This window comes from Sorangiineae bacterium MSr11954, assembly GCA_037157815.1.
GTDB classification, from domain to species: Bacteria; Myxococcota_A; Polyangia; order Polyangiales; family Polyangiaceae; genus Pendulispora; species Pendulispora albinea.
Window position 1 is genome coordinate 4,455,073 of the sequence record CP089984.1, and the last position, 57,671, is coordinate 4,512,743.

At 67.1% G+C, this 57,671-nt stretch carries 47 protein-coding genes (2 of these 47 only partly in view); 32 read left to right on the forward strand and 15 right to left on the reverse strand.

The window, feature by feature from the left end; genetic code table 11:
- Positions 1–1,263, forward strand: partial view of an amino acid permease gene (locus tag LZC94_17545; GenBank protein ID WXB19029.1) — the 3' portion only. 330 nt of this gene lie to the left of the window's left edge; only the last 1,263 of its 1,593 coding nucleotides appear in the window; the start codon falls outside the window, past its left edge; it ends in the stop codon at positions 1,261–1,263.
- Positions 1,264–1,414: 151 nt separating this feature from the next.
- Entirely contained in the window at positions 1,415–1,678 is a 264-nt protein-coding gene (locus tag LZC94_17550; protein ID WXB19030.1) for a hypothetical protein, read from the forward strand.
- A gap of 252 nt (positions 1,679–1,930) precedes the next feature.
- Here the strand turns inward: LZC94_17550 and LZC94_17555 are convergent, their stop codons facing one another.
- Positions 1,931–2,590 carry a TetR/AcrR family transcriptional regulator gene (locus tag LZC94_17555; protein ID WXB19031.1) on the reverse strand — a complete coding sequence of 220 codons (660 nt, stop codon included), beginning with the start codon at positions 2,588–2,590 and terminating at the stop codon, positions 1,931–1,933.
- 170 nt (positions 2,591–2,760) lie between these two features.
- Here LZC94_17555 and LZC94_17560 point away from each other — a divergent pair, with 170 nt between their 5' ends.
- Together LZC94_17560 and LZC94_17565 are read left to right on the forward strand one after the other, a co-directional pair.
- Positions 2,761–3,450, forward strand: coding sequence for an SDR family oxidoreductase (locus LZC94_17560; protein WXB19032.1), 690 nt, complete (start codon positions 2,761–2,763; stop codon positions 3,448–3,450).
- A complete protein-coding gene (locus tag LZC94_17565) occupies positions 3,443–4,873 on the forward strand; it encodes an MFS transporter (GenBank protein ID WXB19033.1) in 1,431 nt (476 codons plus the stop codon). The genes LZC94_17560 and LZC94_17565 overlap by 8 nt, the downstream gene beginning before the upstream one ends.
- Positions 4,874–4,915: 42 nt before the next feature.
- On the opposite strand, the gene LZC94_17570 is transcribed toward LZC94_17565, so the two are convergent.
- Both LZC94_17570 and LZC94_17575 read right to left on the reverse strand, forming a co-directional pair.
- On the reverse strand, positions 4,916–6,574 hold the full coding sequence (locus LZC94_17570; GenBank protein ID WXB19034.1) for a chitobiase/beta-hexosaminidase C-terminal domain-containing protein: 1,659 nt from the start codon (positions 6,572–6,574) through the stop codon (positions 4,916–4,918).
- 258 nt (positions 6,575–6,832) lie between these two features.
- Positions 6,833–7,843, reverse strand: coding sequence for an SDR family NAD(P)-dependent oxidoreductase (locus tag LZC94_17575; protein WXB19035.1), 1,011 nt, complete (start codon positions 7,841–7,843; stop codon positions 6,833–6,835).
- A 94-nt stretch (positions 7,844–7,937) separates the two neighbouring features.
- Between LZC94_17575 and LZC94_17580 the strand changes: the two genes are divergently transcribed.
- The 3 genes from LZC94_17580 to LZC94_17590 all read left to right on the forward strand — a co-directional run bounded on the left by LZC94_17580 (position 7,938) and on the right by LZC94_17590 (position 11,580).
- Entirely contained in the window at positions 7,938–9,164 is a 1,227-nt protein-coding gene (locus LZC94_17580; GenBank protein ID WXB19036.1) for an MxcI, read from the forward strand.
- A 276-nt stretch (positions 9,165–9,440) separates the two neighbouring features.
- The gene (locus LZC94_17585; GenBank protein ID WXB19037.1) at positions 9,441–10,733 is read left to right on the forward strand and encodes a hypothetical protein; all 1,293 of its coding nucleotides are present in this window, start codon (positions 9,441–9,443) and stop codon (positions 10,731–10,733) included.
- A 190-nt stretch (positions 10,734–10,923) separates the two neighbouring features.
- A complete protein-coding gene (locus tag LZC94_17590; GenBank protein ID WXB19038.1) occupies positions 10,924–11,580 on the forward strand; it encodes a Uma2 family endonuclease in 657 nt (218 codons plus the stop codon).
- Between the two features lie 72 nt (positions 11,581–11,652).
- Here the strand turns inward: LZC94_17590 and LZC94_17595 are convergent, their stop codons facing one another.
- The 4 genes from LZC94_17595 to LZC94_17610 all read right to left on the reverse strand — a co-directional run bounded on the left by LZC94_17595 (position 11,653) and on the right by LZC94_17610 (position 19,767).
- Positions 11,653–13,383 (reverse strand): hypothetical protein, encoded by a 1,731-nt coding sequence (locus LZC94_17595; protein WXB19039.1) that lies wholly within the window; start codon positions 13,381–13,383, stop codon positions 11,653–11,655.
- A 19-nt stretch (positions 13,384–13,402) separates the two neighbouring features.
- Complete coding sequence (locus tag LZC94_17600) at positions 13,403–15,301, reverse strand: PhoX family protein (protein WXB19040.1); 1,899 nt, start codon at positions 15,299–15,301, stop codon at positions 13,403–13,405.
- Between the two features lie 209 nt (positions 15,302–15,510).
- On the reverse strand, positions 15,511–19,137 hold the full coding sequence (smc, locus tag LZC94_17605; GenBank protein ID WXB19041.1) for a chromosome segregation protein SMC: 3,627 nt from the start codon (positions 19,135–19,137) through the stop codon (positions 15,511–15,513).
- Between the two features lie 285 nt (positions 19,138–19,422).
- Entirely contained in the window at positions 19,423–19,767 is a 345-nt protein-coding gene (locus tag LZC94_17610; protein ID WXB19042.1) for a hypothetical protein, read from the reverse strand.
- Here LZC94_17610 and LZC94_17615 point away from each other — a divergent pair.
- Positions 19,766–20,689, forward strand: coding sequence for a GGDEF domain-containing protein (locus LZC94_17615; GenBank protein ID WXB19043.1), 924 nt, complete (start codon positions 19,766–19,768; stop codon positions 20,687–20,689). The genes LZC94_17610 and LZC94_17615 overlap by 2 nt on opposite strands.
- A 45-nt stretch (positions 20,690–20,734) precedes the next feature.
- Here the strand turns inward: LZC94_17615 and LZC94_17620 are convergent, their stop codons facing one another.
- Both LZC94_17620 and LZC94_17625 read right to left on the reverse strand, forming a co-directional pair.
- On the reverse strand, positions 20,735–21,598 hold the full coding sequence (locus LZC94_17620) for a hypothetical protein (protein WXB19044.1): 864 nt from the start codon (positions 21,596–21,598) through the stop codon (positions 20,735–20,737).
- Positions 21,595–22,290 (reverse strand): hypothetical protein, encoded by a 696-nt coding sequence (locus tag LZC94_17625; protein ID WXB19045.1) that lies wholly within the window; start codon positions 22,288–22,290, stop codon positions 21,595–21,597. The genes LZC94_17620 and LZC94_17625 overlap by 4 nt, the downstream gene beginning before the upstream one ends.
- Before the next feature lie 536 nt (positions 22,291–22,826).
- Here LZC94_17625 and LZC94_17630 point away from each other — a divergent pair.
- From LZC94_17630 to LZC94_17645, 4 genes are read left to right on the forward strand one after another with little or no spacing between them, the layout of a single operon-like run.
- Positions 22,827–23,552, forward strand: a complete 726-nt coding sequence (locus tag LZC94_17630; GenBank protein ID WXB19046.1) for a 2OG-Fe dioxygenase family protein — start codon at positions 22,827–22,829, stop codon at positions 23,550–23,552.
- A 1-nt stretch (position 23,553) separates the two neighbouring features.
- A complete protein-coding gene (locus LZC94_17635) occupies positions 23,554–24,348 on the forward strand; it encodes a type 1 glutamine amidotransferase (GenBank protein ID WXB19047.1) in 795 nt (264 codons plus the stop codon).
- Positions 24,345–25,667: an HAD hydrolase-like protein gene (locus LZC94_17640; protein ID WXB19048.1), complete on the forward strand. Its 1,323-nt coding sequence runs from the start codon at positions 24,345–24,347 to the stop codon at positions 25,665–25,667. Before LZC94_17635 ends, LZC94_17640 begins: the two co-directional genes overlap by 4 nt.
- Positions 25,664–28,564, forward strand: a complete 2,901-nt coding sequence (locus LZC94_17645; GenBank protein WXB19049.1) for an AMP-binding protein — start codon at positions 25,664–25,666, stop codon at positions 28,562–28,564. Before LZC94_17640 ends, LZC94_17645 begins: the two co-directional genes overlap by 4 nt.
- A gap of 66 nt (positions 28,565–28,630) precedes the next feature.
- Here LZC94_17645 and LZC94_17650 read toward each other — a convergent pair whose 3' ends face one another.
- Positions 28,631–29,221 (reverse strand): helix-turn-helix transcriptional regulator, encoded by a 591-nt coding sequence (locus LZC94_17650; protein ID WXB19050.1) that lies wholly within the window; start codon positions 29,219–29,221, stop codon positions 28,631–28,633.
- Positions 29,222–29,756: 535 nt separating this feature from the next.
- On the opposite strand from LZC94_17650, the gene LZC94_17655 reads away from it, so the two are divergent.
- The 11 genes from LZC94_17655 (at position 29,757) to LZC94_17705 (ending at position 42,624) form a co-directional block, all read left to right on the forward strand.
- Positions 29,757–30,647: a chorismate mutase gene (locus LZC94_17655; GenBank protein WXB19051.1), complete on the forward strand. Its 891-nt coding sequence runs from the start codon at positions 29,757–29,759 to the stop codon at positions 30,645–30,647.
- A 106-nt stretch (positions 30,648–30,753) separates the two neighbouring features.
- A complete protein-coding gene (locus LZC94_17660; protein WXB19052.1) occupies positions 30,754–31,788 on the forward strand; it encodes a hypothetical protein in 1,035 nt (344 codons plus the stop codon).
- A 114-nt stretch (positions 31,789–31,902) separates the two neighbouring features.
- On the forward strand, positions 31,903–32,214 hold the full coding sequence (locus LZC94_17665; protein WXB19053.1) for a hypothetical protein: 312 nt from the start codon (positions 31,903–31,905) through the stop codon (positions 32,212–32,214).
- Positions 32,207–33,556, forward strand: a complete 1,350-nt coding sequence (gene aroA / locus LZC94_17670; protein ID WXB19054.1) for a 3-phosphoshikimate 1-carboxyvinyltransferase — start codon at positions 32,207–32,209, stop codon at positions 33,554–33,556. Before LZC94_17665 ends, aroA begins: the two co-directional genes overlap by 8 nt.
- Before the next feature lie 38 nt (positions 33,557–33,594).
- Positions 33,595–34,293, forward strand: coding sequence for a (d)CMP kinase (gene cmk, locus LZC94_17675; protein ID WXB19055.1), 699 nt, complete (start codon positions 33,595–33,597; stop codon positions 34,291–34,293).
- Positions 34,290–35,351, forward strand: coding sequence for a hypothetical protein (locus LZC94_17680; protein WXB19056.1), 1,062 nt, complete (start codon positions 34,290–34,292; stop codon positions 35,349–35,351). Before cmk ends, LZC94_17680 begins: the two co-directional genes overlap by 4 nt.
- A gap of 116 nt (positions 35,352–35,467) precedes the next feature.
- The gene (locus LZC94_17685; GenBank protein WXB19057.1) at positions 35,468–37,069 is read left to right on the forward strand and encodes a protein kinase; all 1,602 of its coding nucleotides are present in this window, start codon (positions 35,468–35,470) and stop codon (positions 37,067–37,069) included.
- Between the two features lie 102 nt (positions 37,070–37,171).
- Positions 37,172–38,245 carry a tetratricopeptide repeat protein gene (locus LZC94_17690; GenBank protein ID WXB19058.1) on the forward strand — a complete coding sequence of 358 codons (1,074 nt, stop codon included), beginning with the start codon at positions 37,172–37,174 and terminating at the stop codon, positions 38,243–38,245.
- A 187-nt stretch (positions 38,246–38,432) separates the two neighbouring features.
- A complete protein-coding gene (locus tag LZC94_17695; protein WXB19059.1) occupies positions 38,433–40,238 on the forward strand; it encodes a 30S ribosomal protein S1 in 1,806 nt (601 codons plus the stop codon).
- A gap of 107 nt (positions 40,239–40,345) precedes the next feature.
- A complete protein-coding gene (locus LZC94_17700; protein ID WXB19060.1) occupies positions 40,346–41,656 on the forward strand; it encodes an AI-2E family transporter in 1,311 nt (436 codons plus the stop codon).
- Between the two features lie 5 nt (positions 41,657–41,661).
- Positions 41,662–42,624 (forward strand): hypothetical protein, encoded by a 963-nt coding sequence (locus tag LZC94_17705; protein ID WXB19061.1) that lies wholly within the window; start codon positions 41,662–41,664, stop codon positions 42,622–42,624.
- Positions 42,625–42,768: 144 nt separating this feature from the next.
- Here LZC94_17705 and LZC94_17710 read toward each other — a convergent pair whose 3' ends face one another.
- Positions 42,769–44,679 (reverse strand): flagellar biosynthesis protein FlhA, encoded by a 1,911-nt coding sequence (locus LZC94_17710; GenBank protein ID WXB19062.1) that lies wholly within the window; start codon positions 44,677–44,679, stop codon positions 42,769–42,771.
- A 221-nt stretch (positions 44,680–44,900) separates the two neighbouring features.
- Here LZC94_17710 and LZC94_17715 point away from each other — a divergent pair, with 221 nt between their 5' ends.
- The 3 genes from LZC94_17715 (at position 44,901) to LZC94_17725 (ending at position 48,590) form a co-directional block, all read left to right on the forward strand.
- Positions 44,901–45,677, forward strand: coding sequence for a protein phosphatase 2C domain-containing protein (locus LZC94_17715; GenBank protein WXB19063.1), 777 nt, complete (start codon positions 44,901–44,903; stop codon positions 45,675–45,677).
- Positions 45,678–45,988: 311 nt separating this feature from the next.
- Positions 45,989–46,903: a sulfate adenylyltransferase subunit CysD gene (gene cysD, locus LZC94_17720; GenBank protein WXB19064.1), complete on the forward strand. Its 915-nt coding sequence runs from the start codon at positions 45,989–45,991 to the stop codon at positions 46,901–46,903.
- A 1-nt stretch (position 46,904) separates the two neighbouring features.
- Positions 46,905–48,590 carry a GTP-binding protein gene (locus LZC94_17725; GenBank protein ID WXB19065.1) on the forward strand — a complete coding sequence of 562 codons (1,686 nt, stop codon included), beginning with the start codon at positions 46,905–46,907 and terminating at the stop codon, positions 48,588–48,590.
- Here LZC94_17725 and LZC94_17730 read toward each other — a convergent pair.
- Positions 48,573–49,052 (reverse strand): DUF2000 domain-containing protein, encoded by a 480-nt coding sequence (locus tag LZC94_17730; GenBank protein ID WXB19066.1) that lies wholly within the window; start codon positions 49,050–49,052, stop codon positions 48,573–48,575. The two genes, LZC94_17725 and LZC94_17730, sit on opposite strands and share 18 nt — an antisense overlap.
- A 32-nt stretch (positions 49,053–49,084) precedes the next feature.
- On the opposite strand from LZC94_17730, the gene LZC94_17735 reads away from it, so the two are divergent.
- Positions 49,085–49,924, forward strand: a complete 840-nt coding sequence (locus tag LZC94_17735; protein ID WXB19067.1) for an AraC family transcriptional regulator — start codon at positions 49,085–49,087, stop codon at positions 49,922–49,924.
- 455 nt (positions 49,925–50,379) lie between these two features.
- Positions 50,380–51,390, forward strand: coding sequence for a D-alanine--D-alanine ligase (locus LZC94_17740; GenBank protein WXB19068.1), 1,011 nt, complete (start codon positions 50,380–50,382; stop codon positions 51,388–51,390).
- 44 nt (positions 51,391–51,434) lie between these two features.
- Here LZC94_17740 and LZC94_17745 read toward each other — a convergent pair whose 3' ends face one another.
- On the reverse strand, positions 51,435–51,653 hold the full coding sequence (locus LZC94_17745; GenBank protein WXB19069.1) for a hypothetical protein: 219 nt from the start codon (positions 51,651–51,653) through the stop codon (positions 51,435–51,437).
- A gap of 14 nt (positions 51,654–51,667) precedes the next feature.
- Between LZC94_17745 and LZC94_17750 the strand changes: the two genes are divergently transcribed.
- Genes LZC94_17750 through LZC94_17760 form a run of 3 tightly spaced genes read left to right on the forward strand, consistent with a single transcriptional unit; the run spans position 51,668 to position 55,133 of the window.
- Positions 51,668–53,152 (forward strand): ATP-binding cassette domain-containing protein, encoded by a 1,485-nt coding sequence (locus LZC94_17750; protein ID WXB19070.1) that lies wholly within the window; start codon positions 51,668–51,670, stop codon positions 53,150–53,152.
- Positions 53,149–54,207, forward strand: coding sequence for an ABC transporter permease (locus LZC94_17755; protein WXB19071.1), 1,059 nt, complete (start codon positions 53,149–53,151; stop codon positions 54,205–54,207). The genes LZC94_17750 and LZC94_17755 overlap by 4 nt, the downstream gene beginning before the upstream one ends.
- Positions 54,204–55,133, forward strand: a complete 930-nt coding sequence (locus tag LZC94_17760; GenBank protein ID WXB19072.1) for an ABC transporter permease — start codon at positions 54,204–54,206, stop codon at positions 55,131–55,133. The genes LZC94_17755 and LZC94_17760 overlap by 4 nt, the downstream gene beginning before the upstream one ends.
- On the opposite strand, the gene hutI is transcribed toward LZC94_17760, so the two are convergent.
- Entirely contained in the window at positions 55,128–56,390 is a 1,263-nt protein-coding gene (hutI, locus tag LZC94_17765; GenBank protein WXB19073.1) for an imidazolonepropionase, read from the reverse strand. The two genes, LZC94_17760 and hutI, sit on opposite strands and share 6 nt — an antisense overlap.
- A complete protein-coding gene (nagZ, locus tag LZC94_17770; protein ID WXB19074.1) occupies positions 56,387–57,493 on the reverse strand; it encodes a beta-N-acetylhexosaminidase in 1,107 nt (368 codons plus the stop codon). The genes hutI and nagZ overlap by 4 nt, the downstream gene beginning before the upstream one ends.
- Before the next feature lie 77 nt (positions 57,494–57,570).
- On the opposite strand from nagZ, the gene LZC94_17775 reads away from it, so the two are divergent.
- On the forward strand, positions 57,571–57,671 hold the start of the coding sequence (locus LZC94_17775; protein ID WXB19075.1) for a CAP domain-containing protein. The gene runs 958 nt beyond the window's last position; only the first 101 of its 1,059 coding nucleotides appear in the window; the start codon lies at positions 57,571–57,573; the stop codon falls past the right edge of the window.

Below are 57,671 nucleotides of genomic sequence, written 5' to 3' on the forward strand. Positions count from 1 at the left end.
TATGCGTACGCGACGCTTGGCGAGCTGATGGCCTGGATCATCGGCTGGGACCTTCTGCTCGAGTACGCCGTCTCCAACGTGGCGATCGCCATCTCGTGGGGAAGCTACGCCGCCTCGCTCCTCGAGAGCATGGGCCTACGCTTACCCGGGTGGCTCACCCTCGACTCGCGCACGATGCTGCAGCCCGCGAGCGACTACGTCACCGCGCACCCCGGCCTCGGCTTGTCCGCGCAGCTCTCCTTGTTCGAGCAAGCGCACGCGGGCACCATCGATGGCGCGAAGGTCTTCGCGCACTGGGACGCGCTGAGCGGCGCGCCCGTCATCTTTGGCGTCCCCCTCGGCATGAACGTGCTGGCGATGGTCATCACCATCATCATCACCGCGCTCTGCATCGTGGGCGTGCGGGAGTCGGTGCGCGCCAACAGCATCCTCGTGGCCATCAAGGTGGTCTTGCTGCTCGGGGTCGTCGCGGTGGGCGCGTTCTATGTGAAGCCCGAGAACTTCCACCCCTTCATGCCGAACGGCTGGCGGGGCGTTCAGGCGGGCGCCGCCATCATCTTCTTTGCCTTCATCGGCTTCGACGCGGTCAGCACCACGGCCGAGGAGTGCAAGCAGCCCGAGAAGGATCTCCCGCGGGGCATCTTGGGGAGCCTCGTCATCTGCACGGTGATCTACATCGCGGTCTGTGCGGTCATCGCCGGCATGCTTCGCTATGGCGAGTACTCGGGCGTGGCCGACCCCATCGCGCACGCCTTCTCCGCCGTGGGCCTCGGTTGGGTGGCCGGGGTGGTCAGCGTGGCGGCTATCATCGCGCTCGCCAGCGCGCTCCTCGTCTACCAAGTGGCCCAGCCCCGCATCTTCATGGTCATGAGCCGCGACCGGCTCCTGCCGCCGTGGTTTGGCGTGGTGAACCCCAAGACCCGCACCCCCGTCAATTCCACGCTCCTCACCGGCGTCCTGGTCCTTCTGCCGGCCGGCTTCATGAACATCGACGAGATCGTGGAGCTCGCGAACATCGGTACGCTCTTCGCGTTCGTGCTCGTGTGCCTCGGCGTCATGGTCCTGCGCGTTCGCCGGCCCGATGCGGTCCGCAAGTTTCGCGCGCCCGTCATTTGGGCCACCGCGCCCCTGGGCATTGGATTTTGCCTGTGGCTGGCGTTGGGCCTTCCCACGCACACGTGGGAGCGCTTCTGGATCTGGCTAGCGGTCGGTCTGGTCTTCTACTTCCTGTACGGCGCCCGAACCCCGCGAAACGCGCAATAAGCGCGGGGTTCGAGCGCGCTCCGTCGAAGAATTTGCATGGAGCGTATATGTTCCATGCAAATTCTGTATAGCCCTGATTCGCCGCCATGCAGTGGCCATTGATGCGCTGCGCTCTAAATTGAAATCAGAGAATCGAGCTAGGAGGCTCCCCATGATTTCAATTCGTAATGCATCCCTCATTGCAGCCCTCGGGCTCGGCTTGATGGGTTGTGTGAGCGAAGGGAGGGCGCAACCCCAGACATCTGCGAGTGCGAACGCCGACCCTTCGAGTGTGTATCAACCGTCGCCGAACTACCGGCCGCTCGCCGTAAGGCCGCCTGTCGCGGTCACCGGTGAGCCGGGCCCGAGCGTGGATCCGACCTGCAATTCCGCAGGCGCGGCCATCACCAGCCCGAACCTGCGCGCGTGCCCCTGATTCGAGGAGACGATATCGTCCTCGTGCTTTGCTGAATTGGGATTAGCGCTTTCCCGCTGGGATTGGCGCCACCATCGCGACGGAGCGTTCCCGTCGGGGCTCACGTTTTCCCCGCCGCAAATTGGTGTTTTCGGTCAGGATTGACGCTCTCCCGTTTGGATTAGCGCTTTCCCGCCGCGAATTTGCGTTTTCGGTTGGGATCGACGCTTCCCGTTGGGATTCGTATTTCCCCGTTACGTATTCGTGTCGAAATCAAGTCGAGTCGGCGTCTTCGGGCGGCGGTGCCATTGCCTGCCAAGCCCGCATTGCGCACTCGGCAATGCTCAATAGCACTTCACGCGAGGCGCCGTCGCGGGCTCGGATCGCCATCCCTTGTTGGACGGTGACGTAAAAGCTCGCGATGGCGTCCGTGTCGATATTTCGAGCGAGCTCACCCCGCTCGATGCCTTGCTCGAGGCACTCGCGAAAGCGATCGATGCTGAGCGCGCGCAGGCGCCGGAGCTCGGGCTCCAGGCTGTCGCCGTCTCCATCTTTCCCATTTTTTGCATTTTTTCCGTCGTTCCCATCGCGAGGGACCTCGAGGGTAATGAGGCAGCCGCGCGGCCGATCGGGCCGGCTAAAGGACTCGGCCGTGGCTCGAAGCACCGTCTCGACGCCCGCCCGCGCGCTGGGCGCCGTGGCCAGCCCGCCCCAGATGGGCGTCCCCTCCGTCTCGGCGAAGAGCGCGATCGCCTCGCGGAAGAGCGCCTCCTTGCAGCCGAAGGCCGCGTAGAGGCTGGGCGAGTTGATGCCCATGGCCGCGGTGAGGTCGGCCATCGAGGCACCTGCATAACCTTTCTCCCAGAAGACCCGCATCGCCCGCTCCAGCGCGGCCTGCCGATCGAAGCTTCGTGGACGACCTCGTTCCGCCATGGCTGTTCTTCTCATGTCCTGATTCTGTAATGATCAACAAATAAATCTCTTGACGGCTCGGCGCAAGGTTGCCATGTATTCTGTATCGATCGACACAGATTCGAGCGAAAGGAATGCAAATGTCGAGTTTGAAAGGGAAAGTAGCGCTGGTAACAGGGGGTAGCCGGGGCATGGGGGCCGCGATCGCCAAACGGTTGGCCGACGAAGGTGCGGACGTCGCGCTCACCTACGTGGGCCGCGAAGCGCAGGCGAACCAGGTGGCGGAGGCCATCCGGGCCAAGGGTCGCCGCGCGCTGGTGGTTCAGGCCGACAACGCCGATTCCAAGGCCATCGCCGCGGCGGTCGAGCAGACGGTGAGCGCGCTCGGCCGGATCGACATTCTGGTGAACAACGCGGGCATCTTCCTCGCGGGCCACACCACCGAGGCCACCTTGGCCGACTTCGATCAAACGGTGGCCGTCAACGTGCGCGCCGTCTTCTTCGCGTCGCAAGCCGCAGCCCGCCACATGGGCGAGGGGAGCCGCATCATTACCCTCGGCAGCAACGTGGCCGACCGCGTCCACTCGCCCGGCATGGCCCTCTACGCCATGAGCAAATCGGCCCTCATCGGCCTTACCAAGGGCATGGCGCGCGATCTCGGCGCCAAGGGCATCAGCGTCAGCCTGATCTCCCCCGGCGCGACCGACACCGACATGAACCCGGCCGGGGGCGAAAAGGCCGATTTCCAGCGCGGCCTGATGGCCATTCCGCGCTACGGCAGCGCGGAGAACATCGCGGCGTTGGTCGCGTTCGTGGCCAGCGAGGCGGGCCGCTCGGTGAACGGCACCCAGTTCGTCGTCGACGGCGGTACCAATGCCTGATGCGACCCGGCGCGGGGCGGCCGATCGCATGGCCGTCCTCGCGTCGGTGTGTTTGGCGGGGCTGATGATGCCACTGAGCTTCACCGGTCCGTCGGTGGCCATGGCCGAAATGGCGCGCGACCTTCACGCCGAGCCGATGACCCTGGGGTGGGTCGTCAACGCGTTCGTGCTCGGCTTCGGCAGCTGCGTCATGGCGGCGGGGGCGCTCGCGGATCGCTTTGGGCGAAAGCGCATCTTCACCTTGGGCGTCGCGCTCTTTGCGTTGCTCTCGCTGGTCATGGGCCGGGCGCCCGACGTGTACTGGCTCATCGCGCTGCGGGCGATGCTGGGCATCGTGGCGGCCATGGCCATGTCGGCCGGCTCCGCGTCCTTGGCGCAGGAGTTCGAGGGCCCGGCGCGAACGCGCGCCTACGGTATGCTGGGCACCTCGTTCGGGGTTGGGCTCGCGTTCGGGCCCATCGGCGCGGGGTTCTTGATCGAGACGTTCGGCTGGCGCTCCCTCTTTCTCACGGGCACCGTCATCGGCGTGTTGGTCCTGGTGCTGGGCGTGCCGCGCATGCGCGAGACGTCCGATCCGGAGGCCACCGGGGTCGATGGGTGGGGCACCGTCACCTTTACGCTGGCCCTGCTGTCGCTCACCATGGGCGTGGTTCAAGTGCCGGAGCATGGTTGGTCGAGCCCCTGGGTTTTGGGCCTCCTCGGCGGCTCGGTGCTGCTCCTCGGGGCCTTCGTGCTCGCCGAGCGGCTGCAGCGGCGGCCCATGCTGGATCTGAGCCTCTTTCGCTACCCGCGCTTCGTCGGCGCGCAGCTCCTGCCGCTCGCCACCGGCTTTGGCTTCGTGGTGTCGCTCGTGCTCCTGCCGATTCGGTTCGTGGGCATCGAGGGGCGTGGTGCGTTTACGGCGGGCATGATGATGATCCCGCTGTCGGCGCCCATGCTGGTGGTGCCGCTCCTGGCGTCGTTTCTCACCCGGTGGATCTCGGCCGCGACCTTGTCGGGCATCGGCCTCGCCGTCTCGGCGGCGGGTCTCTTCTGGCTCGCCACCATCGCGCCGGGCGCCAGCGCGGGGTCGTTTGCCGCGCCCATGCTGGTCATCGGCCTGGGGACCGGCGCGCCCTGGGGCCTCATGGACGACCTGGCCGTCTCCGTCGTGCCGCGCGAGCGGGCAGGGATGGCGACCGGGATTTTTTCGACCATGCGGGTCGCCGGGGAAGGGGTGGCCATCGCCATCACCTCGGCGCTCCTCTCGACGCAACTGGCGCGCAAGAGCGCGGCGGGGCTCGGGCCGAGCCAGACCTATGCGCAGGCGTTTCAAACGACGTTTCAGGTGCTGGCTTGCATCGTGGTCTTTGCCGCCATCCTGTCGTGGGTGACCTTGCGGCGGCCCGCCTTGCGCACCGAGGCGCTCGGCGAAATGGCGTAGCGCGCAGCCGCCCGTTGCAGGTGCCGTCCGTTGCAGGCGCCGTCAGTTGCAGGTGCCGGTATCGAGGTTGCCGTAGATGAGGACGAGGCCCGAGTAGCGATGCTCCTCCTGGAGCTTCCTGGCGATACGCTTCGGTTCGCACTCGGGCAGCGCCTCGTTCTCGGCGACGGTGAAATTGCCGCCGAGCTCCCGGAGCTCCCCGAGCGTGTCGACCTTCTCGAGCCGCTTGTTCTTGGTGACGGTGAGCGAGCCGTCGATCGTCCGAAGGCCGCCCAGCCCCGTTAGATCGGCGAGGCCGGTGTTTTCGACGTGGAGGGCGCCCTTGATGGCGGCCACGTTCTTCATCTCGACCCGCACCAGCTTGGGGTTCTCCGCCAGGGTCACGCTGCCTTGAACCGCGGTCACTTGCCCGAACCCCACGTGCACGAGCTCGTTGTTCGCCTCGATCTGCAGCCCCCCGAGGCGGCGCACATTCCCGAAGCCGGGCACCCCTTGGAGGGCGCCGTTGTACTGGAAGCTCGCCTTGCCGCGGATCGTGGTCAGGGCGGGCATGTCCTCCCAGAGCACCAGCGCACCATCGAACAACACCTGCAGATCGCCGCCGATCTCCACGAGCGCCGGGAACCCCGCGACCCGCCGCAGCTTCGATTCGTTTTGAAGGGTGAGGCCCCCCACGTACGCCAGGGCGCTCGGACCCACCCACTCCGTGAGCGCGTTGTCCGCCAGGTGGACCATGCCTTCCACCCTCTGAAGCTTGCCGAGGGCGTCGAGCCGCGCGAGCTGGGGGTTGTCGCGCACCGACATTTCGCCGCCGATGGCCGTGAGCGCCTCCAACCCGTGCAGGGAGGTCAACGTGTTGTTGTTCGCGATGGACAGGCCGCCGCCCACCCGCTCCAAACGCTGGAGCGGCGCCAGATCGACGGCGTCGGTCCCGAAGATGGAGAGCGAGCCGGTGATGGTTCGGCAGCGCGACAACGCCTGCAGCTGCGCACGGGTCGCCACGGCGAAGTCCCCGGTGCACTCGCGGCCCACATAGGTGACCGCGACGATCTCGCTGGCCGTGTACTTCTTCTTGCACGTGAGCGCATGAATGGTCGTATCGGCGGTGAAGGTTGGAATCGTGCCCTTCTCGGGGAACGTCAGCGGGCTTCCGCAGTCCGGGTAGGTGCCGTCGAGCGTGTAGTGAATCACGCCCTGGCGGGTGGTGGTGGCGATCGTCACGGGCACGGGCCTGTCCGGATCGAAGCTCTCCGGCGTGGGGCCAAAGGTGGGGGTCGCGCCCGTGAGCGTATAGGCGATGCGCGTCTCCTCCGACGCGGGCATCCCCTTTTTGCACGCCAACGCCCGAAGGGCGGTGCCCGTCTCCACGATGGAAATGGGCGCCCCGTCGTAGGCGATCGAGCCCTTGGCGCACCGCGCGTCGTCCTCGCACCCGGGGGTCACTCCATCGACCGTGTAGCAAAGGGTCGCCCCCGCCGTGGTGCTCGCGAGGCGCACCGCGACATCGTTCGTCTGCTCTTCGATCGGCGGGTCGAACCGAACCGGCGCGACCGTTCCGGCGGGATCGTCACCGGGCTGCCCGGAAGGATCGCCCGTCCGAGGGCCGGAGTCGCCGCCACATCCCGCGATGCTTGCCATGGCGCTGGTGACGAGGACGGTGCTGGTGACGGTGACCGCGATGGCGCGCGAAGCGAACCTCACGCCTCGCGTGAATGGTGCGAAGCGCGCAGGTGCCCGCCATTCCGTCGTTGGCGCAGCCTTGTGCCGAGTGAAGTTAAGCCAAGCCATGTCGTACCTCCGGTGCGATACGCGATAAGAGCTGCAATAAGCCGCGCGGATCCCTACCACCGCTAGTCGGCCGCAACGCGCGCTTTCATCACGAAAATCGACATGCCCCGCAAGGTTTCGAGCGCGGGGCGGGTACGTCGGCCACACGGCCGCGAAGGTTGCGAAGATTCGTTACTCCTCGGGCCACTCGTCCGGCACGATCGCGGCGTTCCACGATGCGTAAGCCGCATCATCGGCGACGGGACATGGACGACCAAACGCCTCTTTGAAGTAATTGCCCCAGTGCGGCTTTCGCCCGTCCACGTCCACCAGGCCGTACGCGTCGCCGAGGTCCCATGAGCTGACGACCCGCCCGTTCCACTGGTGCACCTTGGGATCGGCCGCCAGCGCGGCGATGGCGCGTCCCACGTAGTAAGGCGTCTCCGACGCGATGAAGTGCTTCTCCACCTTGACCCCATCGCGCCAGTTGGCCTCCGTCACCCCAAAGTGCTCGAGCATCTCCTCGGAGCGTAGAAAGCCGGGGGTCACCGCCAGCGCCGTCACCGGATGCCGTCGCAGCTCGCGCGCCATGGCGAACGCGAGACGAAGGACGGACATCTTCACCAGATCGTAAAAGAGGTTGCCGCGGTATCCGAAGTGGTTGCCGTCGGTCACCTCGATGATGAGCCCCCGCTCGCGTTTCGGCGATGCCGTCGCGTGCTTGGCCGCCTCGAGCCCCGCCAGCATGAGGGGTACCGCATGCCGGCTGGTCAAGATGTGCGTCACGATCCCTTGTTCGAGCATCCGACGGCCCTTGTCCGAGTCGAGCTTCCAGAACGGCAGCCCAAACTCGGTCAGCTTCTCGCCGCCCCAGATGTCGTTGACCAAGATATCCAGCCCACCTTGCTCCTCCTGGATGCGCGCGCAGAGCGCCTGCACTTCGGATTCCACCGTGTGATCCACCCGCACGGCGATTCCGCGTCCGCGCGCGCCCGACCGCGCATCGACCAACTCCGCGGTCTCGTCGATCGTCTCCGGGCGCGTACCGCTCGCGGGCCTTCCGCGGGCGCTTCGTCCCGTGCAGTAAACCGTGGCGCCTGCTTCTCCCAGGCTTACGGCGATGGCTCGGCCCGCGCCGCGGGTTGCACCGGCCACCAAGGCGACCTTTCCAAGAAGAGGAGTCTTTGCGTCGTGTGCGCTCATAGCCCCCAGCGTACGAGCGCCTTCGGACAGCCGGTTGTCAGCTTTTGTCCGTCGCCTTGACACCTTGCCTGAGCTCTGAGAAATGGTGAGGAAAATGAATTGCAAATTCAACTTCACTTCTTGGACCTTGGTTGCCGCGGCTTTTTGTGCGGCCTGCTCCAGCAGCAGCGATGGAAAGACCGAGGGGGGCCCCCGATTCGAGCACGCGTACGCGTTCGTAACGCAAGCGTTGGCCCCGGGAGCCTCGGCCTCCACGACCTATGTGAACGTGGTCGACTCGCTGGACATCGCCGGTCTCGATCGCACCCAGGCCCGCGAAGTGCCCGGCCTGGGTAGCGCTTCTGCCATCGACGGCAAGCTGTTCGTGGCCAATGGCGAGCGCCCTGCGATCATGCGCTTCGATGTGACCAACGCCGCCCACTGGACGAACGAGGGCCAGATCGACTTCTCCGGTCAGGGGCTCACGGCCACGGCCGGGTTCTTCCAGAACATCACCACCGGCCCGCAAAAAGCCTACATGGCCCGCAATGTCGTGGACCGCATCGTGTGGAACCCCAGCACCCTGACCATCCAGGGCACGGTGAGCGGCGACGCCAGCATCCAGCTCCAGCGCGATGGCTTCAACGTCGCGCAAGGCTACGAACAAGCCGTCCACCGCAACCGCGCCTTTCAGCCGTTCTACTGGGCCTCGAGCAACTTCATCCACTTTGCGCCCTACTCGCAAATCGCCGTCTACGACACCGACACGGACAAGCAGCGCGCGCTGCTCGACGCGCCCTGCCCACACCTGCACCGGGCGGCCAAAGACGAAGAGGGGAATGTCTACTTCAGCAACGGCTCCGGCAGCGCCACCGAGTGGCTCTTCGACCCCAAGGCCCCGCGCAACTGCATGGTCCGCATCAAGGCCGGCCAAGAGACCATCGACCAGGACTTCACCATCCGCTTCGCCGGGCTCACGGGCGGCCTGGAAGCGGCCGCCTTTCAATACTTCGGGGGCGACAAAGGCCTCTTGGCCGTCTTCGATCACACCAAGGTCACCATCGAGCCCAACGCCACCGACGACGAGCGGATCGCGGTCAACCAGAGCGCCAACTGGCATGTCTGGGTCCTCGACGTCAAAACGCGAACGGCCAAGCCGCTGGAGGGGCTCGATGGATTTTCGGGTCAGTTCTTCACCATCCCCATCGACGGCCGCACCTTCGTGCTTCTCCCCGGCGCCAACTACGGCTCCACGAAGGTCTACGAAATCGTGGCGGACGGCACCGCGAAGAAGCGCTTCGCGACCGAGGGGTGGATCTACGAAATGTTCAAGGTGCGGTGAGCGCGGTCGGGAGAGCTCCTCCTGCACGAGCCGTGTTCGAGGTACGGTGAGGTGAGGTTTTTGTTGTCGCGGTAGCTATCCAGCGTGGATGATTTCGTTGCCTGAGATGGGGAGTGACACCGGTGGCAATTCGGTGTTTCCTTTCTGGCTCGGATGTCCGATGGCCATACGACCAGCCGGTAATTTTAGATGCGTTCGGTTGCACGCATGGCATTAATGAGGACACCTTCGGCCGTACGAACTCGCAAACGAAATGTCGGTGGGGACCTTGGAGGCTTGATGCGACGCATTGGTATTCTTTTCATGGGGATTTCCTTGGCCGGGTGGATCCACCTCGCGGGGTGCGGCGACTCGGGCTCGGGGTTCGACGACGGCAAAGATCCGAACAGCAAGCCGGACGGCTCGGATCCCGGCGGTGACTTCCCCGGCGGGGGAGGGCGCGATGCTTCGATCGGCGGCGGCAACCTTGCGGCTTGTGCGACGGGGGAGTCGGGGACGGCGCGCGCGCCGATCTACATGGACATCGTGCTCGACGGTTCGCAGAGCATGGATGGTCATGGTGAGCCGTCCACGGCGGTGCCGTGCGATCCGCCGGTCAATCCCGTTCCGAAGACGTGCTACCTGAAGGACCGCCGTGAGACCGATCCCGAGTTTACGAGCCGTCAGACCGGGAAAAAGTGGATTGCCGCCCGAGGTGCGCTCAAGGCGTATTTCAATGGCATCACGCCGGGCCCCAAGTTGGGCGTGGGGCTTTATCTCTTTTCGAGCACCGTCGCGAACGACAAACGAAACGTTCCGATCGCCAGCGTGACGCCCACGCAGCGGGATGCGCTGTGGGGGACCATCAAGCCGGAAATATGGCCGGATAATGGAACGCCGCTGCTCCGGAGCGTCAACGCCGGCATCTCGAACCTCGAGAACTTCAACCCTGCAAGCGCTTCGCTCGAGGGCGGAGGCAAGCGCGTGCTCCTGCTGATGACGGACGGTATTCCGCAGCCGGACGATCCCCCGGCCAGCGAAAAGGAACAGCAGGACGTCATCACCGCGGTCGACAACGCATACAAGACGAAGAACATTACGACATTCGTCGTCGGCATCGGCGATCCCACCGATCGTCCGCTGGTTTACAACGAGACGTTCTTGAGCAAGGTCGCGAGCGTCGGCGGCGCAGCTCCTCCGGGCTGCACGCCGGAGTGGGATGGCGCCAATCCGGGGGCGACGAAGTCTTGCCACTACCAAGTAACGCCCGGGACGAAATCCGCGGACCAGATCCAGGGGGAGCTGACCTCGCAAATCAACGACATCGCGCAGAGGGTGCAAAGCTGCGAGCTCCAACTCACCATGAAGGACGCGAAGAACCTCAATCCGAACTTGGTGAACGTCCTCTACAAACCCAGCGCTGGCCAGGAGACGCAGCTCCCCAAAGACAACGCCAACGGTTGGTCGCTCGACACTCCCCCGTCGAAGGTGACGCTCAACGGCAACGCATGCGCGAACCTCAAAGCCGATCCGAAAGCAACGGTTCGCGTCATCATCGGCTGCAACACGGGCGACATCGTCATCAAGTGACGTTGGGGCATCCGCGGCTCGCGACGGCGCAGTCGTGAGCTGCACCGGCACCCGCAGCCGCAAGCTGGACCGCATTTCCGCGCGAGCATCGACGTGCGCTCGCGCGGCGGCGGCCCGCGCCATGGGTGGGCTACCTTTTTGCGCTAGCCCATGGCGTGGATCTTTGCCCGTCCTGACGTAAACTTAGAGTATGGCTGCAGGGGCCCCGCCGATCCGCGTTCCGTACGAACGGGCGTTGGCCGCGGAGCAGCGACTCATCGTCTACGGCGTCCCTTATGCGCGCTACGTGGCCATTCGGGAGCTCCTGGAGGAGCAAGGCCTACGGGTGGCCTATTGCGAGGGCGCGATGGAGCTGATGAGCCCATCCGTCGATCATGAGCGTCTGAAGGCGACGATCAGCCGTTTCCTGGAGCTATTTGCGCTGGAGCGCGGCATCGCCATCTTCCCCTTGGGCTCCATGACCTTCCGCTCCGAGGCCAAATCCCGCGGGGCCGAGCCCGACGAATGCTACTTCGTCGGCACCGATCACGACGAAGTCCTCCGCCCTTTTCCGGATATCGCCATCGAGGTCAGCATCGCCCCTGGCGGTCTCGATAAACTCGATATCTACGACGGCCTGGGTGTCCGCGAAGTGTGGCTCTTCTGGGAGGACGACCACGACATCTACGTTCGCCGCCCGGAGGGTGGGTACGTCCGCTCCGCCAAGAGCGAGCTCCTCCCCGCGCTCGACATGGACCTCCTCGCGCGCTTCGCCCGCCGCTCGGACCGACATGCAGCACTGCTGGAGTTCCGCGACGCGATCCGCCTTCCTTTGGCGCTCAGGTCGCCCGATGCGCGGGAGCGTTAGCGGGCAGCTACGCCCTTACGACGTCGATCCGTTCTCCCGAATCATCGTTGAAGGCGCCGCGCCGCCGGGCGCCTATGGCTTGACCGCCACGTCGATGCCCGTCGCGTCGTCCTGGACGACCTCCTTGACCACCCGAGGATCGTGCCCGACGGTGACCTCGCGACCCTGGGCGAAGGATTGGGCGCGTACGAGGCCCACGTAGGCGCGGTTCAAGGCGAGGGCGCGCTCGCGGGAGGGGACGATCAGGGTGGCGATGTCGCGCGAGAGCTTTTGTGCGGCGGCGGGGTCGAGGGAGCGATCGGCACGGAAGAAGCGGGACTCGACCTCGTCGTTGGTGCGGTAGTCGTCGCCGCCGCCGACTTGGGTGAGGTAGTGCGCGTATTCGCCTTTGCCGTCTTTGCGGCGGGGCTCGTGGATGCCGGCGAGGCCGCGGTCGCGCCAGTGGTACCAGCCTTGGCGAAAGCTCGCGGCGCCGAGTTTGCGCGCGAAGGCGAAGGTGCTGTCGGTGGTGGCGCCGATGCCGCCGTGGCATCCGATGCAGGAGACGGTTTCTTCGTAGGATTGCGGGCGGAGATGGCCGTCGCGGTCTTCGATGTAGCCCAGGAGCACCCAGCCCACGCCGTTTCCGACGCCGCGCTCGGCGTCGCCGTGGAGCCTTTTGAGCTTGTCGGGTGATTTCTCCTTTTCGCGCGCCTCTTCTCCGGCGGCGAGCTGCAAATCGGAATAGGTGAGCCACCGCTTCTTTCGCATGTAGCGCACTTCCTTCATGCGCTCGGCCATCACCACATTTCCGCCAGGGTCGATATCCAAATAGCGGAGCGTATGCAAAAACTCGGTCCCCGGTGGGTAGAGCCCGGCCGCGATGCGGCCTTCGCTCGTCGGATCGAGCGTCTTGGCTCTTCCGACGTACCTCGGTGCGAAGCCGTCGCGCAGAGGCCAGCGAAAGGCGACGCGGCGCGCCGTGGTCAAATGGCCATCGCCATCCAAATCGGCGCCCAGGGTGCGCTCGTCGGTGGGCGGGATGGGAATGTCTTTTTCTTGGATATACGCTTCGAGCAGCGCAAAGTTCAAACGGTAGATGGCGCGGTCGTCCTCGCCGCGCTCGTTCTGCCGAAAGGCTTCCGGAAGGCGAATGAGCACGTCGCCCGCGGAGCCGTTGGTCGGCCAGAACATCCCCGGAAAGGGGGTGTAGGCGAAGGCGCGCCAGCCCGTCGTATGCCCGTCGGGCGCATGGTCGAATCCATCTTCGTCGAAATGAAAATAAGCGTCGGCCGCGTAGCCGCCGTGGTCGCGTGCGTACTTCGATTTGGCCTCGTCGACCTCGTAGTTGCGCGTGCGCACCCAGGCGAGCAATGCTGCGTCGTCGAGGGTCGCCGGCGCGGGCCGATGAAGGAAATTCTGCCAATGGTTCTCGGTGGCGAATCGCGCAAAGGAGAGCGTCGTTTGCACGTCCTCGTCATCCACGTAGTTCGGCGGGCGCGATTCGTGGTGGCATGTGAAGCAGCCATTGTGCACCGTCGTTCGCGGGCGCGCGTTCGGCGCGGCTCCGTCGCGTGCGTCGCGTGCGTCCCGCGCGTCTCGAGCTTCCCGCGTTTGCGCATAGCACTGCGGCGGAATATAAGCGGCCAGGTTGACGAGCGCAGGCTGCCCCGGCCCGCTCGCCGAGACCGCGGGTGGCGGCGCAGGCGAGGGGGGCGGGGCGCTGGCCCCTTCGGCCGGGGACTGGGCGAGCGCGTGCCACGCAAAACCTGCGAGCAGCGCACCGCCCAGGAGCCCCGGGATGAAAAGGTGCTTCGATTTCATGTGCTGCATACAACCCGGGCTAGCGCGTCAGCGCGGGGAACGGACCGATGTAGCCCGTGTACGACTCGCGCTCCGGCGATTTGGCCGGCACTTTGTCCTCGTCCGACTCGCCGTAAGGATGCTGGATTTGCATCTTCAGATACCCGTGGCCATTGATGTTCGGGAACCAATAAGCGCCGGTGGTCTCCGAGCCATACGGGGTCGAGAAGATACGGGTCAGCTGCTTGGTGGCCGTGTTGTAGGCCCAGGCCGCGTCGTTTTGGTGCCCGCTGCCCGTGTCCTCGCCGATGATCAAGGTGTTGTAGCCCGGGAGGAATGTCAGGTTGTCGGGGCTGGCGATTCCATTGATCGAGCAGGTGTTCCCGTAATACGGGCTGCCCGCGGGGTAGGCCGCCGCGCCGGTGAGGGGAGTGCCCTCGACCAGGGCCGCCGCCGAGCGCACGACATAGTCGCTGTGCAGGGTCGAGTCGGCGCCGACGTCGAACGCGAACACCGCGCCGCAGTCGTTCTTGGCGAGCTTGATGTGATCGGGCCCGCCCTTGTCGGCCGTGGCATGGCCCGACTCCGTGCCGTTGGAGAGGGAGCTGTGCGCCACGAAGAGGGTGTGCGTGTCGGGATCGTAGGTGATGCCCTCGTTCTTCTGGAACTCCGAGGTCGCGCCCTTGTAGGCCGCATAGCGCCGCGTTTCGAAGCGCGACGCGAGCCGCTCCATGCCCGGCTTGAGCTTGAGGCACTCTTGCTTGCCCGAGTCGGTGTTCACGCTGGTGAACCCCGCGTCGCAGAACGGTGCTGCGGCCTTGGGCGCCGCCGCCTCGAAGATGTCCGCGAACTTGGTGGTGGCGATCTTGTCCGCCAGCTCCGCGTCGGTGGCGTGACCGAGATCGATCCAGGAGATGGTCGCGGTCCCGTGGGGAGCGCCCGCCGCGCTGGTCTGGTTCCACTTGGCCGCGTAGAGGGTCCCGGCGCCGAGGTCGCCCGGATTGTCGGCGACGAACATCGAAAAGATATCGTTGGTGCCGTCGTCCGTCAGATACACGGTCTTTTTATCCGGCATCACGTACGCGAGCTCGAGGGCGCGGCGCCCCATCGCCGGGTGCTTCTTCACCGTCGTTTTTCCGGCTTCGTCGACGCTGATCTCCACCGCGTAGCCGTAGTTGTACGGCTTGAAGACCTTGCGCGCCTCGTCGGCGGTGGCCGTGGTCGCGTCCACCTTCCAGTAGCGGAGCATGTCCCGGATCGAGCTGCTGAACTTCTTGGCCTCGGTGATGCTCGGATCCTGGAATGCCTTGTCGTCGGGCGGGTACTCTTCGCTCCCGAGGTGCGTGCCCCACGGGGTCACCGAGCCCGCGCACGGGGTCCAGAGACCGTCGACGCCCGCGAAGTCGATGGGCTTGGTGCTCACCGGGGTGAGGTAGCCGTCGTAGTCCTGTTTGAGCTCCGTGAGGTACATCGCGGCGGGCGTGGTCTCGAAGTGGGTGATCTCCCAGATCTTTCCGCCCACGGGGAGGAGCGATGAAAAGTCGTTCGACGGCGAGACCACCTCCGAGCCGTCGCCCGGATCGGTGAGGGGGGTGCCGTCTTTGGCGACGAGGCGCCCGAAGACGCCGGGGGCGAGCGACGCGCGCGAGCGAAGCTCCGTCTGGTATCCGACATTGAACTCGTTGCCGTCGATGCGGGCTGTCGCGAACGAGAGCACCGCGCGCTTGTCCGCGTCGGTCGACACCGCGCCGATGGGCGAGAAGGCGAACGTGTGCCCGGGCTTGCCCGCGTCGTCCTTGCCCCCGCCTTTGCCACCGTCGGGGCTCTCGCCCGGCGGTCCTTTGTCCCCTGGTGCTCCTGGAGCTCCCGGGGCGCCCGGAGATCCCGGCGCCCCATTGGACCCGTCCTTTCCATCGTCGCTGCAGGCAGCGACCAACAACGCGGCACTGAAAAGCGTGACACCGAGCGTGCGCGAGCGCGCTCTACGCGTCGAATGATTCACCATGAAGCTCCCTTGTAAGCGGCGAGCCCAGCTCGCCGGTGCATCCACGTCCAGGTCGGTCTGGACGCGCGCACGTTAAAAGAAGCTCGTGACGAATCTGCGAAGCCTAGGTGTCTTCGGGATACCAAGGCATTGAAAAACGCGGTTTACGCGACGGCCGCTGTATTGCCTTCGGTCGCCGCCATGCCCGGCCGCTGCCGCTTCTCGGCAGACTCGTTCATCTTGACGCTCACCAGCCGCGAGACGCCCGACTCCTGCATGGTCACGCCGTAGAGCACGTCGACCATTTGCATCGTTCGTTTGATGTGCGTGATCAAGATGAACTGCGAACGATCCGTCATGTTGCGGATCATTTCGTTGTATCTTGCAACATTTGCCTCGTCGAGCGGGGCGTCGACCTCGTCCAGGATGCAGAAGGGGGAGGGCTTGATCTGGAAGATGGCGAAGATGAGGGAGACGGCGGTGAGCGCTTTTTCGCCGCCGCTCATCAGCTCGATGCTCGAGACCTTCTTGCCCGGCGGCTGCGCGATGATGTCGATGCCCGTCTCGAGCATGTCCTCCGGGTTGGTGAGCCGGAGCGAGGCGCGGCCGCCGCGGAACATCACGGGGAACGTGGCCTCGAACTTCTCTTTGACCGCCTGGAACGTGTCGGCGAAGAGGCGCTTGGACTCTTTGTTCATCTGCTGGATGGCCAGCTGCAAGTCCGACAGCGCCTTCTCCAGGTCGGCCTTCTGCGTCGAGTAGAACTCGAAGCGCTTCTCGGCCTCGGCGTGCTCGCGCACCGCGTCGAGGTTGACGCTGCCCATGCGCTCGATGAGCGTGACCAGCTCCGAGATGCGGTTGTGCGTCTCCTCGTCCGGCGGCGGCCGCATATGGTAGTCGCCGACCACCCGCCCCAGCTCGAGCCCGCGGAACTTCTCCGACACGCCATCGAGGAGGTGCGTCATGGCCAGGCGCCGCTCGCGCAAGCCCATTTCGTGCCGCCCGAGCTCCTCGCGCGCCAGATCCGCGGCGGCGCGGAGATCCTTCAGCAGCCCCTCGAGCTCGCCGAACACCACGCGCAACGACTCGACCTCGGCGCGGTTGCGCGCCAGCTCCTCGGCGGCCGCCCGCACGATCTCCTGCGCGGCGTCAAATTTTTCGCGGTGCGCGACCAACACGGCGCCCGTCTCGCCCGCGGCCCTGGCGCACTCCTGGATCTCCGCCTGCAGACGCACCCGGCGCTCCTCGAGCTCCTGCGCGCTTCGCTCGAGCCGGCTCAACGTCGCGCGCGCGGCCGTCAGCTTTTCGCGCGCCCCCGCGAGCTGCACCTTCTTCTCGGTGAGCACCTGCCGCTGCATGTCGACCCGCTCGCGCCACGACTCGGCCAGCGCCTCGGACTCGCCCAGCTGCGCGTTGCCCTCCTCGTGAAGGGTGTTCGCCTCGTCGAGCAGGCGCTGCGTCTCGCTTCGTTCGTCGTCGGCTTCGGACAGCGCCGAGCCCAGGTCGGAGACCTCGATCGCCAGCGCCTCCAGCCGCCGCTCGATGGTCTCGAGCTGCCCCTCGAGCGCGCGCAGATCCTTCTCCGCGCGCACCAGCGACAGCTCGTCTTGGTGCGCGCGATGGCGGGCGCTGTCGAGCGCGCCTTGCGTCTCGCCCAAGGCGATGCGGAGCGCTTGGTGCTCCTCCACCAGCTCCGCCACGCGTGCTTCGAGCCGCGGCACCTCCTCGGCGAGCTCGCGCGTCTCGCGCTTGGTGTCGAGCATGCCCGCGGCCACGTCCTCGCCCGTGCCTCCGGCGATGCGGCCATCGGGGAAGAACACCGTGCCGCCCAAGGTCACGATGGCGACGGGGGCTTCGCCCAGCGCCTCGCGCATGCGGAGCGCCTCGGCGATGTCGCTCGCCACCAAGGTGTCGCCAAAGAGCGAGCGCACCAGCGCTTCATCCTCGGCGGCGTAGCGCAGACCCTCGACCAAGCGGCGGAAGCCGTTCAGCGCGCCCTCGGCGCCGCCCGCGCCGTTCGCCGTCGAAGCGGCTGCGCGCCGCGGCGCCCGCGGGACGATGACCGCGCGCCCCTTCTTCTGCGCGGCGAGATCGCCGAGCAGCTCGAGCCCGCGATCCGCATCCTCGACCACCACGTCGTGCAGCCGCCCGCCGAGCCACCCGGCCACCGCCAAGGTGAGCTCCGCCGGCGCCTCCACCCGATCGGCCACCAGCCCGCACAGGGCCGGATCTTTGGTGGCGACCAGCGCCTTCACGCCCGCGCCCACCCCTTCGAGCCGCGCCAACATGTCCTCGAGCGCGTGGAGCCGCGACCGTTTGCGCGCGAGCTCGTTCTTCGCTTCCTCCAGCGACCGCTCGCCCGACGCGATCTGCGCCTTGAGCTCTTCGAGCCGCGCCTCGAGCTGCACCTGCTCCTCGGCGCCGAGCTCCTTGCCCTGCCGGTGATCGGCGATCTCCTGCTCCAGCCGCGACGTGCGCGACCCTTGCTCCAGGCGCTCGCCCTCCAGCCGTTCGCGCTCGGCCACCACCTTGTCGAGCCGCGTTTGCATCTCGGACTTGCGCCGCTCGGTGCCGGCGAGCTTCGCCTCGGCGCTGGCGATGTTCGCTTGCGCCTGCGAGACCCGCTGCCGCAGCGACTTGACGGCCTGCTCCGCCTCGTTGTGGCTCGCGACCAGCTCCGCCAGTTGGTCCTCTTCGCCGCCGACCAGCGACGCGTGCGTCTCCTCGATGCCCTCGGACTCCGCCACCTCCTGGGTGACCGTCTCGCGCTCGGAGACCACGCGCTGCCACTGCGCCTCGACCTCGCGCTCCTCGGCCGACGCCTTCTCGTCGCGCTGGCGGAGCCCCTCGAGCTTGTCCTGCGCGCGCGCGATCGCGGCCTCTTCGGCGCGCGCTTCGTTCTCGGCGCCGAAGTTCTTGTTCTGCGCGCGCTCGAGCTCCTCCTCCGCGGTGTGCATCTGCACGCGGAAGGTCTCGAGCTCCGCTTCGCGCGCGGCGAGGGCGACCCGCGCCTCCTCGCTGTCCTTGAGGAAGCGCTCCACCTCGCCCGCCTCGAGCTTGATCCAGCCCGTGAGCTCCAGGTAGCGGTGCGACGCCTCGTAGAGCTGCAGATCCTCGACCTCGCGCCGGTAGGCGATGAAGCGCTCGGCCTTGGCGGCTTGGCGCTTGAGGGAGCCGAGGTTGCGCTCGATCTCGGCCACGATGTCGCCGACGCGCAGCAGGTTTTGCTGCGTCATCTCCATCTTGCGCTCGGCCTGCTTCTTCTTCGACTTGTACTTGGTGATCCCGGCGGCCTCCTCGATCAAGAGGCGGCGGTCCTCGGGCTTCGCGCTCACGATGAGGCCGATCTTGCCCTGCTCGATGATCGAGTACGCCTTGGTGCCGACGCCGGTGCCGAGGAAGAGATCCGTCACGTCCTTCAGGCGGACGTCGGTCTTGTTGATCATGTAGTCGCTGTCGCCGTTTCGGTGCAGGCGGCGCGTGACGGCGATCTCGGGGAAGTCCTTGTACTCGAGCGGGACATCGCCGGTGTCGTTCTCGAAGGTGAGGGTCACCTCGGCGAACTCGTTGGCCGGGCGGGACTCGGAGCCGCTGAAGATGACGTCCTCCATGGCCTTGCCGCGAAGGTGCTTCGCCGACTGCTCGCCCATGCACCAACGGATGGCGTCGACGATGTTCGACTTGCCGCAGCCGTTCGGGCCGACGATGCCCATCACGTCATGGTCGAAATGAACGACGGTCCGATCGACGAACGACTTGAACCCGACCATCTCGAGCTTCTTGATCTTCATTTCCGCTCCCAGAGCGAGGCCAGCTCGCTCCACGTCCCCGAGGGTGACCACATGCCAAACGTATGGTCACTTCACATAAGGTCACTGGAAGCTACGAAATGTTCGACTTTCCGGCAAGAAGAAACTGGCGGGCCCCTGGATCGGGTGTCTAATGTTTGTGGCTCTTTCAGGCGCCTCATCCAAGGCGGCTTGACAGAGGGCTCGCGCATCCATATCTCGCGCCGTAGACATCATGCCGACCTACGAGTACGCCTGCTCGAATTGCCAGAACCAGTGGGAGGAGCTTCAGAAGATCTCGGAGCCAGCCTCCACAGTGTGCCCGAAGTGCCACCAATCCACCGCGCGGAGGCAGATCAGCGCGGGCAACTTCATCCTCAAAGGGGGCGGATGGTACGCCGATCTGTACTCGTCCACGAAACCGTCCGGGAAATCCAACGGCAGCTCGTCCGAATCGAGCTCGAGCAGCTCGGGCAGCTCGAATGGCGGCGGCGCGGCCAAGTCCGACACGTCGTCCAGCTCCAGCAGCTCGGGGGGCTCCGGCAGCTCGTCGGGCGCTTCCAGTTCTTCCGGCTCCTCGGGCAGTGGTGGCGGGGCGAGCAAGGGCGGAAGCTCGTAGCCAACGCGCATCATGCGTGATCCGGAAGGCGACGACTTCGACGACGACGCGGAGAGCGCGAAGACACGCGTCACGCATCCCCGAGGCCAGAAGGTGCTCGGCTCGGTCTTGGCGCAAGGGGGTTGCTTGGTGGTCATCTACACCAGCGATCCCACGCAGCTCGGCAAGCGCTTCGTGCTGGTGAACCCCACGCGCATCGGGCGCGGGGAGGAGAACCAGATCGTGCTCGAGGGCGACAGCGTCTCGCGCCGCCACTGCGTCATCGAAGAACGCAACGACACCTGGTGGTGCGCCGATCAGCGCTCCACCAACGGCACGTACGTCAACGACGAGCGCGTGGTGTCCGAGCGAAAGCTGGAGAACGGCGACCGGATGAAGATCGGGTCGAACATCCTGAAGTACTTCGCGGGCGACGACGTCGAGGCGCTCTACCACGAAGAGATCTACCGGATGACCATCATCGACGCGCTCACCGGCGCCTACTTGAAGCGCTACCTGCTCGAGCACCTCGAGAAGGAGATGGGCCGCGCGCGCCGGCACGAGCGCGATCTCTCGCTGATGATGTTCGACCTCGATCACTTCAAGCGCATCAACGACGAGCGCGGACACGTCACCGGCGATCACGTGCTCAAAGAGGTGGCGCGCCTGGTCCTCGGCCGCCTGCGCCCCAGCGACGTGCTCGCCCGCTACGGCGGCGAAGAGTTCGCGGTGGTGCTCCCCGAAACGAGCCTCGAGGCCGCCCGCACCGTCGCCGAAGGCCTCCGCGCCTCCATCGAGTCCGCGTCCTTCGAGTTCCAAGGCGAGCGCATCCCCGTCACCATCTCCTGCGGCCTCACGCTCTTCACGAAGACCGACAAATCCGCCCCCGACATGATCCAACGCGCCGACGAGCGCCTCTACGCCGCCAAGCGCGGCGGCCGCAACCGGGTCGAATAGGAGCGGAGCTCCCTCCTCCCAAGGGAGGAGGGTCGGGGGAGCCCATCAATCTTTTCCCATCCGCATCACGTGCCGCTGCGCGATCCCCGCCGACCACGTGAACAAGCTGCCCAACGTCCGGAACACCTCGACCAAGGTGCGCTTGGTCACGTCGTCCCCATTGGCGCCGTCGGCGATGGCCACCGCCCCATCGAACGAAAGCCACGCGATGAGCGACGCCGCCAAGAGGCTCCACGGCCACGCCAGCTTCCCGCCCCGCAAGGCGATGGCCGTCGGCAGCACCGGCGCGAGCAGGCAAAGCGAGCCAATGTCGCCGAGCTCCGAGCAAATGTTCGTGAGCGCCTCCCGATCCCCCGACGCCAGCACGCAGCCCACGTCCTTCACCAGAGGACCGCCGGCGAGCGCCAGGGCCACCACCGCCGCCGCGATGTAAGCACGGCGCCGCGTGCGCGCCGCATCGGGTAGATCGGCCTCGCCCCAGGCGCGCCCGAAGCGCCATGCGCCCACGATGGCGCTCCCGTTGGCGATCATCGAGAGCACGGTGCGCAAGGTCCCCGTCGGGTCGATCTGCCCCACCGCAGGAAACCTCGTCAAGTCCGAGAAAAAGAGGAAGAAGAAGCAGGCCGCCTGCAGGGCCCACGCGGTGCGCAGGTAGTCCCCCCGATCGAACGCGCGGGCGGCGAGCGCGCTGCCGATGAAGGCCACGGCCTCGACGAACGAGACCTCCACCCGAAAGACCATCAGCACCGTGGGGGAGGGGACCGCGATCCCAGTCGCGACCACCAGCAGCGCGCCCGCGAACGGGATGAACCAGAGGAGCGACAGCGCCCGCACGTTGGTCGTGGACTCGGTGCCGCCCGAGAGGCTCGGCTTGGACGAACGCGACGATGGCGGCGCAGAGAGCGTCATGGTGCGAGACCCCCCACCTCGCGTCCGCACCGCCTCTCCCGGCGGTTCGGTCCGAAGACGAGGAGGCGCACGTCGCGCGCCGAGAGCCCCATCTCCAGGCCCGCGCGCTCGAAGATCAGCTGCGAGAGACGGCCGCGCGGCGGGTTGGCGAGGGCGGGAAGATCGTGTTCCCAGGTGCGCGCATCGCTCGGAAACGGAAGCGAGGGGAGCGCGTCCGCGAACGCGGCGATGACCTCGGCGCCGATGGCTTTTCGCCCGCCGAGCCAGCGCTTGGCCGCCAGCGCCCCACGGGCGAGCCGATGAAAGGTCACGCACGCGACCATCCAAGGCTCGACCCCGTTTGCCGCATCGAGCACATCCTCGCCCGCGCGCGCGCCCTCGGCACGATGCGTCGCGTTCTGTGCGCTCTGCCGGTTCTCGATGCTTTGCCGGTTCTCGATGCTCTGCTTCGCGACGCTCCGCGCATCTTGCTCATTCGGCGCGTCCCCGCAGATGCGCTCAAGCGCGGCAAGGCGACCCTCGAGGACCTCGAGCGGAAAGTCGTCGAGCTCGCGAAGCACACCGGGAAAGGTGGACGCCAGTCGTGCCATGGCCGCGCGCGGATCGGGTGCGCTGGGATCCGGACGACGCAGGCGAAGCATCTCAGCGTATTTGTTCGCCAGGTCCGTGAGATCCGCGCGGGAGAGCGTCACTGCGTGATGATACTCCAATGTCGCAGGCCCGCCCGCCCTGAAACGATCCGCGGAGATATAACGGGCTCTTCAATGTAAAATTCCCGTGCTACGGCCTGAACACGGCGAAGGGCTCGAAAAAGCAGCCTGCACGATTTCGAATTATCGATTTTGACGACTTCGAAAAATCGAAACAGCGCGATATTCAAACCGACTGGTCGATGAATGTTTGTAGGCGCACGGATGGATGTCGCTTCGGGGCATGCCGGCGCAGGATTCTCGCGGCGGCGTGAGAATAATTTATTCCTTGGCCGCATGTGGGCCGGTACATAAAGTCATTCGCTTTAGCGATATGATCCCTCGATGTAGACGATCGATCGCGAAAACGTCTGCATGACCGGGCCGAAGAACATGGTGATTTGCCGGTTACGCCATCGTCTTCGACGCTCCCGGAAACCTTCGCCCAGGAGCGCGGATCGCCGTGGATCCACGTCGTCCTCTCATTGCAATTGAGCCTCCCGGCTTTCTTTTCCGAAATCGAGAAAGGCAGAGACTCTATGTCGTATCTGGAATTCCGAAGCTATATCCTCGGACGGTTACCGGCGGTGCTCGTCGATAACCTGAGAGCTCATTTCGATCATCTCGAGCCCGATGTCGTCGATTACAAGAACAACGGCTTTCATTCCCGGAGCCGCCGCTTCGGAGCGTTCGCGTTCACCGGTGAGCGCTTCGAGCACGATCCTGCGCTGCTCGAGCATTTCAACAAGCCCAAGAAGTTCCACGCGCAGACGGTCGCGAGGCATCCGGCGCCGCTCACGGAGGCCTCGCTCGCGAGCGGCGTCTGCGACGAGCTGCTCCAGACGGTGCTCGCCTTCTCGCCGCTGAAGTGGGGGCGGGAATATTTCTTCGGTATCAACTTCGTTCGCGTGCGGGCCAATGACCAATTCATGGGCGCCCCGGCGCCGGGGTTCCACCAAGACGGATACGACTATTCGTGTCACATCAACGTGGCGCGGCAGAACGTCTCGGGGGGGACCAGCATCCTGGCCGAGGAGCCGAGCCCGGACGCCATCGCCGTGGAGTGCGATTTGAAGCCGGGCGAGTTCGTCTTTTTCAATGATCGAACCATGTATCATACGGCATCGCCCGTTACGCCGCGCTGTGGCGGGCACGAAACCTGGCGCGACATGATCATCGTCGACATCGTCGCGAAGCCGCTGCGCGGATTGGTCCGCACGATCCCCGCGGCCCCCGAGCTCTTCGACGTGGCCGAGGCCGTATAACGTGCGGGTCGCGCTCCTGAAAGCCGATTACGTCAATGCAGACTTGATTGGCGCGCACGGTGATTTGCCCGATATGTTTCGAAGGTTTCTCGGGGGCGACGTCGCCATCGACGTGTACGAGGTCCGCTTCGGCGCGCTGCCCGATCCCCGCCGCTACGACGCTTGCCTGATCACGGGCAGCCGGCACTCGGTCGACGACGACTGCGATTGGATTCGCGCGCTGCTGGCGTTCTTGCGCAAAGCCGCAGATTCGGGAGCACGGTTGATCGGGTTTTGCTTTGGCCACCAAGCCCTGGCCAAGGCGCTCGGCGGCCGGGTTGGAAAAGGGCCCTCGGGCTGGAACGTCGGGCTCTGGCCAGTGGCGATCCAGGAGCACCCGGCGTGGATGCGCGAGGCCGCGGGCGCGGGCGCCGGGGAGGCCGCCGGCGATCGGCCGGGCTCGGTTCGACCCGAAATATTTTCGCTGTTCAACCATCGGGAACAGGTGCTCGCCTTACCCTCGGAGGCGCGTATCATCGCCAGCACGGAGCGCTGCCCCGTGCAGGCGTTCGTTTTGGACGATCAAACGAGACAGGTGTTGGGCATCCAGTTTCATCCCGAGTACACGTTGTCTTACCAGGAGGCGATCATGGCCGTACCCAAGACGATGCCGCGGACGGTGTTCGACGACGCCATCCAGCGCAATCGAACGCTCACACGCACGGATGGTATCGTCCGCGAGTGGGTCCTGCGCTTTGCGGGCGCGCCGCGCGTGCGGGAGATCCCGAGCGCGGTGCCGATGCGAGGTAGCCGATGATACGGGCCATCATCTCGGACTTCGACGGAACCCTGTGCGATACGCAGCGGGCGATCTCCACCGTGCTGGCGGAGACCTTCCGTGCCCGCGGCCAGACCGCACCGAGCGCGGATGCCATCGACGCCACCTTGGCCCGCGGCATCACCCTCGAGGAGACCATCGCCGCCCTGGCGCCGGAGATCGCGCCCGCATCGGACGAGTGCCGCGAGTGGGTGACGGTCTATCGCCAGATCTACAACGGCGGCCTGGGGGTCCACGCCACGGCGGCGTTTCCGGGAGTCCGCGAGGCGCTCGCGTCGCTGGCCGAGGCCGGCGTGCCCCTCGTCATCGTCTCGAACAAAGGGGAGGTGGCGGTGCAGAACACCTTGCGCCACCTGGAGCTCGAGGCCTACGTCCACACGGTCATCGCGGCCAAGGGCGATCTGGCGACCAAGCCCGATCCAAAGAGCTTCGAGCAGCGCATCGCGCCGGTCTTTCCCGACGTCGAGCCCGCCGATTTTCTGGTGGTGGGCGATACCCCGACCGACATTCGTTACGCGCGCGCCATCGGAGCGCAATCGGCGTGGGTCTCCTTTGGTTATGGCGCGCCGGACGCGTGCCGTGCGCTCGGCCCCGACTACACCGTCGCGCGCTGGTCGGATTTGGCCCGGCTCATCGAGCAAGCCCGCGAGGCCCTCCCGCCCGTCGCGCAAACCGCGCAGCTATGCGTGCTGGACAAGATGGATCGCGAGGGCCCACCCTCGCGCCTCTCCACTTATTTAAGGGCGTTCTGCCAAGCCGACATCCCCCGCCACAAGGCGCAGCAGATGATCTCCAGCATGACCCGCCATCTTTTGACCTCGCCCCACGCCGAGCTCGCACGTCCGGAGCTCTTGGTGCCGATTGCCCGCGCCGGTATGGCGATGTGGCCAATCGCCAATTCGCATTTCGGCGGGCCGCCAAGTTGCTTTGCCATTGGCAAAAAGGAAAAGGGCTCGAACAAAGTGGACGTTCAGACATCCACCGGTTTGCGCGCAGATACCCGTCATGTGCTCGTTCTCGATACGGTGAGCGCGACGGGGGACACGGTGGTGGCCACCGCCGCCGCGCTTCGCGAGCGCCTCCCGGGCGCGCGCATCGAAGCGGCCATCTGCTATGCCGCGCCCGAGGCGGTGGAGACGATCCTCGCCTCCAACGCGGTCGATCGCCTGGTGGTGGGGGTGCGGGCGACCGGGTGCGACGCGGGCTGGCTGGTCCCTCGGATCCAGGGGGATGCGGGGGAGAAGCTGTTTGGTCACGTGGAGCGTCACGTCGAGCATCACGCCGAGCGGGCAGCATGAGCGCGCATCTCGAGAGGGGGCTCGCGGACCTTTGCCAGCGCGTGGTGGAGCACACGGCGCACGATCCGCATCAACCTGTCTTCGTGCCGTTCGCGGTCTCCGGCGAGGCGGCGGTGCCTTTGAGCCGCGAGGCGCTTTGCCAGCGCGCGCTGGTCTTGGCGGCTGCGTTCGTGCGCCGCGGCTTGGATGCCTCGCGGGTGGCGCTGGCCGTGAACGCCGGGCCCGAGGCCGCCTGCCTCTATCTGGCGTGCCAGTTCGCGGGCATCGCGCCGGCCATGGTGCCGGTCCCCGCGCAGCCGCACGAGGTCCGTGATTTTGCGACCATCGTGGCGCCGCTGGTGGCGGCGTTCGAGCCGGAGGTGGTGCTCTTCGACGGCGCGACGTTCGAGCTCCTGCGCGACGCAGGGCAGCTCGACGTCTGGCGCGGCGCGGCCCGGGCGGCGGCGTACACCGAGGGCGAGCTCGCCGAGGCCCGCGACGCGGGCGATGCGCTGGAGCACCCGGTGGAGCGCCCGCTGGAGGCGCCGCAGCACTTCCTCTTTACGTCGGGGACCACGGGCCGCTCCAAGGTGGTGCGGCTGTCGCGCGCGGCGGTGGCGTTCAACTCGCTCTATGTGGCCGAGCGCTGGGGGTACGCGGCGGGCGATCGCTTGCCGGTCCTGGGCGCGCCGTATCACTCCGCGGGGCTGATGGTCGGCCTGATCATGCCGATTTACATGGGCGCGTGCGGTGTGTTCATGGCCCGCGGCGCGGGGGCGCGCGCGCACGAAATGCTGAGCGTGGAGCAGCCCGCGGCGTGGCTGCGTTACTTGTCCGAGTCGCAGTGCACGCACTTGGCGTGCGGCGATGGCCTCTTGCGCGCGCTCGTGCAGCCGCGCCCGAATCCCGACGTCGAGGACCTGCGGTATCCGGCGTTGAGGGCCATCATCATCGGCGGCGAGCCCCTGGCGCGCAGCACCTACGAGCTGGTCGAGCGCCACTTCGAGCCGCGCGCCTCCCGCGACTTTTGCATCTTCACGGCGTACGGCATGACGGAGGCCGCGGGCCTCATCGCGACCTCGACCAAGCGGCGGCCCACGCAGCTGCAGCTGCAGATCTCGGAGCTCGATCGCGGCCGGGTGAAGCTGGCAGGGCGCCTGGACAACGACATCGCCGTGATCAGCTGCGGCACCCCCAGCCATGGCGTCACCGTGCGCGTGGTCGACGAGCATGGAAAGTCGCTGCCGGACAAGACCCTCGGGCGGGTCGAGTTCCAGAGCGACTCCCTGTTCGATGGGTACGTGACCGATCCCAAGGACGCATTTTCGCGCGAGCTCGGGCCCGTCGATGGATCGTCCGGCGCGTCGGGCGCTCCGTTCTTTCCAACGGGGGATATCGGCTTTCTGAAGGATGGCGAAATCTTCATTCGCGGCCGCGTGAAGGAGGCGGTGCCCATCGGCTGCGCGCTGGTGCCTGCGGAGCGCATCGAGTCGGTGATGCGGTGCGCGTGCGGTCCGCGCGCGGGCGAGCACAATGTCGCCACCCGCCCGCTCGAGCACCCCGAGCCGTGCGGCGCGCAGCCCGCGGTGGAGCTCCTGGCGCTGCAAGAGCTGGCGGGCGACGGCGGCGAGCCGGCCTCGTGGGACAAGGTGGCGCGCGCGATGGCCGAGGCGCTCTTCGGCGTGTTCCCGCTCGCGACGGTGCGGGTCGTTCTCGTGGCTTCCGGAGCGCTCCCGCGGCTGCGGACCAGCGCCAAGAAGGTGCGCATTCCGGCGGCGGCGGCGCTCGAGCGCGGCGAGCTCCCCGCGCTGTTCGATCGCGTGTTCGCGCGCGAGGCGACGGCGATCACGCGCCAGACGGTGGCGCGGTCTCCGAACCAAGTGGACATCGCGTGGAGCGCGGCGGATCTCGAGGCCGACCGGCGCTGGCTCTTCGAGCTCACCGCGCGCGAGCACGACGCGCTCGCGAACTGCTTGGCGGCGCGAAGCAGCGCGGCGGAGCTCCTCTCGAGCATCGATCGGCGCATCGAGCGCGCGCTGCTGGAGACGCGCGACGGGGTGGGCTTCGCGGTGCTCCGCGGGTTCCCGGTCGAGGCCTCGGTGGTGGATCTCGAGCACATGCTGGGCGCCGTCGGCTCCGCGCTCGGCCGGCTCATGCCGCAGAACGAGGCGGGCGAGCGATTGACCCACGTGTGCCACCGCGCGCAGCCTGGCGCCCGCGGCTACCTCTCCAACGAGGCGCTGGACTTCCACAGCGACACCGCCGACATGCTGGCGCTGTTCTGCGTGCGGAACGCCCGCTGCGGCGGGGAGACGGCGCTCGTCAGCTCCCTGCGCATCTTCAACGAGCTCGCGGCCTCGAACGCGCCCGACGTGCGCGAGGCCATGGAGGTTCTGCGCCAAGGTTTCGTGTACGCGTACCCCGATCAAGCGGGACAAGGCGGGCAAGCGGGGCAAACGGGACAAGCCGGCGACCCGCCGTTTGCGGCGTCCGATGCCCTACCCGAGCGCATCCCCGTCTTCAGCGACTGCAGCGGCCGCGTGAGCTGCCGCTACTTGCGGGCGTTCATCGAGCTCGCCGAGCAGCGCTTTGGCGTTCGCCTCTCGGAGCGCGAACGGCGGGCGCTCGACCGCTTCGATCAGGTGGCGGCCCATTCGGATCTTCAACTGCGTTTGCGGTTGGAGCCCGGCGATATCCTTCTCGTGAACAATTACACGGTTCTCCATTCGCGAACCGCGTTCGATGATCCCGGGGCCGAGAGCGGAAAGCGTTTGCTCCTGCGATTGTGGATCAACGTCCCGTCGTTCCGCCCGATTGTCCCGGCCCTGAAAAAGCTTTCGGAGCGCTTTCAAAAGCAGCCCAACCAGGTGGTTGGTGGGTCGTTCCGGGTCGCAGAAGTGAATACCCACTTTCGCTGAAGGATGGATAAAAAAACGGCGCGTGCCGCTTCCTCGTCGAAGCACGCGCCGTCTCCGATTCAGCGGCTAGACGGCAATGGCGCCCTTGGGAATGCGCTCGGCCGTGATGCTGGTCGCGAGGCGCACCCAGGTACCGTCGGAGAGCTGCAGGCGTTCCCACAGGAGGTAGCCGGGTTCGACTTGATACCGCCCCAAGGACTGGCCTTCCGTTTTGAGCACGATGGGTTTTTCCAGCGCGTGCCGGTGGGCAAATGAGAGAAAACGTCGCTCGGCCTCCACGATATCGGTGGGCGCATCTTGGAGGAGCGGGCGGTTGAACATGTCGTGTCGGTCGGTGCCCCACTCGGTGTAGCGGGCTGGCGAGGCAATCAACAATTTGTGCGTGATATCGCAAATGGCGTGGACGCGCTCATTCGAGCTCTCGACCAAACGCGCCAGCCATGTATCCCGTACGGCGCTGGGCTTGGCGCCGAGTATTTCGATGATTTGCCCGTGCTGCTCGGCGCTCGGTGCCGCCGTTCCGTTCTCCCACTTGGAAACTGCGCTTTGCGAAACACGGAAGAGCTGCGCCAAGTGCGCCTGTTTCATCCCCCGCAAGATACGAAAGCGACGGAGCATGTCGCTGAGTTGAAATGGATCCTCGTCAAGCATCGTCATCGGCTCGACCCCTCGGGTTTTTTGCCCCCCCTGTCGTACGGATGGACGGAGTATCCGTTCCTGGCACAAATACCGAGTTCGGCAAGTCCGTAGTTGAAATAGTGGGGCGATTTAAATGGAAAGGATGTCCGTCAAACGGAAGCTCGTCCGCAGCGCATCGAGATGGATGTTTGATGTCATCTCGTCATCTGCATGGTCGGCGGTTCGTCTTTTATAGATAGAGAGAGGCACACGCACACGGCATTGGGGGAGCGCAACGTCATCGCGGGCGGTCTCTCATGCACCCTAAACCATCTTGCGCGCGCAGGTCTTCCTGGAGTTGCCCGGTTTGTTCCAGGTTTCTTCTTCGTTTCTTCCCGGTCGTGTCCTGTTCGGGCCCTGATCGCACCTGGTTCCTTTCGTTCTCGCTCGGCCGCGACGGATGGGGGCGCGGCATGACTTCGAGTGCACTCTCGGCGCGAGGTGCACGTAGGCGTGCGTGGGAAGGAGCGGGGCGTATGGACAGAGAGCACCTCGTCGCTTAACTTGTACGCTTGTGAGCGATCGCAAACGCGCGGGTGTGGAGCTCTTGCAACAAATCGCCAAACTCGACGTTCAGATTTTGGCAGCGCTCGATCATCGAGCTCGGCTTTCCCGCAAGCTGCGGGAGATTCGGGCCGACGAGGTCCCGCAGCTTCGGAGCGAGCGGGAGAGCCTTCAGGAGCTGGTGGCGCACGGGCACGGCGACATGCCCGCCGAGAGCGTCGAGGCCATCTTTCGGGAGATCTTCTCGGCGTGCTTGGCCCTCGAGCTCCCGGTCAAGGTCGTGTACGCCGGCCCCGAGTCCAGCCCTGCGCACGGCGCCGCGCGCGCGCGCTTTGGAAAGACGGCCGACTTGGTCGCCGTCGAAGGAACGGCGGCCGCCCTCGACGAGGTCACCCGCCGGCGCGCCGAGTTTGCCGTGGTGCCCATGGAGACCAAGCTCGAGGGGGTCGTGCAGGCCACGGTGCTGGCCTTGCTCGCCACCGACTTGAAGATCGTGTCCGCCGTGGAATCACCCAAGGACGAGACGAGCGAGCGTGTTCGCTATGCCGTGGTGGGCCGGCGCCCATCGAGCCGGACGGGCGAGGACGTGACCGCGCTCGTCTTCAACGTGTCCGACACACCGGGGGCGCTGCTGGAGGTGCTCCGGCAATTTGCCGAGCGCGGGGTCAACCTCTTACGCATCCAGTCCCAGCCGGCCCCGGGCTACCGCTCCTCCACGTCCACGGTAGGGGCGCCCCCGGCAACGGCCGGCGCCGCCGGATCGCAGGGCGGATCGGGGTGGGACTACCTCTTTTTCGTCGAGGTCGCGGGCCACACCACGGACCGTCCGCTGGTGACGGCGTTCGAGGAGGCCAGGCGCCTGACGAAGTTTTTCAAGGTCCTCGGCTCTTATTCAGTATGAAGGACGTATGAACCGAGTCTTCGAGGTAGACGACGACCGCAAGGTCGGAGTGAACGTCCTGCTTTCGGTCTTTTCGCGCTTGTCACGCTTGTCACGCTTGTCACGCTTGTCACGTTCGGCACGGTTGCCGCATCTGCTGCTTTGCTCGGCGCTTGCGCTGGGCCCGTCCTTGCTCCCGGCCTGTGGAGGCGCGTCGCAGGACAGCGTGACCGCGCGCTCGGCGTCCGATATGACGGCCGAGCAGATCGACGCCGATCCCATCGCGCTGCTCCCGGCGTCGCCCATCGCGGTCACCAACGTGGACGCACGGGCCTTTTACGCGAGCGGCACCTTGGGGCCGCAGATCGGGCGGCTGACGGAGCGGCTCATTCCCATCGGCGAGGAGGCGGGTTTCCGCGCCTCGCGCGACGTCGATCGCGTCTTGGTCGGCAGCTACAGCATGCAAGGGGTCGACGTGGCGGCGGTCGTGGTCGGCCGCTTCGACGAGAAGAAGATCGCGGAGCTCGCGCGCAAGCACACAGCGTCGAGCGGCGCGGGCGGCGCAGGTGGAGCGGGCGGCGCCGTCGGGCAGCCGCAGGGCGCGGGCGGGCAGCTGGTGGAGTCGACGTACGCGGGGCGCACGATCTTTACGTTGAACAACGTGGGCATCTGCGTTCTGACCGCGCGCACGGTGCTGGCGGGGACCGAGACGGGCATCCGCCGGGCGCTGGATCGCATCAAGGAGGGCAGGGCGAAGCGGGCAATCCCCGACTGGATGCTCGCCACCTTGGAGACGCCGGGGGCAGCCACCGCCCTGGCGGCCGATCTGTCGACGCAGAACTTGGCGAACGTGAGCGCGGGCGCGTTGAAGCTCGATTGGCTCCGCGGGCTGCAGAAGGTGCGGATCCTGGGGAACTTCAAGGAGCCGGGCATGGAGGTCTCGGGAAACCTCACCTACGACACCCCGGAGGGAGCCCAGACGGGGGCGCGCGGCATCGAGAGCGCCAACCGCCTGGCCAATGTGCTGGCGGTCACCGGCCTGGTTCCTCGGATTCAAAACCTCGACATCCAGGTGGCGAGCGCGAGCGTGCAATGGAAGTTCGGGGTGGATGACCAAGCCTTGCGCAATTTGCTGGGCGCCGTGGAGAAGTACGCGTTTTAAGGTGCGGTCGCGCTCTCCGCGGGGCGCGAGAGTCGAGCTCTCTCCGCAATGCGCCCGGACCGGATACCTCGCGGGAGGCTTGCGCGCGGGCGGCGGGCGGCTCACTGTTCCAAGATGGCGTTCGGAAATTCTCCTGGGGGTGGCCTCCAGCGCGCGGCCCGCGTCCTGGCCACGGCGGATGCGGTCGCGCACGCGGCGTTGTTTACGCTCTTCGTGTGGCGGACCATCACGGGGTCGGGGTTCCGCCTCGTTCAGAGCATTTTCGCGCTGCTCGCCGGGTTGGGGTTTGGCGCGGGGTTCGTGGGAAGCATGCTGATCCGCTACGGCGGCCGCACGAAAGCCCGCACCTTGGGTCTTTATTGCATTGCGGCGTCGACGGCGCTCGCCGGAGCCCTGCTGGTGATGGCAAATTGGTCGGGTGACTGACCTTACGATCCATCCCATTGGTGAACGCGCGCTGACCGGCAGTGTCCCGGTCCCCTCGGACAAGAGCATCGGCCATCGGGCGCTCTTGTTTTCCGCCCTCTGCAACGGCAAGAGCCGCGTGTCGGGCTTTTCCTTCTCCGCCGACAACGTCTCCACGGCCGACGCGCTGCGCGCCATGGGCGTGCGCATCGAGACCACCGGCAAGAGCGAGCTGACGGTCGAGGGCGTCGGCCTCCACGGCCTGCGCGCCCCCGACAAGGTGCTCGACTGCGGCAACTCGGGCACCACCATGCGCCTGATCACCGGCATCCTCGCGGCCCAGCCGTTCGCCTCCAAGCTGGTGGGCGATCACTCGCTGATGAAGCGCCCCATGATGCGGATCGTCGGTCCTCTGCGGGCGCGCGGCGCGCGCATCGAGGGCGCGCCGCACCCCACCCGCGCGAACGACATCACCGCGCCGCTCGAAATCGCCGGGCTCCGCGAGGACGAGTACCTCGGCCCGCTCGAATACGAGAGCCCCGTGTCGAGCGCGCAGATCAAGAGCGCCATTTTGCTCTCGGGCCTCTTTGCGCACGGCGCCACGCACTTCAAGGAGCCGAGCTTGTCGCGCGACCACACCGAGCGCCTGCTCTCGGCCCTGGGGGTCCCGCTTCGCACGGTGGGGACCATGGTGGAGCTCGACCCCGCGGGGTGGGGCGGGCAGATGCCGGCGCTCGACATCGAGATCGTGGGCGATATTTCGGCCGCCGCCTTCTTGCTCGTGGCCGCGCAGATCGTCCCGGGCTCGCGCGTGGTGACGCGGGCCGTGGGCACCAACCCGACCCGCACGGGCCTGCTCGAAATCCTGCGCGACATGGGGGCGGGGATCTCGGTGGAGGCGCAAGGCGAGCGCGCGGGCGAGCCCATCGCCGACATCCACGCGTGGACGCAGCCCCTGCGCGCCGGGAGCATCGGCGGCGAGACGGTGGCGCGCGCCATCGACGAGATCCCCATCGCCTGTGCCCTGGCGGCGCGCGCCTCGGGGACCACCACCATCCGCGACGCCGAGGAGCTTCGCGTGAAGGAGAGCGACCGCATCGCCACCATGGCCACGGTGCTGCGCGCGTTCGGGGTGCGCTGCGAGGAGCTCCCCGACGGCCTGACCATCGAAGGAAAAGAGGGCCCTCTCGAGCCGGCCGACATCGACAGCCGCGGCGATCATCGCATCGCCATGACCGCCACCGTCCTTGGTTTGCTGGGCCGCGCGCCCACCAAGGTGCGGGACGTCGACTGCATTTCGACCAGCTTTCCGCGCTTCGTGGGCACGCTCCGAGGCCTCGGGGCGACCTTGGACGTGACATGACGGCGCGCAACCCAGGCGACGGGTGCTAGGGTCGGGGTATGTCTTTGCGGGTACGGCCCATCGTTGCCATTGACGGTCCGGCGGGGGCGGGGAAGAGCAGCGTGGCGCGGCGGCTGGCGGAGCGGCTCGGTTTCGTGCTGGTGGACACCGGCGCCCTCTACCGAACCGTGGCGCTCGCCGCCGAGCGCGCGGCGGTCCCGTTCGACGATGGGGAAGCGCTCGCGCAGCTGGCGCGTTCGTTGGTGGAGAGCAATGCCATCGTCTTCGAGCGCTCCTCCGGCGGGCCCAAGGTGAAACTCTTCGGCGAAGATGTCTCCGACGCCATCCGCACCCCCGAGATGGGCCTGGGTGCCAGCACCGTATCCGCCCACGGCGGGGTGCGCGCCGCGCTGCTCGATCTGCAGCGGCAAATGGGCGCATCGGGCGGCGTGGTGCTCGAGGGCCGCGACATCGGCACCGTGGTCTTCCCGGATGCCGAGGTGAAATTCTTCCTCACCGCCTCCCCCGAAATCCGCGCCGGCCGGCGCTACAAAGAGCTCACGGACAAGGGGCAAGTCGTGACCTTCGAGCGCATCCTCGAAGAGGTCAAACAACGCGACGCCAACGATATGAACCGCGCCCACGCCCCCCTCCGGCAGGCGGAGACCGCGATCCTCATCGACTCCTCCGGCTCCACCGTCGACATCACCGTCTCCAAAATGGCCGCCATCGTCCTGGCCAAAATCGCCGCCCCATGACCCCCCGTCCGGCCAGCCCGAAGACGGGTACCGCCGTCCGCTCCCTCTTCCCCACGAAACCACGCACCGCCCTCGTTCGAGCTGCCGCGCTTTCTGCTCTTTCTGCTCTTTCCGCTCTTTCGGCGTTCTTCACCCTCTCCCTTGGCGCCTGCGCCTCCAACCCCCCCGAGGCCCACCTCGCCGCGTGCGCCCCCGACGATACGAATTGGGTCCGCGACATCGTCGACCCCTCGCACGATCTGACGGTCGCGCTCCTACCCAACACGCTGACGCACGATCCCATCTACGGACCTCTGGTGCGCAAGGCGAGCCGGATGGCCGCCGGCGAGAGCCGCGCCTCGTATTTGGGGAGCACCACCTTGCAGGCCATCCAACAATCCGAGGAGCTGCTCTTGGCGGTGCGCTCCTCGAAGCCGCTCGATGCGGTGCTCATCGTATCGGGCGTGCCCGCGAGCATCGACGTCGAGAAGGTCCTGGACGACACGGGCGAGTCGCCCTGGAGAGCGTCGTCGCACACGCCCAACGGCCTGCTCGCGCTGGAGTCGCGCGAGTCGGATCCACCGGGAACGCTGTATGTCGTGGGCGAGCGCACGTGGGTGCTGGGGGTCGGCGCCGGCGCCGAACGGGTGCGCGAGCGCTTGGTGGAGCGGGCCGGCCGGGTGACCCCGCGACCGCCGGCGAGCCTCTGGACTGCGCCCTCGGGCTCCGAAGCCTCGCCGCTTTCCATCCGCCTTCAGGGTGAGCTGCTCGAGCGCCTGCGCGGCGTGGCCCGCAGCGGGCTGCGGCCCATTTTCGATCGTCTGCTCGATGTGCGTTTGGTCCTGAGGTCGGGGCAGCAAGGAAATGTGGTTGCCATCCTCGACTACGACGAGGACAAGGCCGCCGAGCGCGCGGGTGGAAGAGCGGAAGAGCTCATCGCCTACGTGCCGGAGAAGATCTCGCCGCGCCTCGCGTTCCTGCGAAGCGCCACCGTCCAGCGCGCCGGGCGTTCCGTGCATGTTACAGCTAAATTGCCGCCCGATGTTCTTCGGAGTTTTGCGAACGCCGAGAACGATTAGCGACTGAGGCGCGGGCGAACGCGCGCAAAGCGATGGAAGAAAAGGCGGAAGTCCGCTCGCGCGCGAAAGCCCGCGTGGTACCTTAGTCCTGCCAATTCCGCGAGGGGACGGGACGCATGACGATGGTGTCGGAGACGGATGGAGTACCCGAGCCGGGCACAGTCCTCCTCAAGAAGTACCGCGTCGAACGTGTGCTGGGTCAAGGCGGTATGGGCGTCGTCGTGGCGGCATGGCACGAGGCGCTCGAGCAGCGGGTGGCGCTCAAGTTCCTCGTCGGCGACGCCGTTCACCAGCGCGAGGCGGTGGAGCGGTTTCTGCGCGAGGCGCGCGCCGCGGTGAAGCTGCACAGTGAGCACGTGGCCAAGGTCACGGACGTCGGCGTGCTCGACTCGGGCTCGCCGTACATGGTCATGGAGTTCCTCGACGGCCGCGATCTGGGCGACGTGATCGACGAGGGCCACGAGCTGCCGCTCAGCACCTTGGTCGACTACGTGCTGCAGGCCATCGACGCCATCGCCGAAGCGCACTCGCGCGGCATCGTGCACCGCGATCTGAAGCCGTCGAACCTGTTCCTCGCGCGCCGCGACGATGGCGGCGAGATCGTCAAGGTGCTCGACTTCGGCATCTCCAAGGCCGAGTCGTTCTCGGAGTCGCTCGAGAAGATGGCGCTCACGCGCACGAGCACCGTCATGGGCTCGCCGCTCTACATGTCGCCCGAGCAGTTCCGCTCGTCCAAGAAGGTCGACTGGCGCACGGACATCTGGGCGCTCGGCATCATTTTGTACGAGCTCTTGACCCACGTCACGCCCTTCAAAGGCGACACCGTCGGCGAGGTGTTCGAAGCCGTTCTGCAGACCGAGCCGCCCAGCATCCGCACCCGGCGCCCCGACGTCCCCCCGGAGCTCGAGGCGGTGATCCTGCGCTGTCTCGGCAAGCGCCCCGACGACCGCTTCGCCGACGCCGGCGAGCTGGCGCAGGCGCTCGCCCCCTTCGGCACCAGCGAGGCGGAGCGCTGGGTGACCCGGGCGCGCCGGCTGCTCACGGGCAAATCGCTCGCGCGGCTGATGACCGAGGGACCGCCCTCGAGCCGGAGCGCCATGGTCGTCGGCGAGAGCAAGCCGCACAGGCGCATCCTCTCGCTGCCGTACTTGCGCGTCAGCGGGGGCGGGTGGGGGACGTCCAGCTCCGAGCTCTCGATGCGCCGATCGCGCTGGCAGCTGGTCACCGGCTTGGGCGCCGCCGTGCTGCTCTTCATCGGCGGCATCACCGTGGTGAAGATCGTCGACAAGACCAGCGATCAGCGCACGGCCAGCGCGATCCCCATGGCGCCCGAGGCCCCCGTGGTGGCCGAAAAGGTGCCGTCGCCGGCCCAGAAGCCGGCCGAAAAGTCGCCCGCGCCCGTAGAAAAGGCGCCCGCGCCGGCCGAAAAGTCGCCGGCCGAAAAAGCGCAGGCCGAAAAGCCCGCCACGGTGGCCCTGGCGAATCCCGCCTTGCCCAAGGCGGGGGGCTCGGCGTTGCCGCAAGGCGAGCCCGTCGCCCCGGCCGCGAACGCCGCCCCGGCCGCGAACGCCGCCCCGGGGGCGATCCCCGCCCCGGCCGCGAACGCCGATGCAGGCGCGGGGCGCGCACCCCGCAAAGCCGGATCGAAGCCGGCGAAGGCCGCGAGCGCCAACCCCTCGACCCAACCGGCGGAGGACGTTCTCGACGAGCGCCACTGAGCGCTCGCCGCGCAGCATCGATCCCGGCACGCGCGCCCGGCACGCGCGCCCGCGAAACGCAGCAGAACACCAAAGGACGCAAGAAGGGCGGGGTGGCAGCAGATGGTGACGTATCGAGTCGTGGCGTGTCTCGTGGCGGTGCTCGCAGTGGCACCCGACGCATCGGCGCAGTCGTCCCCACCGCAAAAACCACCGTCCACCTCCACGCCCCAGACCCCCGCGCCCCGCGGCGCACAAAAAGGCGGCGACGATCTGGCGATTGCCGAGTCCCTCTTTCGCGAGGGCAAGGCCGCCATGCGCGAGAAGCGCTACGACGAGGCCTGCTCCAAGTTCGCCGAGAGCAACCGCCTCGATCCGCAGACGGGCACCTTGTTGAACCTCGCAGCCTGCCACGAGGCCGCGGGAAAGACCGCCAGCGCGTGGGGCGAGTTCAACGAAGTGATCGCGCAAGCCGCGCGCGCCGGCCAGCACTCGCGCGTCGACTTCGCGAAACAGCACGCCAGCGCCGTCGAGGCGAAGCTCTCGCGCATCAAGCTCACCGCCGCCGATCCCTCTGCCGCCTCCGGCGCCACCCTCAAGGTCGACGGCAAGATCGTCGGCGCCGCGTCCATCGGCGCATCGATCCCCATGGACCCGGGCCCGCACCGTCTGGAGGTGAGCGCGCCCGGAAAGCGAACGCGCGAGACCCCGTTCACCGTGCCCGAGGGCCCGAGCACCACGGAGATCCCCGTGCCCTCCCTCGAGGATCCTTCCGGCACCCCCGAGAAGACCGAGACGGCCGGCGGCGGCGGCGAAGAGGAGACCCCCGCGAAAAAAGACAAGGCTGGCGCCGGCTCCGGAAAGCGCACCCTCGGCTTCGTCGTCGGCGGGATCGGTGTGGCTGGGCTGGCGGTCGGCGCGATTTTTGGCGCCTCGTACCTGGGCAAGCAGAGCGACTACAACAAGTGCACGGGCTTCTGCGGCGGCAGCGAGGCCGCCGACCGCGATCAAAAAAGCTCTGCACAAACGACGGGTTGGATTGCCACGGCCGGCTTTGGCGTGGGCATCGCCGGGCTCGTGGCCGGCGCGATTCTGATTGCGACGGCGAAGCCAACCGAGAAGTCAGCTGCAGCGGTCCGCGTCGTGCCCGCTTTCGGCCCGAAGGAGTCCGGCCTGTCTTTGCAAGGGAACTTCTAAGGGCTCCTCGAAGACGTCCTTTGACAGGCGCCAGTATGCAAGGTAGATACCCCGGCCGGTTATTGGGTTGTCCTAAGAAGGATCTCCCAATCCGAGCATCTGAGCTACGAACGGAACGGGTCCGCTCTCGGCTCTATTCCTTTTTTTCATCACGCTCCAACGTGAAGCAAGGCAACCCACACTCCACATGACCACCGAACCCCAAGCCCTGTCCTCGGCAGGGAAAAAGACCGAGCTAGCGGCCGGCCCCGCGGCCGACACGTTCGCCGCCCTCTTTGAAGAGAGTCTTCAAACTGGCGAATTCGCCAAAGAGGGAGAAATCGTCCAAGGCACCGTTGTCGCCGTCCAGCGCGACAATGTCGTCATCGACATCGGCGGAAAAAGCGAGGGGATCATCCCCGCGAGCGAGTTTACCGACGCCTCGGGCACCTTGACCGTCAAGGCGGGCGATCGCGTCGACGTGTACATCGAGAGCCGCGAGAACGACGACGGCTTGGTCACGCTTTCGAAGGAGAAAGCGGACAAGATGAAGGTGTGGGATGAGATCTCGAGCGCGTGCGAGCGCGATGAGCTCATCGAAGGCACCATCAGCCAGCGCGTGAAGGGCGGTCTTTCGGTCACCATTCGCGGCGGCGTCAAGGCATTCCTTCCGGGATCGCAGGTCGATCTCCGCCCCATCCGCAACTTGGACAAGCTGATCGGGCAGACGTACCAATTCAAGGTCATCAAGTTCAACAAGAAGCGCGGCAACATCGTGCTCTCGCGCCGGGTCCTTCTCGAGAAGGAGCGCGATCAAATCAAGACGCAGACCTTGCAGACCCTCGAGGAGGGCAAGATCGTCCGCGGCGTCATCAAGAACATCACCGAGTACGGCGCGTTCGTCGATCTCGGTGGCATCGACGGTCTGCTCCACATCACCGACATGAGCTGGGGCAGGGTCAACCACCCGAGCGAAGTGTTCCAGGTGGGCGACGAGGTCACCGTCAAGGTCCTCAAGTACAACGCGGAGACGGAGCGCGTTTCGCTCGGCCTCAAGCAGACGCAGGAAGACCCGTGGAACCACGCCGAAGAGGCGTACCCGCCGGGCAAGCGCGTCCACGGCAAGGTCATGTCGATCACCGATTACGGCGCCTTCGTGGAGCTGGAGCCGGGCGTCGAAGGCCTCATCCACGTCAGCGAGATGAGCTGGACCAAGAAGGTCAAGCACCCGAGCAAGCTCCTCGAGATCGGCCAGGCCCTCGACTGCCAGGTGCTCGAGGTCGACGCCAAGGCCAAGCGCATCTCCCTCGGCCTCAAGCAGCTCGAGCCCGATCCGTGGACCCTCTTCACCGAGAAGTACCACCCGGGCGACAAGATCGGCGGCAAGGTTCGTTCGCTCACCGATTACGGTGTCTTCATCGGGATCGAAGAGGGCGTCGACGGCATGGTCCACAAGAGCGATCTCTCGTGGACGGCCAAGGTCAACAACCCGGCCGACCTCTACCACAAGGGCGACGATGTCGAGGCCATCATCCTCAGCATCAACCACGACGAGAAGAAGGTCTCGCTCGGCATCAAGCAGCTGTTCGATGATCCGTGGCCGACCATCTTCACGGAGTTCCCGCCGGGCCGCCAGGTCGACGCGAAGGTCATCTCGGTCGTCGATTACGGTATCTTCGTCCGCGTACGCGACGGCGTCGAAGGCCACGTCCCCCAGAACGAGATCGTGGAGCCCAAGGAAGAATCGGGCGAAGCGCGCGCGCTCAAGGTGGGAGACGCCATCCAGGCCGAAATCGCCAACATCGACACGCAGGATCGCCGTCTGACCCTCAGCATGCGCATCGGCGAGGGTGTGGCCGCCGCGACCAAGCCGACGGAGAAGCGCGCCTCGGTTGCCCCGAAGAAGGGCTCCGAGGAGGCCAAGACCGGCGGCACCATCGGCGAGCTGATCAAGCAGAAGCTCGGCGAGAAGTTCGCGCTCGAGAGCAAGAAGGAAGACAAGGGCGACGAATAATCCGCTCGCGGAGCGGTATGCTCCCGTCTCCACGTCCCGCTCCCGCTCCACTTTTCGTGGAGTTCGGGAGCGGGTAGCGGAGCGGGATCGTGTAAATGGTCGCCCCTGTGTCTAGCTTGCGCTGGCAACGCCCAGTCTTTCTTGCCGTAACAGCCATCCTCGTCGCGTCGGTCTTCTGGCTGGCGCGCGAGGTGATGCTGCCGATCGTCCTGGGGACGATCATCGCGTACGTGCTGATGCCCCTCGTGGAGTGGGTGGAGAAGCTCGGCCGCTCACCGGTGCACCCCAAACGGCGCCCGGTTCCGAGAGCGGCGGCCATCATCCTCGTCTACGTGGTGGTGCTCGGGACCTTGGGGATCTTCCTTCGCACCGTGGCGCCCCGCATCGGGCACGAGATGGCGAAGTTCGGTCGCGAGGTGCCCTCGCTCACCGCCCGTTTCAAGAACGAGTGGGTCCCTGCGCTGCAGAGCAAGCTGCACGACTTCACCGGCGTGCCTTCGCCCGGCTCCTCCGACGAAGGCGAGGTCGATGAACCCGCGGCCGTCGTTCGCCCGCAGCCGGATGGCTCGTACGCCCTCGACCTCCAAGGCGGCTTCTCCGTGCGCAGCGCGCGCGGCGGCTACTTGATCCAGCCGAACAACCGCCCCACGCCCTTCGACGCCGATCGCTTCATCGCCGAGTCGGTGCAGGGGAGCATCGCGTACGTGCAGCACAATGCGCTGGAGCTCGCGCGCATCGGCAGCGGCATCGTGTTCGGCATCGGCCGGTTCTTCTTCGTCTTCGGGCTCACCCTGATGATCGCCGCGTACTTGATGCTCACGCGCGAGCGGGTCTTGGGCTTCTTCGCGTCCCTCTTGCGGCCCTCGTCGCGGCCGGCCTTCGATCGGTTGATGGCGCGCATCGATCGCGGTCTCTCGGGCGTGGTGCGCGGGCAGATCATCATCTGCCTCATCAACGGCGTGCTCAGCGCCATCGGCCTGGCCATCGTCGGGCTCAAGTACTGGCCCATCCTGGCCATCATCGCCACGGTCTTCTCGCTCATCCCCATCTTCGGCTCGATCATCAGCTCGGTGCCCGCCGTGGCCTTGGGGCTCACGCAGTCGTTCGGCACCGGGGTGTTCGTGCTGCTCTGGATCATCGGGATCCACCAGCTCGAAGCGAACTTTTTGAACCCCAAGATCATGGGCGACGCGGCCAAGATTCACCCCGTGCTCGTGATCTTTTCGCTCCTCGTGGGAGAACACTTCTTCCACGTGACGGGGGCGCTGCTCGCCGTGCCGTGCATGTCGATCGCGCAGAGCGTATTCATTCATTTCCGGCAAATCGTCCAACAGACCGATCCCGAGCTCTCGAGCGAGCCCGTCGCCTCGGTGCCGGACGTGGCCGCGCGGTTCCTGCAAGACGGAGACAAGAGGTAAGAGTCATGGCCGAAGAGATCGAAAACAACGCGCCGGCGTCTCCGGGTGGCAGGCCTTCCAGCGGCGGACCCCCGGAAAAGACGAAGAAAAAGAAGCAAAGCGCCGCCGATCTCCAGAAGGCGCTGCGCGCGAGCCAGGGCGAAGGCCCCGCCAAGGCCCCGGTCGACTTCAAGAAGATCTTCGGGCGGGTCGGCCTCGTTCTTCTGGTCGTCTGGATCATCGCGTTCATCATCCCGACCTGGATCCCCAAGGCCGTGGCCGGCGCGCTCACCGCGGCCGCCGTGGGCTTCGGCATCTGGTTCGTGCGCTACATCAAGAAGAGCGAGGCCCTCGGCGACCTTTTGCGCGGCGCGTCGACCGCCGAAGGCCGCAAGGAGGCGCTGGAGAAGCTCGATAAGGACTTCAAGAAGGGCGACACCCAGGCCGTCCTCGCCCGCGCGCAGCTCGAGATGCAAGAAGATCCGCGCAAGGCGCTGACCACCTTGGAGACTATCCAGCTCGACAAGGTGATGACCCCCATCGCCGACCAGGTTCGCTCGATGCGCGGCATGCTGCACCTCACCTTGGGCGAGGCCAACGAGGCGCGCGCCCTCGTCGACAAGATCGATCTGAGCAAGGCCCAAGACCGAAAGAGCCGCGCCATGTTCGCCACCGTGTCCGCCGAGGCCTGGGCGCGCACGGGCCAGAGCAAGAAAGCCATCGAAACCCTGGAGCTTTTCAGCCCCGACGACCCCGAGCTCGGCGAAATGCGCGTGCAAATGCTCCGCGCCCGCGCCTTCGCCTACGCGCACGCCAACGACGTCAAAGCCCTCGCCCGCGCCCTGCGCCGCCTGGCCGAGACCAGCCCGCAACTGCTCGGCATGTTCGTGGGCGCCAAAAAGACGCACCCGCTGCTCGAGCGCGAGGCCCGCAAAATCCTCATGAGCTCGGGCGCCGTGCCCAAGAAGATGGTGCGCCAGAAGATGTGAGTCGCGAGGGCATCGGACGATGGGTGTGGATCAACCGCCAGGGCGCAAGGAGCGCCAAAGGGGTTCGCCAGGGATTTTTTGATTTTCTGCAGCGAGGGGGTTTCCGCGTTGGCGGCCCTCGCGCCCTGGCGGTTCCCAGAAATCCTACCCGATGCCTGCCAAGGTCGCGCGGGCCACGGGCCGAAGGGTCACCTCCGGCAGCAGCTCGGCGAAGCTGACGACGGAGAGCTCCGGCAGCTCGTGCTCGACCAGCTTGCGCACGAAGCGGCGGATGTCGGGTTGCGTCAGGATGATCGTGGCCGGGCCGGCGCCGGGGGCCTCCTCGGTTCCCTCGGCCAGGGCGCGGCGGATGGCGGCGATGAGATCGCGCGCCTGCGCGGGGGGCAGGGCGAGGAACGCGCCTTCGGGGGTGCGCGAGATGGCGCGGCGCACCGTGTCTTCGATCATGGAGTCGAGCAGGCACACCTCGAGGTGGGGCGCGCCGCGCGTCAGGCGGTAGGTGATGGCGCGCCGCAGCTGCGTGCGCGTGAACTCCGAGAGCTGCAAGGGATCGCTCTCGGTGGTGGCGGCGCTCGAGAGGCACTCCAAGATGGCGCGCAGATCGCGGATGGAGATGCCCTCCTCCAGCAGCCGCCGTAGAATGTCCGCCAAGAGCGGCAACGACACGGGCTTTGGCACGACATTGCGCACCGTGGCGGGCGCGAACTGTTCCAGCTCGTCGAGCAGCCGCTGCGTCTCCGCCAAGCCGAGAAAGTCGGCCGCACGCGGGCGCAGAAGGGTCAACGCTTCGCGCGCCACCACCATCGACGCCTCGCGCTCGTCGAGCCCCTCGGGGATCGAGAGCGCCCGCGCCGGAACCTCGTGCAGCGACAGGATGACGTGGCGCGCGGGCAGGGTCGGCTCCACCCGGATGCGCGGCACGGGGAGCGGAACCCCCAGCTCTGCGAACAACGTTTCGCGCAAGGCCAGCACCCGGGTGCGGATGCGCGCGCCGTCCTCCTCGGGATCGGAGGTCCCTCGTTCCAGGCGTCCGACTTGCAACGCCGACGTGGCATCCTCCAGCAGCGATTCCAGATCCGAGCTCACCTCCACGCTCCAGGGAATGACCATGGGCACGAAGGGACGCTCATCCTTGGTCGGCCCTGCGCCGGCGGCCGCCTCACGCAGAAGCCGTGCCTTTCGCGTTTGGGCCAAAAAAAAGAGCCCGGCCGCCAAAATCGCAAAGGGGAACGCGGGGAGCCCTGGGATGAGCGCCAGCACCAGCACGAACCCACTGGCCACGAAGAGCGCCCGCGGCGCCCCGAAAAGCTGCCGCCACAGTTCCTCACCAAGCGGGGTATCGGGCTCCTCGCTGGCAACTCGGGTTACCAGAACACCGGCGCCGGTCGACAGGACCAAGGCTGGAATTTGGGACACCAATCCGTCGCCAATGGTGAGCAGGCCATAACGCTTCAGCGCCATGGTGACGGGCAGCCCGTGCTGCAGCACGCCGATGGCAAGTCCGCCCAGGATGTTGACCAGTGCAATGACCAGGGAAGCGATGACGTCGCCCTTCACGAACTTCATCGCCCCATCCATCGCCCCGTAAAATTGGCTCTCCCGCGAGAGGTCGCGGCGCCTTCGGCGGGCCTCGTTTCCGTCGATGGCGCCGCTCCGGAGCTCGAGGTCGATGGCCATCTGTTTGCCTGGCATGGCGTCGAGCACGAACCGTGCACCAACTTCCGCTACCCGTTCGGCACCTTTGGCGATGACAACAAATTGAATGATGGTCAGGATGAGAAAAACCACCCCACCGACGACGTAGTTGCCGCGGACGACGAAATAGCCAAACGCATGAATGACCTCGCCCGCATTGGCCTGGAGCAGGATAAGCCGCGCCGACGAGACGTTCAGTGCCAGACGAAAGAGGGTCGTGAGCAGCAGAATGGTCGGGAAGGTCGCGATTCGAAGCGCATCCGGAACATAGAGCACCACCAGCAGAATCGCGACGGAAGCCGAAAGATTTGCACTCAGCAAGATGTCGAGCAGCCACGTGGGAAGCGGGACAATCATCATTGCCACCACCGCCACGACCAGCAGCGCGAGCCCCGCTTCCGGCCCGCCTGCGCCACCCGCCCGGCCTTTCCGCCCTGCCCGCCCTGCCCATGATGGCCCCAAACCAGCCCGCATCCGTCGCGTCATTCGCGGTGCAGCTTACACAAAAAAAACGTTTCCCCTCCCTCAGGTCGTTGCGCAAGCACAGCCATGAGGGGATATAGTGAGAAGTTGGACGGTCGATGAGCGCTGCACGTAAGACCCGCCGAGAGAGGGTGAGTTGGGGGGTGTCCGACGTCGGGCGGAAGCGAAAGACGAACGAGGACGCCCTCTTCGTCGACGACGATTTGGGCCTCTACATGGTGGCCGATGGCATGGGCGGTCACGCCGCCGGTGAGATCGCGAGCCGCGAGGCCACGTCCACCATCTACGGGATGATCAAGCAGGCGCTCCGCGACTTCGGCGAGCTTCGCGGCCCGCTGAGCGAGGCGCGATCGCGCGCGGCCTGTCAGCTCATGGAGAGCGCGATCCAGGCGGCCACGTCGATCATCTACTCGATGGCGGAGCTCGATCGGCAAAAGGCGGGGATGGGCACCACCATCAGCGCGCTGCTCCTCTTGGGCGACTACGGCATCATCGGCCACGTGGGCGACAGCCGCATCTATCGCGTGGTGGGCGAGAGCTTCGAGCAGATGACCGAAGACCACTCGCTCATCGCGTGGCAGCTCAAACAGGGTCTCATCAGCGAGGAAGAGGCCATGGTCTCCCCGTACCGCAACGTGATCACGCGCGCCGTCGGCAACCGCGATCACGTCGAGGTCGACACCACCGTCTTCCCCGTCGAGAAGAACGCGCGTTTTCTTTTGTGCAGCGATGGTCTGCACGGCTACCTGCGCTCGGGCGACATCGTCCCCACCGTCAAAATCGGCGGCGAGACCGCGGTGCGCCAGTTCGTGGATCTCGCCAACCAGCGCGGCGGCAAGGACAACATCACCGTCATCCTGGTCGAGCTGAACTGACGGCGCTCTCTGCGCCGAAGTTCTTCCGTATCGCTCCCATTCCGCAAACCTCATCCCGTACACGTTCCCGATCGTTTCGACCGACGGTCCGCGCTGCGCGGGTACGCCGCCGCGGTCTCTCGACGAACCGTGGAGAGGGCATGGGGAGTGAGACGAAGAACGGGAAACGCGCGCGGGAGTCTCTGCAGGAGACGCACGACGGTCGGCAGGCCGGAGTGTCACGGATGCGGGGTTTATGTAGCGTACCGAAGCGTACGGCGGCTACCGATCGAGCATTTGTTATGCTAGACGCAGGTTCCGGTATCGTGGACATGAACCTCGAACGCGGACGCCTGTCTCACCTGGAGCAACTCGAAGCCGAGAGCATTCACATCCTGCGGGAGGTGGTGGCGGAGTTCGAGCGCCCCGTGATGCTTTATTCGATTGGCAAGGACTCATCGGTTCTGGTGCGGCTGGCGCAAAAAGCATTTGCGCCGGGGCCGCTGCCATTTCCGCTTTTGCACATCGACACCACCTGGAAGTTCCGGGAGATGATCGCGTTTCGCGATCGGTTCACCCGCGAGAACGGCCTCGAACTGCGCGTCCACACCAATCGTCGGGCCCTGGCCGAGGGCGCCAACCCCTTCACCTGGGGCAGCAACAAATACACGCAGGTGATGAAGACCCACGCGCTGCTCGATGCGCTGCGGGAGGGCGGCTACGACGCGGCCTTCGGCGGCGCGCGGCGCGACGAGGAGCGCTCGCGCGCGAAGGAGCGCGTGCTCTCGTTCCGCGACAAATACGGACAATGGGATCCGAAGAACCAGCGCCCGGAACTTTGGAATCTCTACAATGGCAAAATTCGTAAAGGGGAGAGCATACGTGCTTTTCCAATGTCGAATTGGACGGAGCTGGATGTCTGGCAATACATCTGGCAGGAGGATATCCCCATCGTCCCCTTGTACTTCGCCGCGCCCCGGCCGGTGGTCGAGCGCGAGGGCACCTTGCTGATGGTCGACGACGAGCGCTTGCCGCTCCAGCCAGGCGAGCAGCCGCGCACCGAGGTCGTGCGCTTCCGCACCTTGGGCTGTTATCCGCTCACCGGCGCCGTGCGCAGCAGCGCCGCGAGCTTGCCGGAGATCCTGCGCGAAATGGTGGAGGCGACGACCTCGGAGCGCCAGGGGCGCCTCATCGATCACGACGAGGCAGGTTCGATGGAAACGAAGAAGCGAGAGGGCTACTTCTGACATGGTCGCGAGCGACATTTCCGCCTGGCTGCGCGCGCAGGAGCAAAAAGACCTCCTCCGGTTCGTCACCATCGGCTCGGTGGACGACGGCAAATCGACCCTCATCGGCCGGCTCCTGCACGACGCGCACGGCCTCTACGAAGACCAGCTGCACGCCGTGCGCCGCGCCTCCGTGCGCGGCTCCACGCGCGGCGAAGGGTCGACCTCGGAGATCGACTTTTCGCTCTTCACCGACGGGCTGCAGGCCGAGCGCGAACAAGGGATCACCATCGACGTCGCCTATCGGTATTTCACCACCGAGCGCCGCAAATTCATCATCGCGGACACCCCCGGCCATGTGCAGTATACACGCAATATGGCCACCGGGGCCTCCACCGCCGACGTGGCCTTGATCCTGGTGGACGCGCGCCTCGGCGTGCTGCCGCAGACGCGGCGGCACGCTCAAATCGCCGCGCTCTTGGGCATCTCGCACGTGGTCGTGTGCGTGAACAAGATGGACCTGGTGGGCTTCGATCGCGCCATCTTCGACTCCATCTCCGGGGCGCTGCGGGAGATCGGCGAGAAGCTCGGGTTGCGCGACATTCACGCCATTCCGGTGAGCGCGCTGGCGGGCGACAACGTGGTGAGCAAGAGCTCGCGCACCCCGTGGTGGAACGGCACCACCGTGCTCGAGCACCTGGAGACGGTGCAGGTGGTCCGCCAAGGGAGCGAGGGCTCGTTTCGTCTGCCGGTGCAGCTGGTGCTCCGGCCGGGCATTGGCTACCGCGGATTCGCCGGGCAAATCGTCTCCGGCACCGTCCGGCCCGGCGATGAGCTGGTGGCGCTTCCATCGGGGAAGCGGGCGCGCGTGGCGGGGGTCGACGTGGGTGGAAAGCCCGTGAACGCGGCGTTCGCGCCCATGAGCGTGGCCATTCGACTGAGCTCGGAGATCGACGTGAGCCGCGGCGACGTGCTGGCGCGCGCGGACGAGCCGCTCACCATCGGCACCGAATTCCAAGCCGACTTGGTGTGGATGAGCGAGCGCCCGCTGGACCGCGCCAAATCGTATTTGCTCAAGCACACCACGCGGCTCGTGCGCGCCGAGATCGACACCATCGTCCATGGCACCGACGCGGAGACGCTCTCGCCGGTGCCGAAGGAGACGCTCTCGCTCAACGACATTGCGCGCGTCCAAGTGCGCTGTCATGCGCCCATTTTCTTCGATCCGTACGCGGTGCACCGCGCCACGGGCGCCTTCATTCTGATCGATTCGGTCACCAACGATACGGTGGCCGCCGGCATGATCACCGCTGCTACCCGCGCGCACGCCCGCGAGGAGCGCTCCGGCGCGCACACCCAGGTGAGCCCCGACGAGCGGCGCACCCGCCTGGGGCAAACCGGGGCGGTCATCCGCATCACGGCGCCCTCGGACGAAGAGGCGCTCGGCGCCGCCTATGCGCTCGAGCGCGAGCTCTTCGATCAAGGCCGGGTCGCCACCGTGGTGCAAGGCAGCCGCGAGCCGCTGGACGCCGCCGCCGCGTGCGCCCGCGCCGGGATTTTTGCCGTGGTCGCGGGGCAAGGGACGGCTTGGGCCGCGGAGATCCGCGGCCCGCATTTGGAAGCGGCCGACCTGGAGCCGCGCCTGGAGGCGGCGGATCGCGATGGCCTGGTGCGCGCCATCGCGGGCGCGCTACTCGTGCAAACGTAGGCCTTTGAAGGCCTTGTCGGCGATGCCCCGCGGGCCGTAGATGGCGATGCCCGCGAGGCGAAGCTGCTTGGGATCGGCGCTGCGTACGGCGGCGCGGTTGTCGACGTCGTTGTTGGTCACGAACATCTCGTCCGTGTAGATGGCCGCGGACAGCCCGCGCTCCAAGGCCCGCGCGTGGGCGGACGAGAGCGCTTCGTAGGAGCCGGCGTAGACCAGCACCGGCTGCCGAAACAGGGCCAAATAGCGGCGACCGGCGGCGTCTTCGTACGGCTCGCCGGCGACTTCGTCGATGCCGATGGCCACCCCGCTCGCCAAAAAGGCCGTGACATTCAGCTTTTGCCAAGCGGCCAGATCGTCGCGCACCGCGATGGCAATCTTCGTATCGTATTTCATGGCGCACAGGGATGCGGCCCCGGGCATCCCGCGTCTTGAACGCTGGTGCGCGCGCAGGACCTCGGTCATCGCTAGAATGGTCTCCTACGACCGTGCAGCCGATGGAAACGAAGCGCGACGACTGGGTTCGCTATTTTCGGGCCGAGAATCAGCCCATCGAGGCGATGCACGCCTATTTTCGGACCCATCGCTACCACCCGCACAGCCACGACACGTACTCCTTCGGGGTGACCGAACGGGGCGTGCAGGCGTTTCGATGCCGCGGCGCGGAGCGGGCCAGCGTGTCGGGGATGGTCATCGCGTTCAACCCCGACGATCCGCACGACGGGCACGCGGGCGATGCGCCCGGGTTCGTCTACCGCATCGTGCACGTCGGCCCCGCGTTCGTCGCGCGCATCTTCGGCGACGCGCTGCAGGGCGGCTCACGCCAGGGTCTCCCGCTCTTTCGCGATCCGGTGTTCTCCGATGCGCGCGCCGAGCAGGCGCTCTCGCGCATGTTCGCGTGTCTCTTCGACGGCGGGACCGAGCTCGAGCGCGATGAGCGCCTGGCCGACGCGATCCTGGCGCTGTCGCAGAGGGCAGGGGTGACGCGCGAGCTGCGCACGGTGCGCGAGTCGTCCGCCGCCCGGGTTGCCCGGGCCGTGCGCGCGGAGCTCGAGGACCGCTTTGCGAGCGATATCGATCTCGAGGCGCTCGCACAATCCGTGGGGTGCAGCCGCTACGCCATGTACCGCGCCTTCGTCGCGCGATACGGCATGGCGCCCAGCGACTATCAACGGCAATGCCGATTGCGCGCTGCGCGCCGGCTCCTTCGCGAGGGCGGCTCGCTCGCGCAAGCGGCCGTGCAATCGGGCTTTGCCGATCAAAGCCATTTGACGCGATGGTTCGCGCGCTACTTTGGAATCACGCCGGGCATGTATCGACGCTCCGGGGAGCGATGATGGCCGTCCGCTCGCCACGTCGCGGCGGTCGCCGCGATCGTCGCGAGGGGCCAATGAGCGGTCGCCGCGAGGGCCGAATGGGCGAAGGCGGAGCGCACAGCCGCAGCGAAAAATTGACCCGGATACGGGGACGTCGCGCGCCGTTGGTCACGGGCGGGCTCAGCTCGCCGTCGCGACTTTGTTGACCAAATGCCTCTCCGCTTGGTACGTGCGGGGTTCGCGTAGATTGCCAAGGCGTTCCTGTCATCTCCTCTTTTCTCCCTTCGCTCCCTTCGGTCCTTTCACTTGCTGCGCGCCGCGCGTTTCGCTCGGCTCCCACAGCTTGTGGCTCCTGGGACACGCGCCGCGGACAGGCCAGCTCCAGACACCGTGCGATATCTGCGGCTGTATGACCTGGAAGGACCTGAGATGACATGAGGCCCGAGAGTTGCTCACCCCCAACGACGGAGAAACCAATGTCAAAACGTGTCGGAATTCTGATGGGGGGCTTGAGCCGTGAGCGCGAGGTATCCCTGCGAACGGGTGAAGGCGTGGCGGCGGCGCTGGAGGCGCGCGGGCACGACATCGTTCGTATCGTGATCGGCCCCGACACGGCGCCGGTCGACGAGCTCGTTCGCCAAGCCCGCATCGACGTGGCGTTCCTCGCGCTCCACGGGCGCGGCGGCGAAGATGGCTGCATGCAGGGCCTCTTGGAGTGGATGGGGATCCCGTACACCGGGTCGAGCGTCATCGGCTCCGCGCTGGCCATGGACAAGCTCAAAGCCAAAGAGCTTTTCCGCCTGCACAATGTCCCCACGCCCCCGTATTACGTGGCCACCGCGCGCGATCTGCCGGACTTGGAGGAGCTCCATGGGAGCTTCGGTTTCCCCGTGGTGGTCAAGCCGCGCGGCGAGGGCTCGTCCTTGGGCGTGCAGAAGGTGGGCTCGATGGCGGAGCTCGAGGCCGCGGTGCGCGGCGCGCTGGAGCTCGACGAGATGGTGCTGGTCGAGCGCTTCGTGCGCGCCATGGAGGTTCACGTCGGGGTGCTCGATGGGCGGGTGCTCGGGGCCATCGAGATCGTGCCGAAGAGCGGCGTTTACGATTACCACGCCAAGTACACGGCCGACGCCACCGACTACATTTGCCCGCCGCGCCTGGGCGGCACGCGCATCCGCGGGGTGCTCAACTTGGCCGAACGCGCGGTGCGCGCGCTCGGGTGCACGGGCGCCGTGCGCGTCGATTTGCTGGTGACCGAGGGCGAGAACGAGTACGTGCTGGAGGTCAATACGCTCCCCGGCATGACCCCCACCTCGCTGCTCCCCAAGATCGCCGGCGCCGCGGGGCTCGACTATGGCTCGCTGTGCGAGGCCATCCTCGACACGGCGCGTCTGCATGCGTCCATTCCGCACGCCAAGCGCCGTCCCACCCGCCTCGAGGTCCCCGAGGTCGCGCGCGAGTCCCGCGCCGGTCTGCGCCGCGTCGGCTGACGGAGCGCGGGCGCGCCGGGGGCAGGGGCGCGCGCCGGCCTCGTTCAATCCATGAGCAGGATGGCGCGCAGCTCGGCGAGCCGGGCTTCCTCCTCGTCGTCGCGGGCAGCGCCCTTGGCCACGAGGGCGCGCAGCTCGCCGTCGAGAAGGGTAAATTCCGCGGCGGTCAGAATCGGCCTTTGGCGTGCGAAGTACTGGTGGCGTTCGCGGTAATCGAGAAAGCGCTTGTGCGTTTGGGGGTCCACCAGCAGACGATGTGTCATGCTACCGTCACCCAGTGCAAGCTCTTCGGGTGGCCGGCCTGCGCAAAGACTACGGGGGCACGACCGCCGTAAGCGGGGTCGACGTGTCGTTCGAGACCGGAGAGGTCCACGCCGTCGTCGGTGAGAACGGCGCGGGCAAGAGCACGCTCCTGCGCATGGCGGCGGGCATCGTTCGGCCCGACGCGGGCGCCGTGTACATCGAGGATCGGCGCCTCGATCCCCATACGCCGGGGGAGGCGATCCGGCGCGGTGTCGGCATGGTGCAGCAGCACTTTGCGCTCATCCCGGTCTTCACCGTGCTCGAGAACATGGTGCTCGGCGCCGAGCCGGTGGCCTCGCTCGGCCGGCTCGATCTCGCCCGCGCCCGCGCCCGCGCCAAAAAGCTCCTGGAGGAGCTCGGATCGACCCTCTCGCTGGACGCTCCCGTCGAGAGCTTGGGGGTAGGGGACCGGCAGCGGATCGAGATCGCGCGCATCCTCTACCGAAAGGCGCGCATCCTCGTCCTCGACGAGCCCACCGCGGTGCTCACCCCGAGCGAGGCCGACGCGCTCTATGCGTCCTTGCGCCGCTTGGCCGCCGGGGGCGCCGCGGTCATCGTGGTCACGCACAAGATCGACGAGGTGGTGGCGTACGCCGACACGGTGACGGTGATGCGCCGCGGAACGTGGATCGAGACGCGCCCCGTCGTGCGCGAGCCGTCCGAGCGCGCGGCGGAGGTGAGCCGCTTGGCGCGCGCGATCATGGGGAGCGATCCCTCGCCCTGGGATCCCCGCTCGCAGCGCGCGCTCGGCGGGCCCGCGCTGGTGCTCAAGGGGGTGAGCCTCGGGCGCGTGCTGCGCGACGTCGGCTTGGAGGTTCGTTCGGCGGAGATCGTGGGCATCGCAGGGGTGGAGGGCAGCGGGCAGCGCGAGCTCCTGCAGGTGATCACCGGCGCCGTGCGCCCCGACCAGGGCACCGTGTGGAGCAAGACCAAGGTGGCGGTCGTGCACGAGGATCGCCACCGCGAAGGGCTGGTCCTCGACGCCGACGTGCGCGAAAATCTGCTCCTCGGCGAGCTGCGTCGCTTCAGCATCCTCGGCTGGCTGCGCCAGCGTGCCCTCGACCTCGAGGCGCGCGCCCGCAGCTCGCGCACCCGCATCGAGCCCTCCCGCATCGATGTTCCGGCGCGCGCCCTCTCCGGCGGGAACCAGCAAAAGATCGTCACCTCGCGCGCCCTGGTGCGGCTGACGCAAGGCTCCTCGGTGCTGGTGCTCGCGCACCCCACGCGCGGGGTCGACATCGCGTCCGCGCGCTCCATCCACGAGCAAATCGTGGACGTCGCCACCCGGAGGCGCGCGGCGGTGCTGATCATCAGCTCCGACCTGCAGGAGCTGCGCGCGCTCGCGGGCCGCATCTTGGTGATGGCGCGCGGACGCATCACCGCCGATCTCCCGCCGGGCGCGACGGACGCCGAGCTGGGCGAGCGTATGCTGGCGGCGCCCGTGGAGATGTCCGCGTGAGCTCGGGCGCGCGAAAGGCGATCTTCTCCACCGCGGCCGCGCTCCTGGGCGCGTGGATCGCGTTCGATCTTCTGGTCCTTGCGTACGGCGAATCGCCCGTTCGGCTTTTGACGTTGCTCGTCCAAGGAACGTGGGGGAGCCCGTACGGCATCGGCCAAGTCCTGTTCAAGGCCACGCCGCTGCTCTTTGCGGGCTTGGCGGTGCACGTGGGGCTGCGCGCGGGGCTCTTCAATATCGGCGCCGAGGGGCAGATCACGGTGGCGAGCTTGGGGGTCGCCGTCCTCGCCGCCAAGCTCCCTCCGCAGATGCCCGCGGCGCTCGCCGTGGGGTGTTCGCTGGTGGCGGCGGCCGGCTTCGGGGCCGCGTGGGCCTACCTGCCGGCGATCTTGCGCGCGCACTACGGCGCGCACGAGGTCATCTCGACCATCATGATGAACCGGCTGGCGGAGGCCTGCGCCGGCCTTGGCTTCGCGTACGGCCTCTCGCGCCCCGACACGATCCGCACGCCGGACATCGCCCCGGCGGCGCGCATTCCTCGCCTGGAGTCGGCGATTCCGGCGCTCGCCGGGAGCGCCGCGTCGATGGCGCTCGTGCTCGCGGTGGCGATGACCGCGCTGGTGGTGTGGGCCGGCCGCCGCACGTACCTCGGCCGCGAGATGGCGCTCCTCGCGCAGAACCCCGTGGCTTGCGCGGCCGAGCGCATCCCGGTGCAGCGCCGGCTGGTCCAAGCGCTGGCCGTCTCGGGCGCTATCGCCGCGCTGGTGAGCAGCGGCACGGTGCTCGGTTACAAAGGCTACTACGAGCGCGGCCTGGGCGCGGGCGCGGGCTTTACGGGGCTCGCAGTGGCGCTCCTCGGCCGCGAGAGCGCGATCGGGCTGGTGCTGGCGGCCTTGCTCTTCGGCACCTTGGCGCAGGGCGGCCTCGCGCTCAACGCCTATGTGCCCATGGAGGTCATGGACGTGATTCAGGCCGTGGTCATCGTCGCGGTGGCCCTGGCCGATGTGCGCATTCGCAGCCTCATCGCCGGCTCGTTGCGCGTGGCGGTCGCGCGATGACCCTCCTCCTCGCCGTCTTCTCCCTGAGCATGCTGGGGCAAACCTTGCGCACCACCGTGCCGTACGTGTGCGCCGCGCTCGGGGGGCTCTGGAGCGAGCGAAGCGGCGTCGTGAACATCGCCCTCGAGGGGCTGCTCTTGGTGTCGGGCATGGCCTCGGTCATGGTGCATCACGCGACCGGCAGCGCGTGGGCCGGTGTGCTCGCGGGCGCGGGCGCCGCGGCGCTGTTTGCCCTGGTGCACGCGCTGCTCGTGGTCTACGGTCGCATCGACGCCATCGTCAGCGGGATCGCGCTGAACCTCTTGGCCGCGGGCACCACCCGCTTCCTCCTGCGCGCGCTCTACGACTCGTCGTCGAACTCGCCCTCGGTGACCGGCTTTCGCATCCCGGCGCTCGATGGGGCGTCGGGCATCCTCTGCTTGGCCCGCACGTTGATCGATCCTCTGACCGTGCTGGCCGTGCTCGCGGGGGCCCTCACGTGGTTTTATTTGTATCGTACACGCTTTGGGCTTCGGGTCCGGGCGGCCGGCGAGGATCCGGACGCGGCGGCGAGCGTGGGGGTGCGCGTGTCGCGCCTGCGCGTGGTGGTGGTCACGTTGGGCGGTGCCATCTGCGGGCTGGGCGGGGTGGCGCTGGCGTACGATCAGCACCAGTTCCAGGCGGGGATGAGCGGAGGCCGCGGCTTCATCGCGGTGGCGGTGGTGGTGCTCTCGGGCTGGCGGCCGGTGCACGTGGTGGTGGCGTGCACCGCCTTTGCGGCGCTCGAGGCGCTGCAGGTGGTGCTGCAGGGGCGCACCCACGTGCCGTCGGACTTGGTGCAGATGCTCCCCTATGTCTTCACCTTGGGCGCGCTCTTCTTCGTGGCGCGCCGCCGGAGCATCGGCGGACGCGCGCCCGCCGGGCTCGGGAAGATGGAGAGCTCATAGCGAAAGGCGGCCGAAGATGGGCGCGCCGTCGCGCAGCACCAGGCGGGTGCGCGGGGTGCCCCAGGGCTGGACGATCGCGTGCTCGTGCGGGAGATCCCACACGACCAGATCGGCCTGGGCGCCTCGTCGAAGGGCGCCGCGCTGGGGGAGGTCGAGCGAGCGCGCCGCCCAGCGCGTGGCGCCCAGGATCGCCTCCTCGGGCGTGAGATCGTAGTTGCGCACGCCCAGGGCGAGCGCCAGGGGGAGGCTCTCGGTGGGCGCCGTTCCGGGGTTGGCGTCGCTCGCCACCACCAGCGGCACCCCCGCCGCGCGAAGCTTGGCGACCGGGGGCGGCGCCTGCTTCAAGGTGAAGCTGGCGATCGGCAAGAGCACCGCGTGCGTTCCTGCGCGCGCGAGCGCCGCGATGCCGGCGCCGCTGACCTGCTCCAGGTGGTCGACCGAGTGCGCCCCGAGCTCGGCCGCGAGCTCGGCGCCGCCGATGTCCGCGAACTGCCCCACGTGAAGGCGCAAATGAAAGCCGAGCGCGCGCGCCTTCTCGCCCAGCGCGCGCCCCTCGTCGATCTGGAACGCGCTGGCGTCGAGGTAGGCGTCGACGAAGGCGGCGAGGTTCTCCTCGCGCACCCGCGGAAGGAGCTCCTCCACCACGCGCCGCACGTACCCGCCCCGATCGGCGCGCGCCTCGGGCGGGAGCGCGTGCAGGGCGAGGAATGTCGGCACCACCGCCGGCAGCTCCGGTCGATTCGTGCACGCGGCGATGGCGCGCAGCTGTTTCAGCTCGTGCTCCGGCAGGAGCCCGTAGCCGCTCTTGACCTCGCACGTGGTGACCCCGAGCTGCGCGGCGCGCAAGAGCCGGGCGCGTAAGAGCTCGACCAACGCCTCGGGCGATGTATCGGCCACCGCGCGAAAGGTGGACACGATGCCGCCGCCCGCCTTGGCGATCGCTTCGTAGTCGCCTCCGGCCATGCGCACGGCGTACTCACCGTGCCGCGAGCCGGCCCACGCCAGGTGCGTGTGCGCGTCGATCAGGCCCGGGGTCACCACCGCGCCGCCCACGTCGGTCACCGGCACATTGGGATCGCGCGCCTCCGGCGGACCGATCCACGCGATCTTGCCGTCTGCGATGGTGACCGCCCCCGGCTCCAGCGCGCCCAGCGCATTGCCGGCGGTCGCCCGCGATTCGTCGCACGTCACCACGCGCGCCGCCACCAACGTGAACGGCGATGCGCCCGGCGGCGTGCGGACCGACGGCGCGCTCACGACGTTTGTCCCCGGGCCGCGAGCTCCGCGAGCTCCTCCAGTTCGTTGCGAACGCCCCGCGATTTTTCTCCGCCCACGATTTGCACGAGCTTCTCCCTTTCCCGTTCCGGCCGCATGGGAAGCGCGCGAAGAACGGCTACGCGCGCCTGCGCCTCCTCGCAGCGCAAACGAAATGTGCTGCGCGCCTCGGCGCGGCGCACCAGCGCTTCGTGGGCGCGCGCCTGCGCCTCTTCGTTCGCGCAAATGAGGAGCAGATCGCACCCGGCCTCGACGGCGTCGACCGCGAGCGCATCGATGGGGGCGAGCGCGGCCACCGCCTTCATCTCCAGATCGTCGGAGAGGAGCGCGCCGCGAAAGCCGAGCTGGTTGCGAAGAATGTCCGTGCAGATGACCTTCGACAAGGTGGCCGGCTTGTCATCGAGGGCCGGATAGACCACGTGCGCCGTCATGAGCGCCGCGATGCCCGCGCGGGCCGCGGCCGCGAAGGGGGCGAGCTCCACCCGCTCCAGCCGCGCGCGATCCCCGTGCACGGTCGGTCGATCGAAATGCGAATCTTTCTCGGTATCGCCGTGCCCCGGGTAGTGCTTTCCGCAGGCGAACAGCCCCGCCTTTTGCAGCCCGCGCGCAAAGGCGAGGGCCATCGCGGTCACCGTCTCGGGCGTGCGGCCAAAGGCGCGATCGCCGATGACGGGGTTGTCCGGATGCGTATGAATGTCCAGCACGGGCGCGAACGAGGTGGTGAACCCCAACGCCATGAGCTCGCTGCCTTGCGCTTCGGCCACCCGCTCCACGAACGCCTCGTTCAAGGTGGCGCCCAACCGCGCCGCGGGCGGGAGCGTGAGCACCGGCGGTCCAAGCCGCGCCACCCGTCCGCCTTCTTGGTCCACCGCCACGATGGGCGAGCCGGTCGCATTCGGCGAGGCCGCGGCGCGGATGCTCGCGGTGAGCTCGCTGACGGCGAGAACGTCTTGCGTCACATTGCGCCGGAAGAGGATCGCGCCCGCGCGCTCACCGGCCGCGAGCGCACGCGCATAGCTCGAGGGAAGGCTCGTCCCCGCGAACCCACCTAGGATCATCTGCCCGCACGTCTCCGCGAGTGTCATTTCCCGTCTCCGCCGCAACGTACCGCGCCCACTAGCTTTTCCTCGTCATGGAAGGTACGGCCTATCCTAAGTTATCCATGCGCATGCTGGGCAAAGTGAATCTTCTGGGGCCGACCTGGCTCCTGCCCTCGTTCTTCGTTCTTGCTTGCACGGGCAGCGGTCCCGCCACCGCGTCGCG

Bases quoted from the DNA above. Each gene is read 5' to 3' on its own strand.
- LZC94_17640 (WXB19048.1), top strand. From the start codon at position 24,345: ATGATACGGGCCATCATCTCGGACTTCGACGGAACCCTGTGCGATACG.
- LZC94_17725 (WXB19065.1), top strand. From the start codon at position 46,905: ATGGTCGCGAGCGACATTTCCGCCTGGCTGCGCGCGCAGGAGCAAAAA.
- LZC94_17735 (WXB19067.1), top strand. From the start codon at position 49,085: ATGGAAACGAAGCGCGACGACTGGGTTCGCTATTTTCGGGCCGAGAAT.
- LZC94_17645 (WXB19049.1), top strand. From the start codon at position 25,664: ATGAGCGCGCATCTCGAGAGGGGGCTCGCGGACCTTTGCCAGCGCGTG.
- LZC94_17680 (WXB19056.1), top strand. From the start codon at position 34,290: ATGACCCCCCGTCCGGCCAGCCCGAAGACGGGTACCGCCGTCCGCTCC.
- cmk (WXB19055.1), top strand. From the start codon at position 33,595: ATGTCTTTGCGGGTACGGCCCATCGTTGCCATTGACGGTCCGGCGGGG.
- LZC94_17580 (WXB19036.1), top strand. From the start codon at position 7,938: ATGAATTGCAAATTCAACTTCACTTCTTGGACCTTGGTTGCCGCGGCT.
- LZC94_17715 (WXB19063.1), top strand. From the start codon at position 44,901: ATGAGCGCTGCACGTAAGACCCGCCGAGAGAGGGTGAGTTGGGGGGTG.
- LZC94_17595 (WXB19039.1), bottom strand. From the start codon at position 13,383: ATGAAATCGAAGCACCTTTTCATCCCGGGGCTCCTGGGCGGTGCGCTG.
- LZC94_17590 (WXB19038.1), top strand. From the start codon at position 10,924: ATGGCTGCAGGGGCCCCGCCGATCCGCGTTCCGTACGAACGGGCGTTG.
- LZC94_17710 (WXB19062.1), bottom strand. From the start codon at position 44,679: ATGATGATTGTCCCGCTTCCCACGTGGCTGCTCGACATCTTGCTGAGT.
- LZC94_17650 (WXB19050.1), bottom strand. From the start codon at position 29,221: ATGACGATGCTTGACGAGGATCCATTTCAACTCAGCGACATGCTCCGT.
- nagZ (WXB19074.1), bottom strand. From the start codon at position 57,493: ATGACACTCGCGGAGACGTGCGGGCAGATGATCCTAGGTGGGTTCGCG.
- LZC94_17620 (WXB19044.1), bottom strand. From the start codon at position 21,598: ATGACGCTCTCTGCGCCGCCATCGTCGCGTTCGTCCAAGCCGAGCCTC.
- LZC94_17740 (WXB19068.1), top strand. From the start codon at position 50,380: ATGTCAAAACGTGTCGGAATTCTGATGGGGGGCTTGAGCCGTGAGCGC.
- LZC94_17575 (WXB19035.1), bottom strand. From the start codon at position 7,843: ATGAGCGCACACGACGCAAAGACTCCTCTTCTTGGAAAGGTCGCCTTG.
- LZC94_17695 (WXB19059.1), top strand. From the start codon at position 38,433: ATGACCACCGAACCCCAAGCCCTGTCCTCGGCAGGGAAAAAGACCGAG.
- LZC94_17550 (WXB19030.1), top strand. From the start codon at position 1,415: ATGATTTCAATTCGTAATGCATCCCTCATTGCAGCCCTCGGGCTCGGC.
- LZC94_17705 (WXB19061.1), top strand. From the start codon at position 41,662: ATGGCCGAAGAGATCGAAAACAACGCGCCGGCGTCTCCGGGTGGCAGG.
- LZC94_17615 (WXB19043.1), top strand. From the start codon at position 19,766: ATGCGTGATCCGGAAGGCGACGACTTCGACGACGACGCGGAGAGCGCG.
- LZC94_17690 (WXB19058.1), top strand. From the start codon at position 37,172: ATGGTGACGTATCGAGTCGTGGCGTGTCTCGTGGCGGTGCTCGCAGTG.
- LZC94_17760 (WXB19072.1), top strand. From the start codon at position 54,204: ATGACCCTCCTCCTCGCCGTCTTCTCCCTGAGCATGCTGGGGCAAACC.
- smc (WXB19041.1), bottom strand. From the start codon at position 19,137: ATGAAGATCAAGAAGCTCGAGATGGTCGGGTTCAAGTCGTTCGTCGAT.
- cysD (WXB19064.1), top strand. From the start codon at position 45,989: ATGAACCTCGAACGCGGACGCCTGTCTCACCTGGAGCAACTCGAAGCC.
- LZC94_17610 (WXB19042.1), bottom strand. From the start codon at position 19,767: ATGATGCGCGTTGGCTACGAGCTTCCGCCCTTGCTCGCCCCGCCACCA.
- LZC94_17685 (WXB19057.1), top strand. From the start codon at position 35,468: ATGACGATGGTGTCGGAGACGGATGGAGTACCCGAGCCGGGCACAGTC.
- LZC94_17630 (WXB19046.1), top strand. From the start codon at position 22,827: ATGTCGTATCTGGAATTCCGAAGCTATATCCTCGGACGGTTACCGGCG.
- LZC94_17560 (WXB19032.1), top strand. From the start codon at position 2,761: ATGGGGGCCGCGATCGCCAAACGGTTGGCCGACGAAGGTGCGGACGTC.
- LZC94_17665 (WXB19053.1), top strand. From the start codon at position 31,903: ATGGCGTTCGGAAATTCTCCTGGGGGTGGCCTCCAGCGCGCGGCCCGC.
- LZC94_17745 (WXB19069.1), bottom strand. From the start codon at position 51,653: ATGACACATCGTCTGCTGGTGGACCCCCAAACGCACAAGCGCTTTCTC.
- LZC94_17730 (WXB19066.1), bottom strand. From the start codon at position 49,052: ATGACCGAGGTCCTGCGCGCGCACCAGCGTTCAAGACGCGGGATGCCC.
- LZC94_17565 (WXB19033.1), top strand. From the start codon at position 3,443: ATGCCTGATGCGACCCGGCGCGGGGCGGCCGATCGCATGGCCGTCCTC.
- LZC94_17555 (WXB19031.1), bottom strand. From the start codon at position 2,590: ATGGCGGAACGAGGTCGTCCACGAAGCTTCGATCGGCAGGCCGCGCTG.